47 protein-coding genes, 1 tRNA gene, 3 pseudogenes and 1 riboswitch (1 of these 52 running past the window's edge) are annotated in these 55,594 nt (G+C 41.6%); of the genes and pseudogenes, 10 read left to right on the forward strand and 41 right to left on the reverse strand.

Annotation, left to right across the window (positions count from 1 at the left end; translation table 11 throughout):
- From AS888_RS16770 to AS888_RS16825, 11 genes are all read right to left on the reverse strand, one after another.
- Nucleotides 1-14 carry the 5' portion of an acetyltransferase gene (locus AS888_RS16770; RefSeq protein WP_061143296.1) on the reverse strand. 610 nt of this gene lie to the left of the window's left edge, so the window shows 14 of its 624 coding nt (coding positions 1-14); the start codon lies at nucleotides 12-14; the stop codon falls past the left edge of the window.
- A 91-nt stretch (nucleotides 15-105) separates the two neighbouring features.
- Nucleotides 106-690, reverse strand: coding sequence for a sugar transferase (locus AS888_RS16775; protein ID WP_061143297.1), 585 nt, complete (start codon nucleotides 688-690; stop codon nucleotides 106-108).
- A gap of 118 nt (nucleotides 691-808) precedes the next feature.
- Nucleotides 809-2,620, reverse strand: a complete 1,812-nt coding sequence (locus AS888_RS16780; RefSeq protein WP_061143298.1) for a polysaccharide biosynthesis protein — start codon at nucleotides 2,618-2,620, stop codon at nucleotides 809-811.
- A gap of 29 nt (nucleotides 2,621-2,649) precedes the next feature.
- Nucleotides 2,650-3,378, reverse strand: coding sequence for a tyrosine-protein phosphatase (locus AS888_RS16785; protein WP_061143299.1), 729 nt, complete (start codon nucleotides 3,376-3,378; stop codon nucleotides 2,650-2,652).
- A gap of 41 nt (nucleotides 3,379-3,419) precedes the next feature.
- Nucleotides 3,420-4,094, reverse strand: a complete 675-nt coding sequence (locus tag AS888_RS16790; protein ID WP_061143346.1) for a CpsD/CapB family tyrosine-protein kinase — start codon at nucleotides 4,092-4,094, stop codon at nucleotides 3,420-3,422.
- 64 nt (nucleotides 4,095-4,158) lie between these two features.
- Nucleotides 4,159-4,851 carry a YveK family protein gene (locus AS888_RS16795; protein WP_061143300.1) on the reverse strand — a complete coding sequence of 231 codons (693 nt, stop codon included), beginning with the start codon at nucleotides 4,849-4,851 and terminating at the stop codon, nucleotides 4,159-4,161.
- Nucleotides 4,852-4,910: 59 nt separating this feature from the next.
- Complete coding sequence (locus AS888_RS16800; protein WP_260320235.1) at nucleotides 4,911-6,266, reverse strand: nucleotide sugar dehydrogenase; 1,356 nt, start codon at nucleotides 6,264-6,266, stop codon at nucleotides 4,911-4,913.
- A gap of 528 nt (nucleotides 6,267-6,794) precedes the next feature.
- A complete protein-coding gene (locus AS888_RS16805; protein ID WP_061143301.1) occupies nucleotides 6,795-7,334 on the reverse strand; it encodes a DUF4352 domain-containing protein in 540 nt (179 codons plus the stop codon).
- A gap of 107 nt (nucleotides 7,335-7,441) precedes the next feature.
- On the reverse strand, nucleotides 7,442-10,450 hold the full coding sequence (locus AS888_RS16810; RefSeq protein WP_061143302.1) for a toxin Cry1Ac domain D-VI-related protein: 3,009 nt from the start codon (nucleotides 10,448-10,450) through the stop codon (nucleotides 7,442-7,444).
- Between the two features lie 1,102 nt (nucleotides 10,451-11,552).
- The gene (gene yhbH, locus AS888_RS16820; RefSeq protein WP_061143304.1) at nucleotides 11,553-12,722 is read right to left on the reverse strand and encodes a sporulation protein YhbH; all 1,170 of its coding nucleotides are present in this window, start codon (nucleotides 12,720-12,722) and stop codon (nucleotides 11,553-11,555) included.
- A gap of 451 nt (nucleotides 12,723-13,173) precedes the next feature.
- On the reverse strand, nucleotides 13,174-13,353 hold the full coding sequence (locus AS888_RS16825; RefSeq protein WP_061143305.1) for a hypothetical protein: 180 nt from the start codon (nucleotides 13,351-13,353) through the stop codon (nucleotides 13,174-13,176).
- Nucleotides 13,354-13,470: 117 nt separating this feature from the next.
- On the opposite strand from AS888_RS16825, the gene AS888_RS16830 reads away from it, so the two are divergent.
- Nucleotides 13,471-13,680 carry a hypothetical protein gene (locus AS888_RS16830; RefSeq protein ID WP_061143306.1) on the forward strand — a complete coding sequence of 70 codons (210 nt, stop codon included), beginning with the start codon at nucleotides 13,471-13,473 and terminating at the stop codon, nucleotides 13,678-13,680.
- Between the two features lie 125 nt (nucleotides 13,681-13,805).
- Here the strand turns inward: AS888_RS16830 and AS888_RS16835 are convergent, their stop codons facing one another.
- The 9 genes from AS888_RS16835 to queG all read right to left on the reverse strand — a co-directional run bounded on the left by AS888_RS16835 (nucleotide 13,806) and on the right by queG (nucleotide 23,837).
- On the reverse strand, nucleotides 13,806-15,701 hold the full coding sequence (locus tag AS888_RS16835) for a PrkA family serine protein kinase (RefSeq protein WP_061143307.1): 1,896 nt from the start codon (nucleotides 15,699-15,701) through the stop codon (nucleotides 13,806-13,808).
- 504 nt (nucleotides 15,702-16,205) lie between these two features.
- Complete coding sequence (locus AS888_RS16840; protein ID WP_061143308.1) at nucleotides 16,206-17,213, reverse strand: FecCD family ABC transporter permease; 1,008 nt, start codon at nucleotides 17,211-17,213, stop codon at nucleotides 16,206-16,208.
- Nucleotides 17,210-18,220: a FecCD family ABC transporter permease gene (locus AS888_RS16845; protein ID WP_061143309.1), complete on the reverse strand. Its 1,011-nt coding sequence runs from the start codon at nucleotides 18,218-18,220 to the stop codon at nucleotides 17,210-17,212. The genes AS888_RS16840 and AS888_RS16845 overlap by 4 nt, the downstream gene beginning before the upstream one ends.
- A 66-nt stretch (nucleotides 18,221-18,286) precedes the next feature.
- Nucleotides 18,287-19,207: an iron-hydroxamate ABC transporter substrate-binding protein gene (locus tag AS888_RS16850; protein WP_061143310.1), complete on the reverse strand. Its 921-nt coding sequence runs from the start codon at nucleotides 19,205-19,207 to the stop codon at nucleotides 18,287-18,289.
- Nucleotides 19,158-20,006 (reverse strand): ABC transporter ATP-binding protein, encoded by an 849-nt coding sequence (locus tag AS888_RS16855; RefSeq protein WP_061143311.1) that lies wholly within the window; start codon nucleotides 20,004-20,006, stop codon nucleotides 19,158-19,160. Before AS888_RS16855 ends, AS888_RS16850 begins: the two co-directional genes overlap by 50 nt.
- Before the next feature lie 304 nt (nucleotides 20,007-20,310).
- Nucleotides 20,311-21,060 carry an oxygen-insensitive NADPH nitroreductase gene (gene nfsA / locus AS888_RS16860; RefSeq protein ID WP_061143312.1) on the reverse strand — a complete coding sequence of 250 codons (750 nt, stop codon included), beginning with the start codon at nucleotides 21,058-21,060 and terminating at the stop codon, nucleotides 20,311-20,313.
- A 78-nt stretch (nucleotides 21,061-21,138) separates the two neighbouring features.
- Entirely contained in the window at nucleotides 21,139-21,627 is a 489-nt protein-coding gene (gene trmL / locus AS888_RS16865) for a tRNA (uridine(34)/cytosine(34)/5-carboxymethylaminomethyluridine(34)-2'-O)-methyltransferase TrmL (RefSeq protein WP_061143313.1), read from the reverse strand.
- Between the two features lie 67 nt (nucleotides 21,628-21,694).
- Nucleotides 21,695-22,552, reverse strand: coding sequence for an amidase domain-containing protein (locus AS888_RS16870; RefSeq protein WP_061143348.1), 858 nt, complete (start codon nucleotides 22,550-22,552; stop codon nucleotides 21,695-21,697).
- Nucleotides 22,553-22,697: 145 nt separating this feature from the next.
- Complete coding sequence (gene queG, locus AS888_RS16875) at nucleotides 22,698-23,837, reverse strand: tRNA epoxyqueuosine(34) reductase QueG (RefSeq protein WP_061143314.1); 1,140 nt, start codon at nucleotides 23,835-23,837, stop codon at nucleotides 22,698-22,700.
- A gap of 105 nt (nucleotides 23,838-23,942) precedes the next feature.
- Between queG and AS888_RS16880 the strand changes: the two genes are divergently transcribed.
- Nucleotides 23,943-24,611: a B3/B4 domain-containing protein gene (locus AS888_RS16880; protein ID WP_061143315.1), complete on the forward strand. Its 669-nt coding sequence runs from the start codon at nucleotides 23,943-23,945 to the stop codon at nucleotides 24,609-24,611.
- 181 nt (nucleotides 24,612-24,792) lie between these two features.
- Here AS888_RS16880 and AS888_RS16885 read toward each other — a convergent pair.
- The 3 genes from AS888_RS16885 to AS888_RS16895 form a co-directional block, all read right to left on the reverse strand.
- Nucleotides 24,793-24,866, reverse strand: a tRNA-Gly gene (locus AS888_RS16885).
- A 189-nt stretch (nucleotides 24,867-25,055) separates the two neighbouring features.
- Complete coding sequence (locus AS888_RS16890; RefSeq protein ID WP_061143316.1) at nucleotides 25,056-25,469, reverse strand: YbjN domain-containing protein; 414 nt, start codon at nucleotides 25,467-25,469, stop codon at nucleotides 25,056-25,058.
- A gap of 175 nt (nucleotides 25,470-25,644) precedes the next feature.
- A complete protein-coding gene (locus AS888_RS16895; protein WP_061143317.1) occupies nucleotides 25,645-26,673 on the reverse strand; it encodes an NADP-dependent oxidoreductase in 1,029 nt (342 codons plus the stop codon).
- Nucleotides 26,674-27,015: 342 nt separating this feature from the next.
- Between AS888_RS16895 and AS888_RS25200 the strand changes: the two are divergent.
- Nucleotides 27,016-27,252: pseudogene (locus AS888_RS25200) on the forward strand (CotD family spore coat protein); the annotation flags it as partial.
- Between the two features lie 485 nt (nucleotides 27,253-27,737).
- Here the strand turns inward: AS888_RS25200 and AS888_RS16900 are convergent.
- Nucleotides 27,738-28,922, reverse strand: coding sequence for a YhgE/Pip domain-containing protein (locus AS888_RS16900; RefSeq protein ID WP_061143349.1), 1,185 nt, complete (start codon nucleotides 28,920-28,922; stop codon nucleotides 27,738-27,740).
- A 216-nt stretch (nucleotides 28,923-29,138) separates the two neighbouring features.
- On the opposite strand from AS888_RS16900, the gene AS888_RS16905 reads away from it, so the two are divergent.
- The 3 genes from AS888_RS16905 to AS888_RS16915 all read left to right on the forward strand — a co-directional run bounded on the left by AS888_RS16905 (nucleotide 29,139) and on the right by AS888_RS16915 (nucleotide 31,773).
- Nucleotides 29,139-29,783, forward strand: coding sequence for a TetR/AcrR family transcriptional regulator (locus tag AS888_RS16905; protein ID WP_061143318.1), 645 nt, complete (start codon nucleotides 29,139-29,141; stop codon nucleotides 29,781-29,783).
- Nucleotides 29,784-30,039: 256 nt separating this feature from the next.
- Nucleotides 30,040-30,921, forward strand: coding sequence for a permease (locus AS888_RS16910; protein ID WP_061143319.1), 882 nt, complete (start codon nucleotides 30,040-30,042; stop codon nucleotides 30,919-30,921).
- Between the two features lie 15 nt (nucleotides 30,922-30,936).
- Nucleotides 30,937-31,773: a TIGR03943 family putative permease subunit gene (locus tag AS888_RS16915; RefSeq protein WP_061143320.1), complete on the forward strand. Its 837-nt coding sequence runs from the start codon at nucleotides 30,937-30,939 to the stop codon at nucleotides 31,771-31,773.
- A gap of 254 nt (nucleotides 31,774-32,027) precedes the next feature.
- Here AS888_RS16915 and AS888_RS16920 read toward each other — a convergent pair whose 3' ends face one another.
- The gene (locus AS888_RS16920; protein WP_061143321.1) at nucleotides 32,028-32,765 is read right to left on the reverse strand and encodes an alpha/beta fold hydrolase; all 738 of its coding nucleotides are present in this window, start codon (nucleotides 32,763-32,765) and stop codon (nucleotides 32,028-32,030) included.
- A 196-nt stretch (nucleotides 32,766-32,961) separates the two neighbouring features.
- On the opposite strand from AS888_RS16920, the gene AS888_RS16925 reads away from it, so the two are divergent.
- From AS888_RS16925 to AS888_RS16940, 4 genes are all read left to right on the forward strand, one after another.
- Nucleotides 32,962-34,434: a spore germination protein gene (locus AS888_RS16925; RefSeq protein ID WP_061143322.1), complete on the forward strand. Its 1,473-nt coding sequence runs from the start codon at nucleotides 32,962-32,964 to the stop codon at nucleotides 34,432-34,434.
- Between the two features lie 9 nt (nucleotides 34,435-34,443).
- Nucleotides 34,444-35,613, forward strand: a complete 1,170-nt coding sequence (locus AS888_RS16930; protein WP_061143323.1) for a Ger(x)C family spore germination protein — start codon at nucleotides 34,444-34,446, stop codon at nucleotides 35,611-35,613.
- Nucleotide 35,614: 1 nt separating this feature from the next.
- A complete protein-coding gene (locus AS888_RS16935) occupies nucleotides 35,615-36,730 on the forward strand; it encodes a GerAB/ArcD/ProY family transporter (RefSeq protein ID WP_061143324.1) in 1,116 nt (371 codons plus the stop codon).
- Between the two features lie 126 nt (nucleotides 36,731-36,856).
- Nucleotides 36,857-38,050, forward strand: coding sequence for a C40 family peptidase (locus AS888_RS16940; protein WP_081092498.1), 1,194 nt, complete (start codon nucleotides 36,857-36,859; stop codon nucleotides 38,048-38,050).
- Between the two features lie 152 nt (nucleotides 38,051-38,202).
- On the opposite strand, the gene AS888_RS16945 is transcribed toward AS888_RS16940, so the two are convergent.
- From AS888_RS16945 to AS888_RS25890, 16 genes and pseudogenes are all read right to left on the reverse strand, one after another.
- Nucleotides 38,203-39,159, reverse strand: a complete 957-nt coding sequence (locus AS888_RS16945) for a hypothetical protein (protein WP_397252021.1) — start codon at nucleotides 39,157-39,159, stop codon at nucleotides 38,203-38,205.
- Nucleotides 39,160-39,381: 222 nt separating this feature from the next.
- The gene (locus tag AS888_RS16950) at nucleotides 39,382-40,437 is read right to left on the reverse strand and encodes an enoyl-CoA hydratase/isomerase family protein (RefSeq protein ID WP_061143326.1); all 1,056 of its coding nucleotides are present in this window, start codon (nucleotides 40,435-40,437) and stop codon (nucleotides 39,382-39,384) included.
- Nucleotides 40,438-40,452: 15 nt separating this feature from the next.
- Nucleotides 40,453-41,238, reverse strand: a complete 786-nt coding sequence (locus tag AS888_RS16955) for an enoyl-CoA hydratase-related protein (protein WP_061143327.1) — start codon at nucleotides 41,236-41,238, stop codon at nucleotides 40,453-40,455.
- A 92-nt stretch (nucleotides 41,239-41,330) separates the two neighbouring features.
- Complete coding sequence (locus tag AS888_RS16960; protein ID WP_061143328.1) at nucleotides 41,331-42,785, reverse strand: CoA-acylating methylmalonate-semialdehyde dehydrogenase; 1,455 nt, start codon at nucleotides 42,783-42,785, stop codon at nucleotides 41,331-41,333.
- 18 nt (nucleotides 42,786-42,803) lie between these two features.
- On the reverse strand, nucleotides 42,804-43,691 hold the full coding sequence (locus AS888_RS16965; protein WP_061143329.1) for an NAD(P)-dependent oxidoreductase: 888 nt from the start codon (nucleotides 43,689-43,691) through the stop codon (nucleotides 42,804-42,806).
- 15 nt (nucleotides 43,692-43,706) lie between these two features.
- Nucleotides 43,707-45,413 (reverse strand): acyl-CoA dehydrogenase family protein, encoded by a 1,707-nt coding sequence (locus tag AS888_RS16970; RefSeq protein WP_061143330.1) that lies wholly within the window; start codon nucleotides 45,411-45,413, stop codon nucleotides 43,707-43,709.
- A 257-nt stretch (nucleotides 45,414-45,670) separates the two neighbouring features.
- A riboswitch (cobalamin riboswitch) is annotated at nucleotides 45,671-45,866 on the reverse strand.
- Between the two features lie 126 nt (nucleotides 45,867-45,992).
- On the reverse strand, nucleotides 45,993-47,282 hold the full coding sequence (locus AS888_RS16975; RefSeq protein ID WP_061143331.1) for a histidine--tRNA ligase: 1,290 nt from the start codon (nucleotides 47,280-47,282) through the stop codon (nucleotides 45,993-45,995).
- Between the two features lie 533 nt (nucleotides 47,283-47,815).
- Nucleotides 47,816-48,640, reverse strand: a complete 825-nt coding sequence (locus tag AS888_RS16980) for a D-alanyl-D-alanine carboxypeptidase family protein (RefSeq protein ID WP_397252029.1) — start codon at nucleotides 48,638-48,640, stop codon at nucleotides 47,816-47,818.
- 3 nt (nucleotides 48,641-48,643) lie between these two features.
- A pseudogene (locus AS888_RS27170) lies at nucleotides 48,644-48,928 on the reverse strand (SH3 domain-containing protein); the annotation flags it as partial.
- A gap of 609 nt (nucleotides 48,929-49,537) precedes the next feature.
- The gene (locus AS888_RS16985) at nucleotides 49,538-50,416 is read right to left on the reverse strand and encodes an aldose 1-epimerase family protein (RefSeq protein WP_061143333.1); all 879 of its coding nucleotides are present in this window, start codon (nucleotides 50,414-50,416) and stop codon (nucleotides 49,538-49,540) included.
- Between the two features lie 245 nt (nucleotides 50,417-50,661).
- A complete protein-coding gene (locus tag AS888_RS16990; RefSeq protein ID WP_061143334.1) occupies nucleotides 50,662-51,384 on the reverse strand; it encodes a glucosamine-6-phosphate deaminase in 723 nt (240 codons plus the stop codon).
- A 53-nt stretch (nucleotides 51,385-51,437) separates the two neighbouring features.
- On the reverse strand, nucleotides 51,438-52,778 hold the full coding sequence (locus AS888_RS16995; RefSeq protein ID WP_061143335.1) for a 6-phospho-beta-glucosidase: 1,341 nt from the start codon (nucleotides 52,776-52,778) through the stop codon (nucleotides 51,438-51,440).
- The gene (gene celB / locus AS888_RS17000; RefSeq protein ID WP_061143336.1) at nucleotides 52,775-54,124 is read right to left on the reverse strand and encodes a PTS cellobiose transporter subunit IIC; all 1,350 of its coding nucleotides are present in this window, start codon (nucleotides 54,122-54,124) and stop codon (nucleotides 52,775-52,777) included. The genes AS888_RS16995 and celB overlap by 4 nt, the downstream gene beginning before the upstream one ends.
- A 28-nt stretch (nucleotides 54,125-54,152) precedes the next feature.
- Nucleotides 54,153-54,458: a PTS sugar transporter subunit IIB gene (locus tag AS888_RS17005; protein WP_061143337.1), complete on the reverse strand. Its 306-nt coding sequence runs from the start codon at nucleotides 54,456-54,458 to the stop codon at nucleotides 54,153-54,155.
- A gap of 25 nt (nucleotides 54,459-54,483) precedes the next feature.
- Nucleotides 54,484-54,777: a PTS sugar transporter subunit IIA gene (locus tag AS888_RS17010; RefSeq protein WP_155645533.1), complete on the reverse strand. Its 294-nt coding sequence runs from the start codon at nucleotides 54,775-54,777 to the stop codon at nucleotides 54,484-54,486.
- Nucleotides 54,778-55,040: 263 nt separating this feature from the next.
- Nucleotides 55,041-55,594 (reverse strand): annotated as a pseudogene (locus tag AS888_RS25890) (transposase); the annotation flags it as partial.

A 55,594-nucleotide genomic window follows, 5' to 3' on the forward strand; every position in this document is an offset into this window, starting at 1 on the left:
ACGATTTTCTTCAATTCATATCACTTCTCATATCTTTAAAGTTTAGCGGTTCCTTAAGCGGAAAAACATTTAGGAACCCCGTGGTTGGTTTTTAGCATGAACCTTTCACCCAACGAACTTGCGGGTCGTGACATGACCCTCTTGCGTAATGGCCTCTTGTTTACATACCTTGATCAAAGTAAGATATATGATTTTCATATCCAACAAGAAGGATTGATTTTCGACGTACCAAACATCAAGCTCAAATTTTTTCTCCCATGATATCGCATTGCGGCCATTTACTTGGGCCCACCCTGTCATTCCTGGACGGACATCATGCCTCTTTGCTTGTTCTGGGGTATATAACGGGATATATTCCATCAATAGCGGCCTAGGCCCTACAAAACTGATATCTCCCTTGATGATATTTATTAATTGCGGTAGTTCGTCCAAACTTAGTCTCCTAAGAAATCTGCCAAAATTAGTCAACCTCTTTTCGTCGGAAATTAAATTCCCATCCTCGTCCTTTTCATCTGTCATCGTCCTGAATTTATATAGATCAAATGGAATGCCATTAAGACCTGGACGCTGCTGCTTAAATATTACGGGTGAGCCCAATTTTAAGCGGATAAGGATGAAGATGAGCAGCATGGGCAGCGAACACGAAAGGATCGCCAGACTAGATATCAATAACTCGAAAGACCTTTTCATTTTTTCCTCCCTATTTCTTCATGCCTAGCTAGGATATTGTTTAATAGGATACATAATGGTTACTTGCTGTAAGCCTACTTCTATTTATAGAAAGTCCATTCTCGGGTTCATGCATTCATTACGATACGTGAATTTCATTGCCCACCCTATTATTTGCCAAACACAGCATTCTTTCTTTTAACGTTTCTTCGCTCATGACATCATAAGTGCTGATAATATCCTGAATGGCATGCCAATTTACATCCCTTGGTTTCCCAATATGGATTTTCGGATAGACCTGCTCTTCATAGACTTCATCTGCTCCAAGCAGTTCTTCAAATAATTTTTCCCCAGGCCGGATTCCTGTAAAGGTTAGCCCAATGTCTTCAACCTTGTAACCGGAAAGTTGGATGAGTTTCTTAGCGAAATCGACGATTTTGACCGGTTCGCCCATATCCAGCACAAATACCTCTCCTCCTTTTGCCAAAACCCCTGCCTGAATGACCAATCTCGAAGCTTCTGGAATGGTCATGAAATAACGTACCATTTCTGGGTGTGTGACGGTCAGAGGTCCGCCCTTTTTTATTTGCTTTTTAAAAAGGGGAATGACACTGCCATTGCTGCCAAGAACATTTCCAAATCGAACCGTTACGAATTTTGTATGACTTGATGAACTTTTGTATGAAATCATCATCTCGGCTATACATTTTGAAGCGCCCATGATGCTTGTCGGATTCACGGCCTTATCGGACGAAACCATGACAAAAGTGTTCACGCCACTCCCTTCCGCTGCATCCGCTACATTCCTCGTACCTAGGATGTTATTTTTCAACGCTTCTTTAGGATTGGACTCCATAAGCGGGACATGTTTATGGGCAGCTGCATGATATACGATCTTGGGTCGATGGTGGTCCATTACTTCAAACATCCTCCTTCGGTCCTGGATATCAGCAATTTCCGTGACAATCTCTATCTTGTCTTCATAAATCTCCAGCAATTCCATCTCAATCGCATAAATGCTGTTTTCACCATGTCCAAGCAAAACGATTTTAGCTGGGTTATATTTCATGATCTGCCGACATATTTCCGATCCAATCGAACCTCCTGCCCCTGTTACCAGTATCGTACTTTCAACGATCGTTTCTAATATCCCTTTATCGTCCAATTGAACGGGAGAACGCCCCAATAAATCCTCCATTTGTATATCTTGCAATTCATTTATCGGAACGTTCCCATGTACGATTTCTTCAAGACTTGGGACGATTTGGGTCTTTACGGTTGTCTTCGTGCATTCGGACAAAATGGTATTCATATCTTCTCTTTTCAAGGAAGGAATCGCAATGACGATATGCTCAATCTTATATTCCTCCACCACTTGTGAAATATCGTTTGTTGTTGCCACTACTGGTATATTGAAAATCTCCAAGCCCAGCTTCGTTTTATCATCATCAACAAATGCAACTGGCACTAATTTTATATGATTGGATTTCAACAATCTGCTCGTTATCATCGTCCCTGCTGATCCAGCGCCGACGATCAAGGTTCGTTTGTTATCGGATGGCCGCTTGATTTTAGGATTAAAGTATACCCGCCATGCCAGGCGGGAGTATCCGATCATGACCATATAGAGGATCCCTGTAATAAAAAGCTCCCTCAAATAAAGATAATGGGTAAAGTACAGCTGGCAGATGGATGTACTGATCAGGGCAAATGCCATCGCCCTGAACAAATGGAACATTTCACTGGCAGTGACGTATTCCCAAGCCTTTTTATACTGTTTCAAAAAAGCCGTATAGAAATAATGAAACAAAAGCAAAACTAGCCCACCAATAAGTGCGAATGCTGGTATTTCATCAAGTGGATTCAATAACCAATAACTTAAAAAGACAGCTGTCACAACAATCATCGCGTCAAATAAGACTAATGTGATAAGCCGGTTATAATATGTCAAATCTACTTCTCCTCATTAAATATTTTTAATCAAAGAAACGATTCCTTGACTTTCATCCCATACAAAACATTTTCCGCATTTACATGAAAGGCATTCACCACTGCTTGTCCCATGTTCTTTTCAACCAACTTATATGCTTCCCTGATTTGAAAACCTCTGTTTCCTACATTGTGGGCATCCGATGCAATGAAATGAGTAAGACCCGAGTGAATTAAATATTTGGAAAATCTTCTTGTTCTCCATCCGAATTTACCTGTGATGCTCCCAGCAGTTAATTGTGAATACGCCCCCTTCCAGATCAGTTCTTCTAAAAGGTGTGGATTTCTTATTATTTCTAAATTCCGCTCTGGGTGAGCAATGATTGGCGTGATTCTTTTCATTTGCAGATCATAGATCAATCGCTCCGTATATCTTGGCACATGGTTTGAAGGAAGTTCGAGAAGCATGTATTGCGAACCATTCAAGGCCATGACACTATTATTATCGTAATCTTCCAGAAGCTCATCCGATATCCTAATTTCCTGCCCCGGCCATACTTTAAGCGGGATGTCGAGTTCATCTAGCACTCGATTTAATTGCCATGTCTTGCGCTCGACCTTTTCTTTATCGTTATCATATTTCCCCTTATAGTAATGGGGAGTCGCAATGATGTCGGTAATTCCTTGTTCAACCGCTTTTCTCGCCATTTCGACACTTTCCTTAATATTTCCAGCGCCATCATCCAACTCTGGTAATATGTGACTATGAATATCAATCATTGTTAGTTTCCTTCCTTAAACCCAACAAAAAGATGAATTTCTTATTTACCATAGTAATAATATTCGTCTGAGTACTTTTGTTTTTTCTTATTCAGGATTGCTCCTAAAAGCTTGGCGTCGGCTTTCTGAAGCAACTCCTTCGCTTTTTTTGCTTGCTGTATTTCCGTACTTCCGCTGCTAACCACCAAAACAACTCCATCTGTCATATTCGCCAGGATTTGAGCATCTGTAACGGCATTGACCGGAGGCGTATCCAGAATAACCAAATCATAATTCATTTTTGCTTCTTCCAATAAATTCTCCATTCCATTCGACCCAAGCAATTCCGATGGGTTCGGAGGAATAGGGCCACTTGTCAACACATCCAAATTTGGGTAAATGGAAGATTGTATAGCTTCCTGCAATTGATTTTGCTTTGTTATGATATTCGTTAATCCCAAGAAGTTCTCCATGTTAAAGTTCGTATGGACACTGGGTTTCCTCAAATCTGCATCGATGATGAGGATGCGTTTTCCCTGCTGTGCAAAAACAGCTGCAACATTTATAGAAGTGGTTGATTTCCCTTCACCAGGATTTGCCGAAGTGAAAATCATCGACCTTATGTCTTTTTCCACTGCAGAAAATTGAAGATTCGTCCGGATTGTCCTATATTGCTCCACAACCGGAGATTTCGATTTCAACATGGAAATACTGCTTCTTTTTTTAGCCTCTGTCATTTTATGCCGTTCGTTGCGTGTCAAGCTATTCACCTCTTGAGGTTGTGATTGCAATACAAATCCATCATTTCCATTTCTTTTTGTTTTCCATTAAATTAACGATGCCAAGCATCGGCATCTCTAGATGTTCTTCAATATCAGACTCAACCTTGATGGTATTGTCTAAAAATTCGATTAGGAATGTAACTACTAAACTGATAACCACACCTGCAAAAAATGCTTGAATCATGTTGATGATCGGATTCGGTTTTATAGGTGCGGTATTATCTCCAACATTTCCTTTCGATAAGACATTGACATTGTCCACATTCATAAGCGTTTTTATTTCCTCTTGGAATATGACCGTTATTGTATTGACGATATCTACAGCAAGTTTGGGATCGCTGGCTTCAACTTTTATCGTAAACAATTGTGAATTACCCTTACTGACGATTTCGATTTGTTCCGATAACGCAGAATTTGAAATGTCAAGATTCAGTCGGTCTTTAACCTTTTCAAGCATCATTGGACTTTTTATGATTTCGCTGTACGTTTCAATCAATTGAATATTAGTTTGAATCTCACCTACCTTGTAAAGGTCTGTATTATCTTTGGATTGATTGACCAGGATTTGTGCAGATGCCTGGTATACAGGTGAAAGGATAAAAAGGCTAACGGCTCCTGTTATCACAGTTATTAGGGTTGTGATGATAAAAATGAGTGCTATGCGTTTTTTTACCATTTGAAAAAGATCTTTTATACTTAGTTTCTCCCTCATTCAATCAACTCCAATCCTTCTAAAAATCTTTCCGTTTGTCTCATTCATGTTCTTGATATCTATAACTTTGAAATCTTTTCTGATATCAAGCCATTTTCCTCCATCACATTTTTGGAATCGAAAATCAATGGAGCATGTTCATGGATGCTTTTCCAGTCAAAACAGCTGTGCGGTGTTCCGATGACCACAATATCGGCGCTTCGAAGAATGGCAGCATCGTATTCCGCTACCGGTTGGATTTGTCCATTGATCATGATTTCTTTGGCATAAGGTTCAATGACGGTAAGGTTCCGGACCTTGTCTTGTAACCGTTCAAGCAAGCGAACGACCGGACTTTCCCTTAAATCACCGATGTCACTTTTATAAGCAACACCTAAAACCACAATATGTGAGTATTTCATGAGCTTGTCTTTGGCTGCAAGCAGTTCAAGGATGCGGGTGTATGAATAGTGGAGCATTCCGTCGTTAATTTCCCCAGCCAGTTCAATCATTTTTGCTCGATGACCATGTTCTTTTGCTTTATATAGCAAGTAGTATGGATCGACCGGTATACAATGTCCTCCCACGCCAATTCCAGGGGTGAATTTCATGAACCCGTATGGCTTTGAGGAAGCGGCATTAATCGTTTCCCATACGTCAATTTCCAACTCTTTGCATAGAACGGTCATTTCATTGACCAAAGCCATGTTGATCCACCGGAATGTGTTCTCAAAGATCTTGCTTAATTCGGCTACACGGATGCCATTGACCCGATGAGCGGTTTTTCCGATAAACAGGCACGCTAAATCCGTACAGCTTTCCGTTATCCCACCGACAACCTTTGGCGTGTTACTTAAATTAAAGTTTTTATTTCCTGGATCGATTCTTTCCGGAGAATAAGCTGCAAAGACGTTTTCCCCAATTACATATCCTTTTTCAATTAATGGGGCACAAATATATTCTTCTGTTGTTCCTGGATATGTTGTACTTTCTAAAATGACCATTGTACCTTTCTTCACATGTTCAGCAATGACTTGCCCTACATCCTTGACAAATGAAATATCAGGTTCTTTCGTTTTATTGATAGGAGTCGGGACACAAATCAAAATAACATCCATCTCTCCCAGGAGGTCCATATTCGTTGTTGCTGAAAATCTTTTCTTTTTGATCAATCCTGTTAACTCCGCACTATCTACATCATTGATATAGTTAATTCCGTCATTTAGGTTCCCCACTTTTGTCTTGGAAACGTCGAAGCCAGTCACATTATAGCCTTTGGACGCGTAATGGCAGGCCGTCGGAAGGCCGACATACCCCAATCCAATCACTCCAACTTTAGCCGTTTTATCCTCTATTTTTCTCCGCAGAACCTCATTTAATGAATAATGGACATTATCCATATGCCCGTCTACTTCTTGGATTACCTCTGTTATCATGGTTCCCTCTCCTCCATTTTTTCCTTTTTAATTTAAAACTGTAACGCCTGAGGAATCAGGACATTACACTCGAATGAATCATGCAGGAAAACTCACACTTTAGACCCACAACAAAGGAATGTACGTGTACCCTATAAAAAATCAGGTTGTTATACTCACCAGTGACTCGATTGAGCATCCACTTTGTATGTTTTTCGGTAAACATTTTTCGTTCGCAGTAATAAGGTAACATAATTATTTTCAATGGCAGTTTCAGTTTTCGAATGCGCCGTTCTATTTTTGATACGCCTTCAAGTCGAAACGGTTATTTTCATTTCCGTCCTGCCCCACATTGATGATTGGCAGCAATTTATTAAAGCTTTGGTGTAAGTTTTCTACTTGATATAATTAAATCCGCTGCTGCAAGAACCAGTTAATTATGATGAAATTTTTTTAAGGATAGGAAATCCCCCGATTGTTTGGCCTTGGTCACAAGTGCCTGTTTTTTCGGGGGATTTCTCCATTGTGCCTAGTTATTAACGTAAAGGACTATTTCTTTTCAGAAGCTTTCGCAGTCATATCTGTCCATTTAAAAATCAGCCATTCCTGCTTTTCTTTAGTGTCCGTATTTTCATACTCCACCCTGAAAGGTCCCTTCCCTTCCAATACATAATATCCATTTCCTTTTACACTTTTTCCAGGTTCAAGTTTTGTCCCCAAATTATCCCCTGGATAGATCTTCAGCTTTTTATTGTCTTGATTCCATACCGACATTTCAAAAGCATCCACATGCCGTTCTTCTGCCGTTTTATTTGTTGCCTTCAGCTGTATCTGTAAAACCTGCTTGTCTTTCTTATCTGGATGTTTAAGCTTCAAAGCCTTTTCTATCTCTATGCTTACGCCAGATACGGTTTTCTCTTGCCCTGTTTCTTTTTTATCCGTTTCGTCGTTAGTGGAAGCATTCGTTTGCTTATGCATTTCTTTCTGTTCATCCCGGGCTTCCTTTTCTCCTGAAATGCAGCCTGTCAAAAATATGGTTAAAGTCAATATACAAATCCAAATGCTTGGGAAGCTTCTCTTCAATCCCATCAATTCACCCCTTTTAAAAAACGAAGAAATACCTGACCCATTAAGAAGGCTTTCAAGTATGTAAGAAGGACCCAGCTCCTATAGGAGTGTCCTTCTTATTCCTTTGATTATTCAACTATTGTTTTTGCGACTTCTCGTCCAACTACGAGAGGACCATTATCAACTTCAATGACATCTCCGGCTTGCAGCCTCCGAGTCACCCCATTTTCATCCTCAATAAATCGGCTGTAAATACGGTAACTTCCATCCGGATTGATGACTCCTGCTCCAGTTTGAGTAAGAGAAACTGTTCTCAGTGGCTTTCCGTTAACTATCAAACGGAGATTCTGGGTCCCTTCCGGTGCTATGCCCGTAACATAATCTGCATTAGGGGCCACAGGATTCACCTGCAGTTTAACTGCTTCCTTGACTACCGTAATATTGGCTTGCAAGTTCGACGGAGTCCGTAGACCGTAATCAACCGTAACGATATCGCCTGCTTGTAAGGTTATATTATTTCCATTCTCGTCCACCCCAACATATCTGCTGTAAATACTGAATGTTCCATCTTGATTGACAGGTGCCGTACGCAATGGTACACCATTTATCAGTAAGCGTACGACCGTTGCTCCTTCCGGCGCAGTTCCAGTTATCGTTTGGGCATCTGGATACACAGGATCAATCTTTACAGGTTCACTAGGCATGAACTGCACGACTCTAACAGATGAGCTCTTGCTGACATTCCCTGCCGCGTCTGTCAGGGTGACTGATATGATCGTATTGACAGGCTGATTGGGAATCGCAACCTTGAATTTTCCGTCTGGACCCACTACCCCCGTATAATTATTGGAATTAATGGTGACCGTGACATTTGCTTCGGGTTCACCGCTTCCTGTCACTTCTTTACTGTTTGTTGTCACTTCATCCAGTCTCGGTGCATTCGGAGCCGTTATATCCTTATCCAATAAATCTTTTGCTTTGTTCAGTAAATCTTGCAGGCGGTCTTTTTCGGCACCTCCCGGAAGCTTATTGACCGCTTCTTGGGCTGTATCAATCGCCCCTTGATTCGTTGTCTCTTTCAATGTGTTGAACTTATCATCCGTGAACAGATCTTCGACTTTGTTCTTCGCATCGTTCAAGTCTTTTTCGACTTGTTCGTTCTTGTTCAATAAATCTTGGGCGTTATTCAGGAGCTCTTCCAAACGCTCTTTTTCCGGGCCGGCTGGCAATTTATCGACTGCTTCTTTCGCTTCGTCTATCGCTCCTTGATCCGTACTTCCTTTCAATGTGTCGAACTTATCATCCGTGAACAAATCTTCGACTTTGTTCTTCGCATCGTTCAAGTCTTTTTCGGCTTGTTCGTTCTTGTTCAATAAATCTTGGGCGTTATTCAGGAGCTCTTCCAGTCGCTCTTTTTCCGGGCCGGCTGGCAATTTATCGACTGCTTCTTTCGCTTCGTCTATCGCTCCTTGATTCGTACTTCCTTTCAATGTGTCGAACTTATCATCCGTGAACAGATCTTCGACTTTGTTCTTCGCATCGTTCAACTCTTTTTCGGCTTGTTCGTTCTTGTTCAATAAATCTTTCGCTTTGTTCACTAAATCTTGTAATCGATTTTTTTCCGAACCGGCTGGTAATTTATTGACTGCATTTTGGGCTTCGTCAATCGCCGCTTGATTCGTCGAACCTTTCAATGTGTCGAACTTACCGTCGGTAAAGAGATTTTCCACTTTATTCTTCGCTTCAGCTAGTTCTCTATTTGCTTGACCTTCAACATCCTTTCCTAGTTCAATCTTGCTTGTTTTTCCAAATTCAATATTGAACACGGAGCCCAAGTTCCTTGAACCTCCAATAGCTGTGGCTGCGTCATAGCGATAATTAGCATCCCAAGTGAAATCCTTGCCGTCCCTACTCACATAGGTGTTAGGCGTTGGTGATTGCTTCGTCCATAGCTTGACCATACCCGTATCCATACTCATCGTTAGGTCGGTATAGTTATTATCAATGGCTTGACCTGTAAGTGAGGAAAGTATGACTTTCTCCGGCTTCTTAAAATTCATTTTCCCTACATTTACCACTTGTATAGCATGTCCATTTTCCGTACTCACTTGAAGCTCTGAGTTTTCATTGATCTCAGTTTCTCCATAAGCTAAAATCATTGGCGCTGTCTCTGTACCCGTTCTATTCATCTCGACTTCTGCACCTGATTCAATAATAAATGATTTCAGAATCCCTTTGCCTGTAACTCCCTTTAGTCCATCAAAGTTCACCTTTGCATTTTTTCCAATCGTGAAATCCCCATTACCCTCTGTTGGATAAAAGATCCCATACCCACTTTTGCCTGTTTTGATTTCTACATTAGCGTCAGGTGCAATCTTGAATTGAGGAGTTTTTGAAATTGACCAAATGAGGGCATAGCCATTATTATGAAAAATTTTAGTATCACCTTCAATATCAATACTTCCAACTTCCGCCATCTCTTGGGCAGGTGATGACCCTGGCATTATGTCATTAGTAATACTAATCACATTAGTTCCTTTAAAAATTGCTTTCCCGTAACGGTTCCAAATCATTTGTGGTCCTAAATACGATACATTTTCGAATACTTGTTCGACATTTTTTGATGCATCGTCTATTGTAATGAATCCATAATAATTTTTTCCTTTAATTTTAAGGTCCTTTACAGTGACATTCCGCAATATATTACCCTTTCCATAGTAGAGCCCTCCTGTTGATCCATTCGCTCCTGTTTCCGATAATGTAAAGTTATTTCCTTCAATCAATATGTTTGATTTTTTCGCTTGAATGTTAATGGGACCGCTTATATCGATGTTTTGTCCAAGTATGATTGTCGTAATTCCATTATCAGCTTCCAGCGCAGCCTTTAATTGTGCGAAGTTGGTAACGACGGCTTCATTGGCCACCCTAGCTGTTGCCGCTTTACTATCTGATTGGGGTTCCTTTGTTTGTGTACGCGATTCCTGACCTTTGGCCTCAGACTCTTGTTCATTCATAACTTCCTTATTTGGTGTAGATGATTCCTCCGCAAATCCTACTGTTGGCATTACTAGTGAACTTGCTAACAAAAATGATGTGGTCATGACGTTAATAGGTTTTAACACTTTACTTTTTTTCATATGGATTTTCACTCCTAAAATGGTAATTTTGGTAGATGACAAATTTATAATACTATTTTTAGGCAAACACATCGTTCCAATAATGGTGAATAAAAATTCATTTTTGAAACTGCATGTATGCGTAAAAACTTATATATAGTGATTTTGTTTTATATAAAGGTGAAAGATGAAAAATAGAAGGTCGAGGTTCCACTACTTCTGCAAAAAAAAGCACAGCTACATATTAAGTAGCTTGTGCTCATCATTGGCATGAATTGTGTTCTATTACCTAAACACATTTGTATCTTAAGTTTGAAAAAAACATTGGCATATTGGATATTGAATGCATGTGTGAGCGAATCGAACCTTACGTTTTCGCTATTTCCATTCCTTTATTTTTCCCTCCTCACCCATACCCTTTATTTCCTGTGGGCACTTATAAGGAAGCAGAGTGAAGTAACGATAATGAGAGTAATTTTCAACGCATTAATTTCTTGTTTATTCAATAGTAGGTACATTAAAAATAGGACTAAAAAGGCTTGGATGAAATACATCCGATTTTTTATAAGGAATGCCCCTGCTTGTGACATCCATAATAATAAAAAGGCAAATGGCTTCGACATAATCTTGCTCCTTTTATTTGATGGCAACCATATACATACACGCATGAGTTGAATTTTGAATACTAACGAAACTTTACAACACTGATTGGCTGAAACTCACATGCTACATAGGAAAAACTTAAACGGCCTGTCCCCAATAAATCAAGGAACAGGCCGTTTAAGTGTGTTGATCCAAGCCTCAAGGCCTTGAATCCATCCAGCACGAGGGTAATGCATCTTCTTTTAACAATGGGATTAGGGGAAGTGTTTCCGCACTTCTATTATAGTCTAATATATTTTGCCAAACCCATCGTTCCAAAAATGAAACGGTTTGATTTACATTTCAAATTCTGCTTATTTTTCTGCGCTGCTTTACTGGTGGATATCGACGTATCGTGTCACTTTAAATAAATAGAGTGAAATAGGAATGTATTTCCAGGTATGAAATGGCAAAAAAAAAAGATCGTAGAGAAAAACCCCTACAATCGTAGAGGAAGGCGGAACGGCCTTCCCCTGTAACCTTATGCGAATTTCTTCTGTTCTTCGTCCTTAAAAAAGCTCTTCATCGCGTGGAAAACATCCGCCTTTTGCTTTAAGATGAAATATCTGAACTTTTCATTATCGATATTCTTATAGGCTGTCATTAATGTAGAATGGCGATTGTATTGATTGACTTCGCCATACCCGAACATATTGGAAAGCTTCATGAGTTCCTCCACAAGCTTGACGCATCTAACGTTGTCTGATGTGAGATTGTCACCATCGGAAAAGTGAAATGGATAGATATTGAATTTCGCAGGGTCATACTTATGATCAATAAGTTCTAATGCTTTTCGATATACGGACGAACAAATCGTACCGCCGCTTTCCCCTTTTGAAAAGAAATCCTCTTCCGGAACGACTTTCGCTTCCGTATGATGGGCAATGAATTCGATTTCAACCGTTTCATATTTCGTTCTCAGGAATCGGTTCATCCAAAAGAAAAAGCTCCGCGCCATATACTTTTCCCATAGCCCCATACTTCCGGAAGTATCCATCATTGCCAGCACAACAGCTTTGGAATCCGGCTTTTCGATTTCATTCCACGTCTTGAATTTAAAATCTTCCTTATAAATCGGATGAAAGCCCGGGTCGCCGCTTAACGCATTCCGTTTAAAAGCGGATATCATCGTTTTCTTCTTATCGATATTCCCCATTAAGCCTGTCTTGCGGATGTCGTTGAATTCGATTTGTTCAAGCGTATGCTCCGCCTGCTCTTTTTTCTGGAGATTAGGCAGTTCCAGCTGACTGAACAGTGCTTCCTCCAATTCCATCATCGAGACCTCTGCTTCATAATAATCCTCGCCCGCCTTGTCACCTGCTCCTTGCCCTTTACCTGCTCCTGAGTCGGATGGGGAGCCGTCCCTTGCGATCACGTCTCCCACCTTACTATCTCCATCCCCTTGACCTACATGTTTGTTCTTATCATAATTGTAACGGATCTTGTATTCATCCAAGGAGCGAATGGGAATCTTGATGACATCCCGGCCGTTTGACATGACGATACTTTCTTCGGAAATTAAATCAGGTAAATTATTCTTGATCGCTTCCTGCACCTTTTCCTGATGACGCTGTTGATCATCATAGCCTTTTCGATGGAGGGACCAGTTTTCCTGTGAGATAACATATTGTTGATTATTCTCTTCCGACATTCTCTTCCCCCCTTAAAAATGTTTGCACGCTTTTCATCATTCCTTCATATACTAAATTAGTGTGAGAAAACCCAAAGCATCCCGGTTTTAATTTACAGAAAATAACAGTCGATAAAAACATACTAAAAGAAAAGAAATGTATTACTCTATCATATGCAGGGTTGCCGGATAATTTACAACAAAATTCAATAATGGATGTTTGCCTACAATCTGGACAAGTCACGTCCTGCTTAATTAGGCGCTTTAAGCGTAAATTTGTGATTCAAGAGACTTCAGTTGGTTTATTTCATCGCTGAGGATATACGAAAGAGGAAAACGGAAGCAGCTTTACATATAAGGATAGAGCCTCCGAATCATTTAAGCAGCTAAAAGGCTCCACAACAAAAGGATGCTCCATTAACATCCTGGACCATCCTTTACCTTGGAAAAATTACGATCGTAGTGCTATGCGTCAATCTTTATCTACCTCCACCTCATGCTGAACCGTGCCAGGGCGTTTATCCCACTCTTTCAATTCTTCATTGGTCCTTTGATTTTCCATCTGCTTTCCAAGTTCTTTCATTTCTTCATAATCCTTGGCCATTGAGCTGTTTTCCGGAACATGCTCTTTTTTCAGTTCTTCTTTACTCATTTGACATCACCTCTACTTTATTGATACCCAATATTTCCAAAATCAAAACGTAACATATCTAACATGAAGATGGGGTATAGATAAGACAGAATAGCAAATCCAAGGAGGTGCAAGTATATGCAAACAACTACACTTTATGTAAAAGAAGCGACATCCGAAGGCCCCATTTTGAATTTGGAATCGATCCTTTTGAAAACGGAAGGTGTGGAGCGTGCGATCATCGATGTCGATGATGGCGAAATAAAAGTCGATCACAGTGAAGACACACTTTCATCAGACCAACTCGTCACTCTTATCGAACAATACGGCTTGAATGTAACTAAATGAATAGTTCTATGGACTATGTCTTGAACATACTGGGCTAATCAATATGGGCCCAGTATTTTTTTTGCAAGTTCTTCGCAAGAAAATGATTAACCCCTACCCAATATTGAGGGTAGGGGCAGGATTGATTACCGATTTAACAGGCTGCCGACATAACGCAGTAAATCATTGGCTGAAGTCGAATTATACCCATGCTCATCGATAAGTCTGGTAATGACTTCGTTCACCTTCTTCAATTGCCTTTCATCCGGTGTCTTCGTTGAAGTCGTGATTTTTACGACATCCTTTAGATCTGCGAATAGCTTTTTCTGAATGGCTTCTCGTAAGCGATCATGTGAATTATAATCGAATCGTTTTCCTTTCCGCGCATAGGCAGAAATACGGATCAATATTTCTTCTCGGAATGCTTTTTTGGCATTCTCGGAGATACCGATTTGTTCTTCAATCGAGCGCATCAATTTTTCATCCGGGTTAATTTCTTCCCCCGTCAACGGATCGCGCAGCCTTGATTTATTGCAGTATGCCTCGACATTGTCCAAGTAGTTATCCATCAGGATCTTAGCCGACTCTTCATAGGAATAGACAAATGCTTTTTGCACTTCGTTTTTGGCAATTGCATCATATTCTTTCCGGGCGAGTGAAATGAAATTCAAATAACGCTCCCGAAGTTCATTCGATATGGACGGATGCTGGTCAAGGCCTGCTTTCAATGACATAAGTACATCCAAGGCGTTAATGGACGGATTTTCCTTCCGGATGATCGTAGACGATATCCGGTTGATCACGTACCGAGGATCGATTCCGCTCATGCCCTCGTCCTGATATTCTTTTTTCAGCTCATTGATGTCAGCGGAATTGAAGCCCTCCACATTTTCCCCATCATACAGCCTCATTTTTTTCACTAAATCGATATCACCCTTTTTCGGATCCTTCAGGCGAGTCATGATGCTGAAGATCGCCGCCACCCTGAGTGTATGGGGGGCAATGTGAACATTGGAAACATCGCTCTCATGAATCATTTTTTCGTAAATCTTTTCTTCCTCGGTAACCTTCAGATTATATGGAATCGGCATGACGATGATCCTGGAGTGCAGGGCTTCATTTTTCTTGTTGGAAATGAACGCCTTATACTCCGTTTCATTCGTATGGGCCACAATGAGCTCATCCGCACTGATGAGTGCAAATCGTCCAGCCTTGAAATTCCCTTCCTGGGTCAATGAAAGCAAATGCCATAAAAACTTTTCATCACATTTCAGCATCTCCTGAAACTCCATCATCCCTCTGTTCGCTTTGTTTAACTCGCCATCAAAACGATAAGCCCTCGGATCGGATTCAGATCCATATTCGGCAATGGTTGAAAAGTCGATCGAGCCCGTCAAATCAGCAATATCCTGTGACTTGGGATCGGATGGACTGAAAGTCCCAATCCCTACACGCTTATCCTCTGAAAGGAAGATACGTTCGACGATCACATCTTCAATCCGGTTTCCATACTCCGTTTCAAGCCTCATTACATTCAGCGGCGATAGGTTTCCTTCAATCCTAATGCCATATTCCTCATAAAAATCATTCCGTAAATATTGTGGGATGAGATGCAGCGGGTCTTCATGCATCGGGCATCCTTTTATTGCGTATATCGCACCTGTTTCTTTTAATGAATAATTTTCAAGCCCGCGCTTCAGCAAAGAAACGAGCGTGGACTTCCCTCCTGAAACGGGGCCCATGAGCAGCAAGATCCGTTTTCGCACATCCAGCCGCTTTGCTGCCGGATGAAAATATTCCTCGATGAGCCTTTCGAGTGAATCTTCGAGGCCAAACAACTGACCGCTGAAAAAATTGTATTTCTTTGAACCATTTACTTCCTCTATCCCTGCATCTCTGATCATGTTGTATACTCGTGAATGAGCAGATTGAGCAACTAATGGCGTTTCTTTCAATATGTCTAAGTACTCTGCGAAGGTGCCTTCCCACTTGAGCTTCTGTTCATCTTCTCTAAATTTTTCAATTTTCTTTAATATATCCATTTAAGGAACCTCCCCCTGTCACTTTCAGAGAATACTTAAATCTATGCTCCAAGTCTGACAAACATGTCAGACTTTAAAAAGTCACAGGGCATGTTTCCGATGTCCCCTCACATTTTAATTAAAGGAAAAGGCTTGATCCTTGAACAATCGATGACAAATCCGCCCGCAAGAAAAATTGTGTGCACTCCTGCTAAAAATTAGGGTATACTAAGCCTATACTAAAGTGGGACAATTTGGGTAAAGGGAGGTCACAGCATGGGCACAGTTATTATCGTTGCAGTAACTCTTACATTTTTAGCCGCTATCTTCACTGCTGGGTATGACGATAAACCAGGTGTGAAGTAAAGGAATAACACCCTATTTTTTAATATTCCCAGCAAAGGGGCCTGATCATTGGTGATCAGGCCCCTTTGTTTATTAAAGGATTTACGGCTATCTTTAAACAGACAAATTGTGGCAAAACAAAAAATCCCTTGAAAAAAACCAAGGGATTTTAAACTGCAATTATTTTTTCAGCAATAAATACATGAAATAAGGGGCACCGATCAAGGCAACCATGATGCCTGCAGGAATTCCCTCTGGTTCGACTATATTACGTCCTATTGTGTCGGCAAGGAGCAATAGCCATCCGCCGATCAATACAGCAATCGGAATGAACAATTGATTTCGAGGTCCGACCAAGGATTTCGCTATATGAGGTGCCATAAGTCCGATGAAGGCTATTCCGCCCGTAACGGAAACGGCAGCAGCAGCAAGTGCGACAGCTGTTATGAGCAAGACGACCCGTTCCTTTTCAATCGATACTCCCACTCCGATAGCGACCGGTTCGCTTAAACCAAGCAGATTCAACCGATTCGCTTTGTATAAAGTGAATGGAATGAGGACGATCAACCAAGGAAGGACTGCCCAAATGAACGGCCAATCCGCTCCCCAAATATTTCCGGCCAGCCACTTCACTATGAAATCGACCTTGGCCCGTTCCGCTGAAGATATGAGAACGATCATCAAGCCAGAAAGCGCCATGGAAAAACCAACCCCGATCAATACGAGCCGAACCGGTTCAAGACCAACCCTTCGCCTATATGAAAGAAGATAAATGATACAGGCTGTCAGCATCGCACCGATAAACCCGACTATTGGAACCATATAAACAAATGAACCTGCATCTATAGGGTAAAACAGAAAGAAAACGGCAATGGCTACACCTGCTCCGGAGTTAATCCCGATAATTCCTGGGTCGGCTAGATCATTACGGGTAATTCCCTGTAAAATCGCTCCTGATAGTGCGAGAGCCATTCCTGCCAATAGGGTGATGATGATCCGTGGCAACCGGACGGAAAATAAAATGAAATCCTCTTTAAAGGTCCCTTGTCCAAGAAGCGTCGGAATCAGCCGCCCTATGGAAAGATTCGAATAGCCTAAACACGTACCGATGATGATGGTAATGATGATGAGTGCGGTTAAGGCACCGATTAGCCAACGCTGTTTTTTGATTAAAGCTGAAGAGATCATGAAAATGCTTTCCCTCCTTTTCGTACGATTAGGAGGAAGAAGGGCAAACCTATCAACGCAACAATCGCGACCACTGGTGTTTCATACGGAGAATTGATTGTACGGCCGATCGTATCGGCCAAAAGCATGAAAGCAGCTCCTAAAACGGCGGACATCGGGAGGATGAATCGATAATCCGTACCTACGATGGCCCGGACCATGTGTGGAATCATCAACCCGATGAAAACCATATTTCCGACTAACGCAACCGCAGCACCGGCAAGCAGAATGACGACGACGAAAAGAACCGCTTTGATTTGTGCCGTCTTTTGACCTAACCCCACCGCCACTTCTTCACTGAGACTAAGGATGGTGAGCTGTCTGGAAAAAATGAAGGAGACCAGGATGCCTATTATGATAAACGGAACGATTACCTGAAGCTGCCCCCAAGATGTTCCAATATTCCCGCCGGCAGTCCACATCGATACATCTTTTGATATTTTGAAATAAATGCCGACCCCTTCCGCTACGGCAAATAGGAAGGCTGAGACCGCTGCACCGGCCAATACGATTCGTAATGGGGAGAAACCGCCCTTCTTCATCGCAGCAATACCAAAAACCATGAGTGTCCCGACAGCGGCACCAATAAAGCATGCACCCATGATACCTAAGTTATTAGCTGATGGAACGAGTGCCAGCGTTATCGCCAGGGCTGCATTTGCCCCTGCCGTCAATCCAAGCAGTCCGGGATCAGCAAGCGGATTCCTCGTAATTCCTTGCATGATGGCGCCTGAAACGGCAAGTGCCGAGCCGACGAAGATTGCCCCCACCTCACGAGGAAGGCGGATTTCCCGAATGATGGAAATCTTCTCACCGGTAGCATTCGATGTCAGGGCTTGCCATACATCCTTGATGGTCGCATCCGCTGCACCAAATACCATCGCTATGATGAACATGCCGATAAAAGCAACGATCGCTATGATCAGTTTATATGTAAATGGGATGAAACGTTGATTATCATTAGTCATCTGTCTCTCTCATCTCTTTTTTATAGAATAAAAGGAGAGGGTTCAGACTCCCTCTCCCTCGCTGTATCATTTACCAAGAAAGCTTTTTGAAAAGAAGTCCAATTGGTAATCTAATGTTATCGGATCATTGAAGTAGAATTTTTTTGCATCAGCTTCAAATAGTTTATTGTTTTTAACCGCAGGTATGTTTTTGAACGTATCAGTTTGTTGGAATGAATTATCTTGATCTTTGTTATTGCTCAAAATGACATAATCACCGGCATAGTCTTTCAGGACTTCCAATGACAAGGCAAAATACCCATCCTTCAATGCCGTTTCTTTTACCTTTTCAGGCATGCCCAATTTCATTTCCTGATAAAGGATTTCCGTTCCACGGCCCCAATTATCGCCGTATACATAGAACTGCTTGTCAAACTTTTCAAAGACGGAAACGGTGGCATCTTCACCAATTTTAGCCTTGATTTCATCACCAGTGGTTTTTGCCCGTTTTTTGAAATCATCCACCCATGCTTGAGCTTCTTTTTCTTTATTCAATAGCTTGCCAATTTCGACATGCTGTGTTAAATAGTCCACTTTTCCGTATGTATATGTTACGGTCGGAGCAATTTCTTTTAATTTATCGACATTTTTAATCGTGGATAAACCAATGATCAGATCGGGATTCAAATCGATGATTTTCTCCAAATTATCGTCCGTTACTTCCTCGACGTCATCCAGCTTGAAATTCGGGTTCATTTTGGACCATGAATCAACCCCGACAAGGTTAACATCCAAAGCCAATACGCTACCTGCGAATGAAGATAGCACGACTACACGCTTAGGATTCGCAGGCACTTCGATGGGACCATTTTCAGATTGATAGGTGATGGTGCCCGATTTTTCCTTTTTCGTATCCGAGCTTTTCTCTTTTTCCGTTGACTCATTATTACCACAAGCACTAATAATTAACACTAACAGCAGGATAAACGGGATCAGAATCTTTTTCATTTGGTGTTGAATCTCCTTTTAATAAATTGTAGGTGCTGCACATTGGTTTGTTCGTTCGTTGATCTCGTCCGATTACCGCATCAATATGGAATACATCCTTAAGCACTTCATGCGTGATGACCTCTTCACAATCTCCTGCTTTCACGACTTCCCCGTCTTTTAAGGCAATGATATAGTCGGCAAAGCGGGCCGCTTGGTTTAAATCATGAAGGACCATGACGATCGTACGTCCCTGTTCTACATTCAGCTTCTGTAAAAGCTCCAAAACTTCTAGTTGATGTGCCATGTCCAAATATGTGGTCGGCTCATCAAGAAAGATGATTTCCGTTTCCTGAGCCAATGCCATCGCAATCCAAACACGCTGCCGTTGACCTCCCGAGAGAGCATCCACCGGACGGAACTTGAATTCCTTCGTACCAGTGACTTCAAGAGCCCAATCAATCACATCGTAATCTTTTTGGGTCAGCCGCCCGAATCCTTTTTGATAAGGGAAGCGGCCGTATGAGACAAGCTCTCCGACTGTCAATCCGCTTGCACTTTCGGGCGTTTGCGGAAGGATGGCCATTTTTCTTGCAAGGATCTTTGTGCTTTCTTTGGAGATATTCACACCATCCAATACAACCGTCCCTGCTTGATTGGGGATGATACGGGTGATCGCTTTCAAAAGTGTGGATTTTCCGCACCCATTTGAACCGATGATCGTTGTGATTTTTTTATCTGGAATTTCCACACTGAGATCTTTTACAATTAAACGTTCACCATACCCAATGTTTAATTCCTCTGTATATAGGCGAACCATTATTTCAACCTCCAATTACTGAAAAATAGGTAAGTAAAAACACGAGTGAAAATGATTATCATTATCCATTACTTAATTACTATAATTCTATCCAAATATATTGTCAATAGCATTTCATGGGTATTTAAGAAGAAAGTTAAAGAGGATGAATAAACTGAAATTCCTTTTACCAATTAACCGAAAAAAAACAGAAAGATCCAGGAAAATTCCGGGATCTTTCTTGATTGAGTCACGCCATTTTCATTTAGCTAGATTACTAACTTATTGAAAAGGCAAAAAATACGCATTAGGTCTTAACGATCACTTAATGTTTTTTGAATCCTTGCTTCTCCACGTAATCTTTCATATATAGTCGGCTTTTCTTTTCAAGCATACCGGCCATTTGTCCTGTCCAGGTATCTTTACGTTTCCCATTGGTCCTTTGCTCGTAATAATCGGAAATCGTTGCGTTGTAGCCGCCAAGCTGATTGATGAATTCCTGCTTATCCTCTTGATAGCCATTTTCATGATAAATATTGGACTGCGGCAATCGCGGCTTTTTATCAGACCAGTTCTTAGGATATCCGACAACAAGTGCAAATAAAGGAATGACACGATGCGGTATATTCAATATATCGGATACCTCTTGAAGATGATTCCGGATGCCTCCGATATAGCAAATGCCAAGATCCATCGATTCAGCCGCCAATGCTGCATTTTGAGCTGCCAGGGCAGCATCGATACAAGCGACCATGAATTTTTCGGTACTTTCAAGTGATTCGGTCACGTCCGTGCCTTCCATCTCTGAAACGATATCCTGCCGATATAAATCGGCGCAAAAAACGAAAAGATGACCATTCTCTTCCACATAAGATTGCGGCCCGGCCAGTTCAGCAAGCTTGGCCTTCTTTTCCGCATCGGTTACACCGATGATGGAATACGCTTGTATGTAACTGGACGTGGATGCAGCCTGGGCGCACTCCACAATCGTATGAATTTGTTCCTCCGACAAGGGCCTATCCTCAAAAGAACGAATGGAACGGTGATCTAGAATCTTCTCAATAATCGTATTCATTATTCCCACCCCTTATAAATATGTAAACAAACATCCACCAGCGGAGCTGATATCCCCGATGATGGATGACGGTGACATTCAGTCTTTTGTTTTCAGATCCAATTCACGGTAGTTCTGCTGCCTCAATGCTTCATATACCAAGATCGCCGCTGTATTCGATAAATTCAGGGACCGTACTTTATCGGTCATTGGAATCCGCAGGCAACGATCCATATTCTCCTGGATCAGGTCTTTTGGAAGCCCTGTCGTTTCACGGCCAAAAATGAAGAAAATTTCACTGTCCTGATCACTGTAATCAAAGCTTGAGTGCGGCTGTTCCCCGAATTTCGTCAAGTAATAAAATTCACCGCCGGCATTCTTTTCGAAAAACTCTTCTAATGAATCATAATAATGGATCTTCACATTCTCCCAATAATCCAGTCCTGCCCTTTTGAGCTGCTTGTCATCGGTAGAAAAACCGAGCGGACGAATGAGGTGCAAGGACGTATCAGTCCCTGCACATGTTCTTGCGATATTGCCTGTATTTGCTGGAATCTGTGGTTGATATAAAACTACATGTATGGCCACTTCATTTTCACCTCTAGTTTAAACTTCACCTTAATTATACCATTAAACAAAAAAGACTAAAAATCAATCAGCCTCCATCCAAAATCACAAAAAATTTATAAACGATGTTCGGTGTATATCTGGTCGAGTCCTCATACGTCCAATACCGATGACGGCTGTTCATCGTATGGGCGTTAACGAGCGGCATCCCATCCTGATCCTTCGCCGTCACGATCAGGTTATGGTCGAACCGTCCGTCCCCTTCGAAATCAATACAAAGGATATCACCTAAATTCAATTCCCGTGCCGACTCCACTTGCTTCGTCCTGATGACATTTCCCGCTTTTAGCAGATGATATAAAGCATTTGCCGTCGTCCATGTGTAACTCCAGCTTTTCCCCCTGATCCACCACCCCTTATTTTTGTTTGGGGCCCCCCACATCGGAATACCCCCCGCATGTAAGCATTGTGAAATGAAATTCGTACAGTCATCGGTGAATTTGTAATAATCGGGATTGAATTCATTCCACCAACGCTCGGCATATTGAACTGCCCTCATCCGCTCATACTTATAGGCAAGACGCTCGGCTCCCGCATCCCATTTTGGCTGTCCCCCTTCCGTTTCGAAAATCGGGACCAATTCACGTTCATCGACCAGATACCCATTTCGAAACCTGGCTTCCCTTTCTTCCATTTCTTCTTCGATATAAAATGAATCCTCCTGTTTCAATAAATATTGCAGATGCACTTGATAAGTCAGGACTGTATCACTGTCTTCCTTTTTCTTCGAATGAACTTTGCCTGCAGCGTTCACCCTGACAATTTCCGCCTCACGGCTCCTCATCAATTCCTTTTTCAAATGGTATTTCCGTTCACTGCGTTCCTGATTATCGGAAGTATAAAACTCGATCCTTTCCTGTAGAAGCCGTTGCAATTGTTTCCTCAAGTTCATGCCCTCCTTCTTACCTTCTATGCTAATGTGTATGTATGAAGGCATGGACAAAAACACAACTTCGTAATTGTTAAGAACCCATTTTGTCAGCACCATCGAAAAAAAAGCCGCCCCCATAATGGAGCGGCTTCTTCATATATCATTGCGTTTCCAAAGTAAACTGCAGTCCCTTCTCGATTTCGTCCAGAACCTCTGCATCCATTTCCTTCATTCTCGCCTCTTCCAGTACGGAAACAGCCTCTTCGCGGCCAATTTTCCCCACTGCCCAAGCTGCCGTTCCCCGTATGACCGGACGCGGATCTTCCTTCAGGACCTTGATCAATAAGGGCAAAGCCGTTACATCCTTGAAGTGTGCCAAAGCTAATATCGCATTTCGTTGAATGGGTTTTTTACCGCGCCAAGAACCGGATACATGTCCATACGTCTCTTTGAAATCCCGATTAGAAATCGTCAGCAGCGGTTTCAACAGCGGCTTGGCCAATTCCGGGTCAGGTTCCATTTCTTCATGTAAATGAAAATCGATTCCTTTATTCTTTGGACAGACAGTCTGGCATGTGTCGCATCCATACAAACGATTGCCTATTTTCGTCCTGAATTCGTCCGGAAGGAACCCTTTTGTCTGGGTTAAAAAGGCAATGCAGCGCTTGGCATTCAGTTGCCCTCCCTGAACGAGCGCACCTGTCGGACAAACATCAACACATTTATTGCATGTCCCGCATTGATCTTCCATCGGCTGATCAGGCTCAAAGGGCAGATTGGTAATCAAGTCCCCCAAATATACATAAGACCCGAATTCCGGTGTAATGATCATGCTATTTTTCGCACTCCAGCCAACCCCGGCGCGCTCCGCCACCGCCCGATCGGATAATTCACCCGTATCAACCATCGATTTCGAGACTGCTCCGGGCGCTTTATCAGTAATGAAATCCTCCAGTAACTGTAATTTTTTTCTCAGCACGGCATGATAATCCGTTCCCCAGGAAGCCCGGCAGAAAATCCCCCGCCGCTCACCTTTTTTACTTTGAGGAGCATTCTTCAATTTCGAAGGATAGGCCAGTGCAATCGAAATGATGGATTGCGGTTTATCGAATATCAATTCCGGCCTGACTCTTTTTTCGATATCCGGTTCCTCAAACCCGGATTGATACCCCAACTCTTGTTGACGAATGAGCCGACTTTTCAACTCGGTAAAGGTGGTAGCCGATGCAAAACCGATTTTATCGATACCGATCTCTTTACTATATAAAATCACTTCTTGCTTGAAAGTATTCATATCCATGATTATCACCTACGTTCATTAAGTATTCCCGTCGAATCTTGCATTCATTTCAAACCATTGCTATCTATGATAAACTAATTGCAATCATTTTTGGAGGTGAAACGCTTGGAAATTAACATATCCGCTGATCTGAGCAATAAAATCCCTGGATTCAAAGTAGGGATCATCACATATGACAATATCGAAGTAGGCCCCTCGCCACAAATGGTGAAAGGGAGACTGCAATTATTTCAGGAGGCTCTCTTCTTCGACCTTGAAGAAAAGGAATTGAGCGATTTTTCAGGCATTAAAGAGTGGCGAGCGATTTTCAAGGCGACAGGAACAAACCCATCACGTTATCGCCCTTCCGTGGAAGCCCTATATCGCCGCGTCAAAAAACAGAATTACTTGGCGCCCATCCATTCGGCTATCGATTTAAATACCTTTTTCTCCCTTTTATATGAGGTGCCGATCGGTATTTATGATGCGGATAAATTGGCGGGAAAAATCTCGATTAAAATCGGCGAGAGTGCCGATGGCTATGTCGGTTTGAACGGCCGCTTGAATTCACTGGATAATATGATCGCTTCAGCCGATCATGAAGGTCCATTCGGCAGTCCTTACGTTGATTCAGAGCGAACGAAAGTCACCGAGGAAACGAAAAGAGCCCTCCAAATCATTTATTTACAACCTAAGACACCAATCGAGGAAGCCCGTCAACTAACGAAATCGCTGATGGACATGTTCCTTGAAATACATGGCGGTGAAGGAACTTACTCGATTATAGAAGGATAGCCAACATTCAACAGACATAACCCCTGCCGATATCGGAAGGGGTCTTTTTGAGTCATTCAGAAAAGACTTTTAGACAGAAACCATAAAAAAATCCCACTGTATACAGTAGAATTCTCATGATAATATTTAAACGCAAAGCTTCGTTCTCCAGGTAACGAAACCCTACGTTATGAGTATGTATTGGAGCGGGTGAAGGGAATCGAACCCTCATCATCAGCTTGGAAGGCTGAGGTTTTACCACTAAACTACACCCGCATGTGTTTGTAGAACTTTGTCGAATCACCAACAAAATCAATTATATAGTGTAATGCGAATAAATGCAATAGTTCTTTTTAAAATTATTAATATTTATGACAGGTACCGATCCTATATTCTTTGATTCTAGTAAAGATGATAAAAAGTCCCCTGAATCAGTGAACTTTTTCTATCATCCCCATTGAGAGCTTAAGACCAAATCACTTCCATTAGCCGCGGGTAAACCTGCTGCGCCGTTTCCAATAGCATGATTAACTTCCTGAACGCAAGATCCGGGATGAACTCACCTTCGATCGAGTATGAATAACGGATGGAAATGGTCCCGTTTTCTTCATACAGCTTTGAATACCTGAAGTTCGCATTATATTCATTTAACAAAGTATGTACAGCCTGCTTCTTATCGGGATTTTTCAACTCGGCGACATTAAAGCAAAATAAGTCGGCCACATTTTCATCTTGATTGAAGGCAAATACTAGCAGGACCTTCCAGCCATCCTTTAACTTTTGCTCCGCTCTAAAAAAGGTCGTGCCATCTTCATTCAGTTCATTCATATAGATTTTCTCACTAGTTAAAAAATCACGAAATTCAGCAACGTTTGACATGGTTCATCACCTTTCTGTATGTATGTACATTTTATACTGAAAATTGGCATTTTTACAGTCTTTTCTAAAAATCTAATCTAAAGGCTCATGCATGTTAAGCAAAACGGGCCTCTTTCGATTCGATACCGAAAAAGGCCCGTTTTCCTCAAGCTTAATCTGAAAACCGATAAAATTTTTATAGCTTAGCGAACATGGGCTCCGCGACTTTTACAAGCTGCTTACCGAGGTTCGTTCCTTTAAATAAGCCTAAAAATGCATCAGGCGTATTTTCAAATCCTTCAATAATCGTTTCCTCATACTTCAGTTTTCCTTCTTGAACCCATTTCCCTAATTCCGTCGCACCTTCTTTGAAGCGGGAAGCATAATTTCCGACGGTGAACCCTTTCATGGTGGCACTTGTTTTGATCATGGCCGATTGCAGACGAGGCCCTACATCTTTCCCTTCTGCATTATATGAAGAAATCGCCCCGCATAGCGGGATTCTGGCATTTGTATTCAATAGAGTGAACACGGCATCTGTGACTTCTCCGCCCACATTATCAAAATACACATCGACTCCATCAGGAACAGCTCGTTTTAAATCATCCACAAAACTATCTTTTTTATAATTAACGGCTCCATCGAAGCCTAGCTCATTCGTCAAGTACTCTAGTTTTTCATCCGATCCGGCGATGCCGACGACCTTCGCGCCTTTAATCTTGGCTATTTGTCCAACAGCCGAACCAACGGCACCTGCCGCTCCGGAAACCACGACCGTTTCACCTTCTTTTGGATTACCGATATCAAGCAAACCGAAGTAAGCTGTCAACCCTGTCATTCCAAGAATCCCCAAATAGGTTGTGACTGGAGCAACTTTTGGATCGATTACGCGGATTTCCTTTTCCGTGACGATTGTATATTCCGCCCAGTCGATATTGCCAACAACCACATCTCCCTTTTTGAAGGAGTCCGATTTAGACTCCACCACTTCGGCCACGACGCCGCCAGTGATGGGCTTATTCAATTCAAATGGTGCAATATATGATTTGGTATCTTGCATTCTTCCTCTCATATAGGGATCTACCGATAAATAAAGCGTCCGTACTAAAATCTCTTGGCCTTTTGGTGTGGGAACATCACTCTCCACAAATTTAAAATCTTCTTTCGTGGGCATACCTTTTGGACGATTTGCCAGGGTGATTTTTTGTTGTTTGGATTGTGTCATCATTCGTTCCTCCTTGATTTATAAATACGTATTATCAAAAAAAGCGTATCACCGATAAAGTTCCTTAGTCAAAGGATATGACTTCCTAATGCTTCCATTCCAATTCACGTAAGCTCTTCCTGTTTTTTTGGTCTTACGTCCCTTTGGGGAAGAATATCGATACATCATCCGCAGCCCGTACCTTATTCGCTTTTGGTATCTCTCACATGTCCCTTACTATTTCCTTTTGCTGTGCCAGTCATTCGTACTAGTGATTCTGTATAGAAAATAGGCATCCACATTAGTTCATTTTCAACTATTTCACATAAAATATCATGACTTAATTTAAATGGAGGTTTAGAAATGAAAAATAATAACTCATGGCAACAGCCAAACTGGGGTCAATGTCCACCACAACATTGCCCGCCGCAATATTGTCCGCCCAACGTTAGTCCTACTCAATATGACCCGCCGCAGGTTTCACCAACAAAGCAATACGTTAATACAAACGTCTCGAACACGGTAATACCTGTAATCCATCCATCTCATACCAAAACGGTGAACAAACATATCAACACGTATAAACATTATTTCCCGCATACTCAATCTGTAGTGAATGAGTGCTGCACGCAAAACCTCATTTGTGAAATGCCGCATAATCCTTGCCCTCCGCATCCTTGTCCGCCAAACTCTTGGCACTCCCCAATGCCCTATCGGTTCTGACCATTAAAAAGCCCCTATAAGGGGTTTTTCTAATCCCTTCTTTTCCCTTACGACATCGAACTTCTGAAATACTGAACCGAAAAGATCAAGGGGAATGGTAGATGACTGTATAGTATCTTGTATAATCCTGACAATCGATATTTGTGGTGACATTTCCTTTTTCAAATATTATTGCATCCGTTATTTCGTTACTTTCAACCACTTACTGACTTCTTGCTTTCATACTGAATTCGTCGAACCAGGGGAGGTTTAGCATTAAACGATCGTCAATATACATATTTTCCTACAGCTGAAACATGAAAAAGGTCTCGGAAAGAAAACCATTCCGAAACCTTTTTGTTATCCCAATTTAACAACTTCCCTTACATGTTTGTTTGAGATTCTCCTTCTTTTTTAGGTCCCGGTTTTAGGGCAGAAGCCCATAAAACCGTAAGTCCGCCTATGCCAATGCCTACTAAAACAGCAGTAGGATGATTCCAGCTTAGCCCCTTGTCAAAGAAAAATAACTCACGCAATCCATCAACCATGAAGCGCATCGGCAGCCAGGAATAGATCCAGTTAGTATAAAAAGAAGACATCAGCTCTGGGGCCATCGACAGTAGCGGGGCTCCAAAGAAGAGGATAATGACGAATAACGGCAATCCCTTCATCCCCAGCCAAGAAAGGGCAGCCGAAATCATTAAGAAGAAGCTGAAATAAGCAATGGATAGGAACCAAGCAATGCTAGTGAAATGGGGAATATGCATCCCCACTGCATCAGCCATCCACGTCAAACCAAAGCCTACCAAAATGGCGAGCACAGCACCTATGAGCACCTGTACCAATTGATTCGCCAATTTTTCTCTCCGGTTTGCAAACGGAAGTTTATTCAGCATGATAGTAAGGAAAGCGGCACCAGCTATGCACGCCATCCAAAGCGGCTGGAATAGCGACACGGGCGCATTCCCATTGGCGCTATGTGTTCCTGTTTCATTTACATTGGTTACATTCTTTGTAATCGGTGTTACTAACGCAGCAGCTTGCTTTGTCGTTAGTGTACCTTCTTGTTTTTCGAATCCGGTTAGAATCTGGCTGCGGATATTGGTATTCATATTGTCCACGATTCCATTTAGCATTTGTCCCGCAAGAGTGGATGCCATCGTGTTCATTCCTTGGTTCACCAAAATTTGAATTTCAGGTGATGAAGGCTTTGGAGTCTGAAGAGATGCCTGCTTTTGACTGAAGTCTTTTGGAATGACCAATGCCGCGTAATATTCCCGCTTGTCTAAACCTTGCTTAACTTCTTTATAGTTTTTTACGGTAACCCAATCCACAACGGGTTCTTCATCTGATTTAGGTTCAGCTGAAGTTTTAATCATGTCAGCCATTTTCTCACCCATATTTACCTTTGTTTGATCGGGAAGTGTCACTCCTTGATCTTCATTAACAAAAGCAATGGGCAGGTTTTTTGGTGTTGGATTCACCGACGGAATCAACGTCAGGCTAAATATAAGAACAACTGCCAATGCAATTATGGGTGCTAAAAACACCATTTTATTTTTTACCATTTTCATAAATTTATCTCCTTTTCCCTTTCTTTAACCATCCAGCACTCCTTGTTCCAAAGTAATGCACACAGTGTTGTTTTATTATCACTATGTAAATTATAATTAAATAAGGGATTTACGCAATAAACAATATCGAAGCTTACGTCCATTACTTAACACAAAGTCATATATTGTTCATTATTATTGAAAAAAAGAATGAAAGTTGGTAGTTTGCCCATGTCTGATCAAAAAACGGATAGACGCATAATCCGGACAAAAAGAATGATACGAGACGCCCTCACACATTTAATGGAAGAAAAGGGATTTGAACGAATTACGGTCAGAGATTTAACGGAAAAGGCCGATATTAATCGCGGGACTTTTTATTTACACTACCAGGATAAATACGATCTATTGAAAAAGAGCGAAGACGAAATCATTCAGGAAATGAAAGAATTTTTCAAAGAATTAAAACCAAAAATGCTCGTTGATTCCCAATTACTGAACGATCCGATACCTTTAGTGAAGTTATTTGAGTATATAAAAGAAAATGCCCAATTCATGAAATTAATTTTAGGTCCAAAAGGAGATCCTGCCTTTCAAGTGAGAATAAAACAATTTATGAGAACCAACTTTCTTGAAAAAGCGATGAAAAACCTGAATCATGAGTCACTCTTAGTTCCCATTGAGCACCTGATGGCGTATGTCACTTCTGCCCATCTTGGTGTCATTCAATACTGGTTGGAAAACGGCATGCAGCAGCCCCCTCAAGAAATGGCCTCAACACTAATAAAGATATCGTACTTTGGTCCGGTATATGTGGCTGGTCTTAAGGAGGAATTAAAACCTCAGATTGACGGGGGCAGTGGCGAAGCAACTTAACCAGATTAATCTCCTATATTCAATCAAACAAAAGAGCGTGTTTTAAAACCCACTAAAACACGCTTTCAATACGATTGAATAAGAATGCTTTTCCCCCGTACAAGCTTATATATGAGACTACCTGACCATATTTCCTCCCTTTTTGTCTATACCTTCATGTTCATTCAACTTTTAGTCGATTTCTCCAGTAATAAAAAATTGACTTCCTTTCATCACGAACCTAATATGGGTAAGTCAGCTTTATGGAAGGTGGTTAATGATGAACGTTCAGGCCCTTTTGCAAATGAATACGATATTTATTAGCATCCTAATTGAATCCCTTCCCTTCATTCTATTGGGGGTCCTTATCTCTGGAATCATTCAAATCTTTGTGTCGGAAGAGATGATTGCAAAGATCATACCGAAGAATCCGATTTTATCTGTTTTATCCGCAATAGGAGCAGGGATTTTCTTTCTTGCATGCGAGTGTGGGATCGTCCCGATTACCCGCCGCTTGATTGCTAAAGGCGTTCCTCTTTCAGCAGCGATCGCCTTTATGCTTTCTGCACCTATATTGAATCCGATTGTTCTGTTTTCAACCTATATCGCATTTGGAAATGATTGGATCATGGTTTTCTATCGTGGCGGCACTGCACTATTGGTTGTGCTACTCATTGCTTTCATCATTTCTTTCCAATTCAAGACCAATCAGCTAAAAACTGAACACATCGTGCATACACATCAGCATTCCCTTACTGTCAAAGGCAAGATTACAGGAATGTTCAAGCATTCGATCGAAGAGTTCTTCTCTGTAGGAAAGTATTTAATCATCGGTGCACTCTTGGCCGCTGCCATACAGACCTTTCTGAAAACATCCGTATTGCTTGATATCGGTCATGGAAATCTATCCGGGAATGTGGTCATGATGGCTTTGTCTTATGTGATGTCCCTCTGTTCTCAAGCAGACGCTTTTGTGGCAAGTTCTTTTAGAAGTACCTTCTCCCCTTCTTCTCTTGTTGCTTTTCTTGTGTTCGGGGCCATGTTCGATATTAAAAATACCATCATGCTTTTAGGTACCTTCAAAACAAAGTTCGTTTTATGTTTGTTGGCTTATATTTTCATCGGGGTACTAGGTTTAACCTTATTGTTTATTTCTTAAAGAGGGTGTTTTTATATGGGAAGATTATTCATATTACTTGGACTGACTTTTTTATTCATGCACTTACACGCCTCAGGGAATATATCGAAATACATTAATATGGAGTATTCTTATGTTTCACAGATCGCGATCTATATACTGGCCATTTTCACGATAATGGGGGCCTACTTATTTTTCAAAGAAGAGGATCAGGATCATTGTGATGATTGCCAGTGCGGCCATGATCACAACCAGGATAACAAGAAATGGAAAAAGGCCGTGACATATACCCTCTTTTCACTTCCCATCTTCACTGGACTCTTTTTGCCCGTTGCCACAATGGATTCCAATATCGTGGAAAAAAAGGGGTTCCACTTCCCTGTGTATGATGACTCGGATGAATATAGCCAGCATCAATTCCTGCAGCCAGACACCAGCCTTTATTACGGCAAGGATGACTATTTAACCTTAATGGATCAATCGCTCAAAAGCTTAGGCAAGCATGATAGCCTTCGGCTGACCGATCAAAACTACCTTACCGACTTGGAAGCGATCTATTACTCTCCGGGCAAGTTCACCGGTAAGAAAATTACGTTGACAGGATTTTCGTATCATTCAGATGATCTAGCCAAGAACCAGGTATTCCTGTTTCGCTTTGGGGTCATTCATTGTGTCGCTGACTCTGGGGTATTCGGCATGCTGATCGAATTTCCTGAAGGGATGGATCCTAAAAATGATGAGTGGTATTCCGTGACAGGTGAGGTGGAGACCATGTATTATCAACCTTTCAAGAAGACCATCCCCGTTCTTAAAGTATCATCACACAGCAAAGTGGCTGAACCCGATGACCCCTATGTATACAGACAATATTAAGACAAATTCAAAGAGGGAAGGAGCATGCCCCTTCCCCCAAACTGGAGGCAAAACTCAACGGAAATCGAGTTTGCCTCCAGTTTTTTTAGTTTTATAAAATCAAATAATTCCCTCCCGATGCATGCGCTTAGCTTTACAGGGGCGTTCAGGGTGCCATCTGCGCTCGATGTCTTGTCTGGACACGCATTTGTTAGGCGGGAACACGGACACTCGTTCATTTCTAGCCAAGGTCACGTCTCTTGATCAAGCTCACACTAATTCTTTTCAAGCTCATCCAGCCATTGCTTTGTCGCCGTGGCCATTTCCCTTTGCTGTTCAATAGCGGAAATCTTTGCTTCCTTATCTCCTTTTTGTTTTCCGTACATTCCAAACTGGGCGTGGTTCCCCCCCTTTATTTTATGCATGGTCGTTTCTTTTGAAAGCAAGTGTTCATTTTCTTTAATTTTTTCGACCGTTGACAGCCCGTCGTATTCAGCGTACAAGGAAAGGATCGGCATGTCGATGTCGGTAAAGTCACTTGACTTACTAGGATAGGATCCGAGGAAGATAATCCCTTCCACCTCATCCTGATGCTTATAAGCGTAGGAAGCGGCCGCCACTCCTCCTAGAGAATGTCCCCCGATATACCATTGTTTCATTTGCGGGAATAACTTTTTGGCATCCGCTGCCTTATTCACGTCCAATAGGGCAAAATGGAAGGCAACGTCCGCAATCAGAACCGTGTACCCTTTTGCTGCCAATTGTTTCGAATAATAGGCATAGGCTTCAGGCTCTACTTTAGCTCCTGGATATAGGACAATCCCAGTCCCATTGCTCTTCTTAGGTTCAATCACGACAAACCCGTCTTGAACCTTCCATTCCTTCTCGTTGACTAAAGCATGCAACTGCTTGGTTGGTTTATATGTTTGTTCAGACCAAATATAGAACCCCCCAAAAGCAATCAATAAGACAGCAATCAGACTTATAAGACCATATTTTATTATTTTCTTCATCATTACCTCACCTTAACCATTCATTTTAACTACAATTCTAATCATACCCATCAGCGATTATAAATCAAGGAACATCCTCATTTCACAAAATGGATTATAGGCACCATGAAAAATGCCTAGGGCGGATTGTGACCGATGGGAATATTCAAAAGGGAATTGGTTATATTAACCTAAAAAGAATATAAGGGGAAACACCATGAAGAGCGTAGAGAATTTATCGGATTCCCTAAAAATTAATATAGCTTCCATACAGAAATCCTTCCATTCGAATAAGGAATTGATCGTTCGAACGATTTCCCCACCTCTACTAGAAGTGAGGAAGGAAATTTGTATGGTTTATTTAGATACCATCGTGGATAAGGCTGCCATACAGGAGCATATTTTGCGCCCATTGTTGCATATGAACGTAATTTCTGCTGCTCATCCACTCAATGACATTACCAATACCATCGAAATATCCAATATCCATGTGATTAATACGAAGACTGAACTCATCAGTCACCTGACGAACGGAAAGACGATTGTCCTGATTGACGGGATCGATCGATGCATATCCGCTGATACAGAAGACTGGAAGGACAGGGCATTTACTTTTCCACAGTCCCAGCGGGTCTTGAAAGGGCCACAAATCGGGTTTACGGAACTTGCTAAAAATAATATCTCCTTAATAAAAAGAGGACTGAAAAATGAAGACCTCGTGATAGAGGAACAAACAATTGGAGAGGAAACGAATACAAGCATCTCCCTTATGTATCTTGCGGATAAGGTCGATCAGGAAATATTGGAAACGCTCAGGAAAAGGGTACAATCGATCGAGCTTTCATCCATCTTGGATTCTTCCTATATAGAAGAAAGCATCAGCGGCGATCAGATAACATCTTTTCCCTTGGTATTCACCACGGAGCGTCCGGATGTTACCTCTGGTCATTTATTGGAGGGGAAGATTGCGATAATTTGTGACGGATCTCCAAACGTCCTCATCGTTCCTGCTCTATTTATTCAATTCTTGCAATCACCTGAAGACTATTATGAAAAATCATTGTTCGAAATGACCCGATTGATAAGGATCTTTTCTTTCATCGTATCCATTTATTTAATCCCGTTATACATTGCCCTTACCTTGTTCCACCAGGAGCTGATCCCAAGTGAACTATTAATCAATTTGGCGGCCCAGCGCCAAATCGTTCCTTTGCCTGTCGTGCTGGAAGTGATTGTGTTCATGTTATTATTTCAAGTGGTTTTAGAGAGTTCGATACGCTTGCCCACGGGAATCACGTTGGCCTTTTCCATCATCGGAACATTGATATTAGGGCAATCTGCCGCTGATGCAGGATTGGTCCAGCTTGCTTCATTGGTCGTCGTTTCAGCTACATATGTATTGAATTTCGCTGTACCGATCCACCCCTTTGCCAATAGCGTTAAAATGATCCGGTTTATTTTCGTGTTTTTAGCAAGTATATTCGGCATATATGGAATCATGCTCGGCACATTTGTCCTGGTAAATCATTTATGCAGTTTAAACAGTTTTGGGGTGCCTTACTTATCCCCCATCGCTCCAGTGAAAACTGTCGATTTAAAAGACACATTTGTCCGGCTTCCATTAAAAAAAATCATCAACACGACAAAAAAATACAGCAAAGATGACCTGATCAAAAATCATAAAAAATGAGGGAAATGAATGAAATACCTCTATTTAATTTTTATCATTTTATCCGTTGCATCCATTTTCTTCTCTCAAGAGGACAAGCATGAATTGAATCAATCGTCTTTCTCATTTGCACTTGGGATTGACTATGAAAAAGAAGGCTATGTCGTGTCTTTACAACTCATCAATCCAGGAGAGATTTCCGGTGAAAAACTATTGAATAACTCTCCTTACATCGTGTATAAGGCAAAAGGGAAAACGATAGATACCGCATTGGAAAAGATATCGATGAATACATCCAGGTATGTGGACTTAAAACAAGAGCAGATCATCGTGTTGGGGGAAGAATTGGCACGTAAAGGCAGAACGAAGGAAATAGTTGAATATATCCTCCATTCCCCTGATATACCGGCCAATGCACTGATCATTACCACTAAAGGCAACAAGGCCAGTGAACTACTGGAGATTTTTTCACCTGTCGAAGGCTATTCAGCACTTGAAATTACGAATACACTGAATAAATTAGGAAAACATGTCCTGCAAAATGCGAGCGAAATAAAAGTGGATTTATTAGAAGAGGGAAAAGATAGTTCATTGCCTTATATCGTATTAAAGGGCGATCTCCAAAAAGGAATGAGCCGCGATAATCTCGATACGACAAACCCTGCCCACATTGTATTTGGCGGGTTTGGATTATTTAAAGATGAGTATCTGAAAAAGTACCTGGATTACAGGGATTCTTTATTTCTCCAATTGCTTAACGGAAAATCATCAGGATTCATAATAGAATCAACTTGTCCGGAAGGTCCAGAAAAGTTCGCCTTCAAATTATTTAATGGTCATGTCAAGAACAGGGAATATAAGAGGGTCGAAAATAATTACCTTTTTCAATACACCCTTAATCTATCAGGAGACATACGTCAGTACAACTGCCATGGGAATCTGAAAGATCCCGACACGATCGAACAGCTCGAAAAGCAAATAAATAAAACGATACAGAAAAAAGAAAACAAGATCCTTTCCATTGCCCAAGGCTATGAAATAGATCCATTTGGCTTAGGTCATTTCATTAAAAATAAGAATCCCAAGTTATGGAACACCCTTGAAGAAGAGTGGTCAACAAGCATCAAGACTGCCCAAATAGAGATCCATTCTAATATCACCATACAGAATGTCGGAAATTACAAGTCAAGAGGTGACTAATATGAGCGGAAAACCCATAGTTGGAATGATAGAAATGCAGTTCGTCATGCTGCTATTTCTCCTTGGAAGCGCCATTATTTTAGGACTGGGGCTTGATGCAGGTGAATATTCATGGCTGGCGAATGTACTGGCAGGCATTACCGGCCTGCTTTTATTCAATCTGTATGTTTATATCTGGAATGAAAATCACCATCAGGGTCTTAATCCTATACTTACTGCTCAATTCGGCAAGCATCTTGGATTTATCATATCCGCTGTCTATGCGGTCTATTTTGCCTACATAGCATCAAGGGTGTTAAATGATATCGTCCATTTCATCAATAGTACATTGTTGCACAATATGCACCCCTTCTTCATTAAATTCACCATATTCTTACTCATTATTTATACGTATTCAAAAGGACTCGAGCCATTTGTACGGTCGGCTGTGATTTTCGGGTCGGTCACCCTTTTATTTCTCTTACTCATTCCTTTTTTCATTGTATTAAGCAGCAATTTTCACATTGATTATATCATGCCCTTCCATTCATTAGACGTTACGAAGATTGTTAAGACCGTCTTCCCTACACTAATTACCTTCCCTTATGGTGAATTGGTTGTTTCTTTAGCGTTGCTTCCTTTCTTGAAGGAAAAAAAATCATTGTCAAAAGGCGGCAGCATCGTCATTGTCATTTCAACCTTTTTACTATCCATTTTTTCTTTTCTAACGATCGGCGTATTACACCCTGATTTAGCTAAGTCTTATTCTTATCCGCTTGTTACGACCATAGAACATATTGGGTTGATCGGTTTTTTCCAGCGCTTGGATATATTGGCTGTCATCATTTTCATGATTGGCTGTTATTTTAAAATAACCGTATTCACATTTGCATCGATATTCGTTGCTAAAGATTGTATGAATAAATGGAAAGTGAATAATAATAGCCTTGTTTCCACGGTCTTCCTTGCCATTATCGCCTTCTCATATTTATATTCCGACAATAACTCCCTCCATGTAAAAATCGGCCTTGAACTTGTACCATTCCTTTTGCATGTACCTCTTCAAATCATTGTGCCTCTATTGATTGTCATGATCACTTTTGTAAGAGGAAAATTCGCCAAGCTCCCCAGCAAATAAATAAACTGAATGATTGCAATAGTATGAAATAATATTTTATTCGGATTACCATGGTTTTTCCTTCCTATACCTTTATAATTATAAATGCTACATATTTATTTACCACATCAGGAGGAACTTTCCTAAATGAACAATTCGAAAAACTCTATCATTCTTGCGGGAACCATTGTCGGGACCTTATTCGCGAGCAGTTCAGCTTATGCCAGTACTTATCAAGTTAAATCAGGGGATACCCTTGATAAAATTTCCAAAGCCAATCAGACAACCGTCCTGAAACTTAAAGCCGCCAACCACTTGACGGGAAGCCTCATTTATCCCGGGCAGGTCTTGAAGATCGATGGCCTTAACAAGACAACGAAGAAAAGTAGTGATACAACGAAGAAATACGTAGTTAAACTTGGGGATACTCTATCCACGATCGCCAAAAGACATAACCTTTCCCTTAATGCCTTGCTTAAATTAAACCCCGCGATTTCCAATTCAGATCGCATTTATATTGGCCAAGCAATCCGTGTTTCCGGACAAGCCATTTCGACTGGCACGAATGCCAGCAAAAGCAATTCAAGCGACACTTATACAGTCAAACCTGGGGATACTCTTGGCCAAATTGCCAAAGCAAAAAATATGACACTCCAGCAATTAAAATCGGTAAATCGCTTGAGTGGATCACTGATATTCCCAGGACAAGTCTTGAAGATCACGACCACTGCCATTAACAATGGCAACAATGTAAATAAGCAGGCTGTCGAAAAACATGTGGTCAAGCTGGGGGATAGTTTATCTTCCATTGCCAAAAAATATAACCTATCGCTAAATGCCTTACTTAAGTTAAACCCTGCGATCACCAATTCGAATCGCATTAAAATCGGCCAAACCATCAATGTTTCCGGAAAGACTGCATCCTCGGCAGCTAACAAACCTTCCATATCAACGACGAAATCCGCCAAGGCTAATCAAGTTTTGACTACTGGTGCAAAATATATGGGGGCTAAATATGTGTACGGCGCGAGCACATCACGCACTGATGTTTTTGATTGTTCTTCATTCACATTAAAAGCATTTCAGGCTGCAGGCATCTCCTTGCCCCGCACTTCATTGGCCCAATCACGGGCAGGTGCATCCGTATCTTCGAACAACCTTCAAAAAGGCGATTTAGTGTTTTTTGATACAAATGGTGATGGCGTAATCAACCATGTTGGCATTTATGCCGGTAATGGACAAATGCTCAATGCTTCCACATCCAACGGCGTTTCTTATGCAAACATCAATAGTTCCTACTGGGGACCCCGTTTCATAAAAGCGGTACGTGTATTAAACTAACCTATCAAGATACAACTCTATGAACCTAAAAAGGAAAGCGTTCTCGATTTTGGTCCGGGACGCTTTTCCTGTTTCGCTTGATTTCTAATGTTAGCCCTTAAGTTAATTGTCGCTCAGACCTGCTTCCGAACTCAAGTTAAGGGCAGGCACAACTACTGATTGATAATATAGCGAAAATTCTCCATGGATTGATCCTTCACCCTCCCCACACGTCTTCCATGATCATAAAAACTAAAAGGAAATTTAAAGATATGTCCAAAATCCCAACGATTCCTGCTATGGTCTTTTGTCCAATACCCGCACTCCGTTGGCAGCCATTCCGATCGCACCGCCTTTTGCAGCGGCAAATGATCAACGGGTGAGAATATCTTTATCGCATCCCCTATTTTGACATCCCGGCTGCCCCGAAGAGCTTTAACCAGTTTGAGCAAAGGCTGCAGACCTCTATTGAACAAGGAAACATGGCCAGCATCAAATAAAATGTTCAATGCATGAGAAAAAGTGATCATATGTCCTATTAAGTCATGGTGTGATTCCGCTCGATATATGATTGGAAATTGCGCCAATTCTTCCAGCACGAAATGGGAAAGGTCATTTGCGTTCTCAATCTTTGGCAGGCCATCTTCTTTTGTCATTTCGATTCTTTTGACTTCAGAAGCCGAAAAACCGATCCATGAGCGTCCTGGAATCGAGTTTTCGAATGATAGAATGAGATCTGCTATCCCAGAAAGGCCGACGCCAGAAACGGCCCCGCTTTCTTTCAAGTCACGAAGTGCCAATATACTAATGGCGCCATAAATGACGTTATGTCCAACCCAGTGGAGTCGATCGATCGTTTTATCAAGTGATTGAAGAATATTGTGTTCAGCCTTTTCCATTTCCCATTCACCTATAGGATCAAATTGTTTCCTATCCGTACACTGGCTCTCGATCATTGATTTCACCTGCGAAATTACAAGTTGAGCCAGATTTCCAGTCAGTTCATTATCCTTCACGAAAAAGTGACCAGCAATGGCCGCCGCACCAAAATGCGCTTGCCAAATGTCGCCCGTTTCCTGTTTACATTGGGAAATGATCGATAGCCCTTCCTTCAACATTCCATTATTCATTTTCATTTATCTTCCCTTCCATCCTTCCTATATAGTATGATGCAAAGAACCGTTTTCCAAGTAAAATGGTTTTGACGGACCATGGGAAAAAGCCGTCCATAGACAGCTTGTTGTTTTCAGAAAGGCATACTCATTTCCCCATACAATTCATGATTGCGTGCAATTGCACGTATTGTAATTGCCGAGCATTACTCTCGGTAGTGATGATCAATGGCATGTATCTTACCCGTTTAGAACTTGGTTAAAGAATTTATCCACCGTATCCCCCGTTACCTCTGAAACATGTTTGTATTCATACTTCGGCGAATGGTCTCGATCGATGAGGATGGATCGCACACCTTCATAGAAGTCTCCATGCCGCAAAAAGTTCTTGGCTAGCAAAAGATCGGTTTCGAAGCATTGTTTCAATGTTTTATTTTTGCCGTCGGTCAATTGCTTTAACGTGATCTTCAATGAAAATGCGGATTTGGCAAGAAGCTGCTCTTTCGTTTTCGTGCAAAAATCGCTGCCCTCCCTGTCGAGCGACTCAAGGATCGCTTCAACTGTTACAAACCCAAAGTGTCGATCGATTTCTTTTTGAAAAGAAGCAAGCCTGCTCACTTGAGATGGCTGTGTTCGATATTCATCGATCAGCTGATCAAGCTTTTCATCAATTTTCCCCTCGGACCAATCCGTATGCTCCACTTTTTCATTAAAAAGCTGCATGGTGTCACTTTCCATAAATATGTCTGCACCGTTCATATAGAGTACATCGGGTGCTTGTATAACAGACGCAGTTAAAGCGAGATAACGCCCTAAGTGTCCAGGAGCTTTGTTTAAAAAATAAGCTCCTCCCACATCAGGAAAAAAGCCAATATTCATTTCTGGCATGGCCCACTTCGTCCGCTCCGTTACAATCCGGTGACTCGCACCGTATGTCAGCCCGACGCCTCCCCCCATCACGATTCCATCTAAAAAAGCGATGATCGGCTTTGGAAATTGGTAGATGGACAGATCCGTCTCGTATTCCACCTCGAAAAAACCCTCCGCTTTTCGCATCGCTGACTCAGATGATCGTGCTTCATAGAGTGTCTTGATATCACCGCCCGCACAAAACCCTTTTGTGCCTGCGCCCTTTATGATAACGATCGATACGTTACGGTCTGTCTTCCATTTCATTAATTTTTCACCGATGGCGCGCACCATCTCATGAGATAATGAATTGAGCGCTTTCGGGCGGTTTAAAATAATCATTGCCACTCCATTTTGCTTAATGGAAAACACCACTTCGGCAGACATCCCATCCACTCCTTTTTAGAAATGTTTAAAGTCTGGTTGTCGTTTCTCGACGAATGCGTGAATTCCCTCTTTGGCATCAGCTGTCAGAAACAGTTCGGCAAACCGTTTTCGTTCCCGTTCCAACCCTTGCTCCATGCTGTCGTTGCCTCCTTGAACGATACATTCCACAGCTCGCATCACACTGGTCATGCTTTTTCCTTCTACAAACGACGTTGCCATTGCTCTAGCCGTTTTTAACAATTCAGCTTCTTTTACAGCTACCTGGGCAATCCCACGTTCAACGGCTTCACCTGCAAAAAGGGAACGTCCCGTAAGGATAAGTTCCAATGCCGTTGCCGTATCCGTTATCTTGCGGAGCCGCTGTGTGCCGCCAAAAGTAGGGATAAGTCCAAGCTTTAATTCCGGCAGACCTAGCGTCGCTTGATCGGATAAGATCCTGAAGTGACAGCTCATCGCCAGCTCCAGCCCTCCGCCAAGTGCCGGCCCATTTATTGCAGCAATGACTGGCTTCTTAAGAGCTTCGATTTCATTACAAAGCGCCTGGCCCCCTTCAGCAAGCGCCAACCCTTGTTCCTGATCGCCCAATTTTGAGACGAATTCTTTTATGTCCGCCCCCGCCACAAAGAACCGGCCCGCTCCTGTCATGATGATGGCTCTTGTTTCTTCATCGCGCCCAAGCTCCTGCATTAAGGTTCGCAATTCAGCGATACAGGAAGAAGATAGTGCATTTGCGGGTGGATTGTTCAATGTGACCAACGTAATGAAATTTTCTTTTTCGATCTTTGCATATTTGTAGTTCAAAGTTTACCCCTCCCATGATCGCTGTTAAATAGGAAAGACCCCTCCATTGGTTTCTTTATGCCGCAAACAGGTCTTTTGTTGGTTAGTCAGAGTTAAAACCAGCGTTCGGTTACCACTTTTTTTCGTGTGTAAAATTGGACCCCATCTTTTCCGTTCGTTCCAAGATCTCCATAAAAGGAGGCTTTGTTCCCAGCGAAGGAGAAGAACGCCATCGGAGCTGGAACGTTGACATTCACACCGATCATTCCGGCATCAATCTTGTCGCGAAACTGCTGGACGCTTTTGCCGCTCGCCGTATAGATGACAGCGCCGTTGGCAAATCTCGACTGATTGGTGAGTTTGATTCCTTCATCAAGGTCTTTGACTCGTACAACACTCAATACCGGAGCGAAAATTTCATCCTGCCATATTTTCATGTCCGGTTTCACATGATCGAAAATGGTAGCTCCGACATAATATCCTTCCTCAACTTCCGGATTTCTCCCGTCAACCAGTAATGCAGCCCCTTCCTTTACTCCGCTATCAATATAATGGACCACTCGATTTTTGTGGACTTCACGGATCAGCGGACCAACAAAGTTATCTTCCGATTTGCCTTCTCCTGTTTTCAGTTTACGAGTTTCAGAAACGAGCAACTCCATGAATTCATCGGCGATCTCATCGACCACCGCTACGACCGAGCAGGCCATGCAGCGTTCTCCACTGCTGCCGAACGCCGCTCCGATAATGCCTTGAACCGACTTTTCAAGATGGCAATCCGCTAGGACAACGGCATGGTTTTTGGCACCAGCAAGTGCTTGAACACGTTTGCCGTTAGCTGTACCCGTTTGGTATACATGCTTGGCCACAGGCTCGGAACCGACGAATGATATCGCTTTGATGTCATCGCTTTCCAGTAAGCCGTTCACGACATCTTTTGCACCATGCACAAGGTTGAGGACACCCTTCGGGAAACCAGATTCATAGAAAAGCTCCACTAGTTTCTCGGCGAGGATTGGTGTTCTTTCTGAAGCTTTTAGGACAAACGTGTTGCCGCAGGCGATTGCGAGCGGAAACATCCAAAGCGGTACCATCATCGGGAAGTTGAAAGGGGTAATGCCCGCAACCACTCCCAATGGATAGCGCCAGATCGATCCATCGATCCCCTCAGCAATGCCAGGCAGGGATTCACCCATCATTAGAGTCGGAGCTGCAGTCGCAATCTCCACAACTTCAATTCCCCGCTGTACCTCACCGCGGGCATCTTTTAACGTTTTCCCATTTTCCATCGTTATGATTTCGGCCAATTGTTCTTTCTGCTCTTGAAGCAGATGAAGGTAATTGTATAGAAGTCTTGCCCGGTTCGGCACAGGTACCAATGACCAAGTTTGATACGTATGTTGAGCGGCCTGTACGGCTTGATCGACATCCCTTTTCACCGATAGAGGTACATAGGCAATTATTTTTCCGTTGGCTGGATTAATTACTTCTTCGACATCCGTACCGTTGGAATCCACCCATTCTCCGTTGATGTTGTTCTTCATTCTTTTTATATTCGTTGTAATCATCTGCTCCCTCACCTCTCCTTAAAGAATCTTCGTCGCCTGCTCACTTATTTTTTTATAGAGGATGGACATGTCTTTATCACCATACCCGTTCTCCACTGCTTCTTCATACAGATCAAAAAGGATTTTGCTTAGCGGCAGTTCCAGATCATTCTTTGCTGCAAGCCCAAGTGCGAAGCCGAGATCTTTTCTTAGCAGCTCTAAAGCAAAACCGGGTTCGTAATTATCGTTTGCGATGAAGCTTTTGTAGTTTCGCTCGTAGATTCGGCTCTGTCCATAGCTTACGTTCAGCATCTCGAACAATCTTTCAAGATCAAGATTGCTATTCTTTGCAAGGTGAAGAGCTTCACTTACCCCTGCCGTATAAAATCCGATCAAGAGATTGTTGATCAGCTTTGTATTCGTACCGCTGTCGATTTGATCATTCACATGAAAAATATTCTCGCCCATTGCGTCAAATAAAGGCCTGGCCTTATCGAAGACATTCTTTGAACCGCCTACCATGAAGGTGAGCGTCCGGTTTACCGCCCCTATCACGCCGCCACTGACGGGTGCCGCGAGAAAATCAACATCCTTTTTCTTGGCAGCCTCTTCGATGCGAATATTCAATTCAGGGGCCACCGTACTCGTATCGATCAGCATAACAGCGGAATCGACGAGATAAACGAGTCCTTTTTCTCCTAGGAAAACTTCTTCCACTGCCTGAGAGGATGGAAGACTTGTAAGGATCACATCACATTGTTTCACCATAGTTTCAATCGATACGCCAATCGTTCCTCCTGATTGATGAAAGGACATTTCAGCTTCTTTGTTCAAATCCATTCCATACACTGTAAAATTGGAAAGTAGTAAACTTTGCGACATAGGCAGACCCATATTGCCCAATCCGATAAACCCGATTTTTTTCAATAGGCTTCACTCCGTTCACACCTTATATTTTTCTTGATCAGCCATTCTTTCTGCAATTTCACGTTTTTGTATAAATAGATTCCTAAAGAGGGGAACAGCAAGGCTGCGAACTTCTTCCAATAATACTTTTCTGCTTGCTTCACCCGATTCCGTTCCCGTTAAAATCAACACGGCCATCTCTTCAACTCTGCGATACCCCTCTTCACAGATAACGTTCGTCATATTCTCTTTCAGCCGCTCTTTTTCCATCCCGTTCTTTTGTATCGCTTTTTCCGTGCGAATGACCGATGATTCCATCACATGAATTTCCTTCACCATGTCTGCAAGCAAACGGGCATATTCTTGTTCCTGTTGAATGTTGATATTGGCATGTATCAATGCTTTCAAAGATTTGTGAAGAAGCATGTTAGAAAACTGGATGTATTGCCGGTTTCGGTTCACCTCCTCATCAAATAAAGGGTTCAACCATGTGCCGCCGTTTTGAAACCCCTTTTTCATCAATAATTTGGCAATGGTCAGACGGTTTATTTCATTCGTTCCTTCAAAAATCCGGCTAATCCGGGCATCCCGATATAATCGTTCCACTTCGTACTCTTGCATGTAGCCATAACCCCCATGAATTTGTAAAGCCTCATCCACGATTCGATCAAGGATCTCGGAGCAATGAACTTTATTGATCGCACATTCGGCTGCATAGTTTGCCAGTTTTCCCAATTGTTCATCGAGAGGTTCGTCCGTTTCGAATACGTTGTCCAAGCTATCAGCCGTTCTGTAGGCCGCACTTTCCGCTCCATAAATCGCAATCGCCATATTCGCAATCTTTTCTTGTATCATCGAAAAACCGATGATCGTCCGGTTAAATTGTTTACGCTGTTTCGCGTAGTTAACGGCAAGCTCCAATGCTTGCTTGGATGCTCCGATGTTAGAAAAGGAGAGCTTCAATCGCGCCATGTTTAGAATATTCAATGCTACATGATGGCCTTGCCCGACTTTTCCCAGAACATTCTGCGCCGGTACACTGACATCTTCCAAAATTAAAGTGGCTGTCGAAGACCCTTTTATCCCCATTTTCTTCTCTTCGGGACCGACGGAAACCCCTTTGAACATTCTGTCTACAATGAATGCAGTCATGCTGTCATTTGTTTTGGCAAAGACAACATATACATCGGCTACTTGTGCGTTCGTGATCCACTGTTTTTCACCATTTAATAGCCAGGCTGTCCCCTGCTCATTTAAGACCGCCGTCGTTTTGGCGTTAAGCGCGTCGGATCCCGCGTTATTTTCCGTTAAGGCATAAGCACCAATCCATTCTCCTGATGCAAGTTTTGGCAAGTATTTTTGCTTTTGCTCTTCTGTCCCGTAATAAACGTACGGGAGGGTCCCTACACCTGCATGTATATTAAAGGAGACGCTGAAAGAACCGCCAAATCCCATCTTCTCGGCCACAAGCCCTGAAAGCTTTTTATTCAGGGACAATCCGCCATACGACTCTGGAACCTCTACGCTGAGTAAGCCGAGCTCTCCCGCTTCTTGAAACAATTTTTTCACCTTGCCGTGATCATGCCGATCGATCGAATCCAGCAGGGGCATTATTTCGTTTTTGACAAAGAGCTCTGTAGTCTTTGATATGAGATGATCTTCCTCATTAAAATCCTCTGGTGTAAATCCTGCCGTGTCCAGTTTATGAGGAAATAAAGGTTCGTTACATTGAAGTTCACCCATTTCTTTCCTCCTTGTTTCAACTCATCGCCCTCTTCTCTCGGGCAGGCTTCCCAGTTTATTGTAAGCCCTTTCAACATTGCTCACATACACTACTTTTTCTGCACAGCTCCTGATGATGATCTTAAAATAAAAAAACAACTTCCATTAAAGAAGTTGTTAAGTTCGAATTGATACGTAAACAAACATGTTTTCCCATGACAAACTAAAAACATGCAGATCAATCGCTCGCACTTAACACCCCCTATCCTCGTAGGTATAGATGTGTGCTGAAACAGGCAGGTCTCCTGGCTTATGATCATCACTCCCCGAACCTTCCCATCTTCATGTTTCTGAAGACAGTGGTTTATCCGGATCGCTCCCAAATACAGTTGCGGGACAGCGTCGGGCTCTAACCGACTTCCCTATTATGTAGATGAAAAAATATCAATCTACACCCGTTTCTACACGTATGAAGTTTTCCAATCAAACATATCAAATATTTAGTAAATTTACAAATATTTGATATGCTTGATTTAATCTATCATTTATAACGGCTTAAGATTCATCCGAATGCACTTAATCTTAATGCCTCGTCCCTCATCAGCCTTCACTGAACGAAAAAGGCTCCATTCTTTCTTCACCAGAGAACATATCTTTAATTTTAATTTGATTATTTTTCACCTCGTTCTCTCCTATGATGATGACATTACGAAATTTCTCTTTATTTGCTTTATCTAAGGCTTTACCGAGCCTTTTCTTTCCCATTTCATATTCCACCTTATATCCTTTATCCCTTAGGTGCCTTGCGACTAATAATGCTTGCTTTTCGGTATTTATCGGGATCACATAAAAATCCACATCAGGATTTTCCACGATATTTTCCTTCGAAGATAGTAAGGCCGTATAAATAACATCCAGACCTAATGAAATCCCCACCGTTGAAAAGCTTTCATTCGTCCCGATCAGTCCACCAATGGCATTGTCATACCTTCCGCCACTGCCAATACTTGATTTAATGGTTTTATCAGATAAAAATATCTCATAAATCGTACCAGTATATATCTCCAGCCCTCTTGCTAAAAATGGATTGAATGTACATTGCTTATCGACACCAAGGAATTCGAGATAAGATTCCAGCTCTTTTAATTCTGCTACTCCCTGCTTAATTTGTTGATTCCGTTCACTGAGAGGCTCGAAATAGCCCGAACTGGCATTATCCTCGGCGGTTATAAAGCGATTAATCGAATTGATGGTTGAAGGCAGCAGCCCTTGTTCCCTTAGCTCCACCGTAACAGCCTCCGATCCGACTTTTTCAAGTTTATCAAGTATCAATATCACTTTATTGATCTTTTCATCTGTTGTTCCAAAAGCCTCAAGCATTCCAGCTAATAATTTTCGATTATTATATTGGATGCTTACCTTTAAACCAAGCTTCCGGAATGCATCCAATGCCATCGTCATTAATTCCGCTTCAGCAACTTGAGATTCTATACCCACTATATCGACGTCACATTGTGTAAATTCACGAAGCCTTCCCGTTTTTATCGGTCCATCCCTGAAAACTTTACCTATCTCATATCTTTTAAAAGGTCTCCTTATGCTTGGATTCATTGCAACTACTTTTGCAAAGGGAATAGTGAGGTCGTATCGCAGCGCCAAATCTCTTTCTCCCCTGTCTGTTAAGGTATACATTTCCTCTAATATTTCGGCACCCCCGCCATACTTGGAAGCTAGCAATTCCGTGTAATTTAATATCGGTGTTTCCAATGGCTTACATCCGTATTGGATAAAAACGTCTTCTATTGTCCTTCTGATGCCTCTTCGTATCACTTCTGTATCCGGTAAATAATCTTGAGTGCCCTTTACGTTTTGGTAATCCATTTTTCTCATCATTCATTCCTCCAATTTTTATTAAAATAAAAAAACCGCACGAGATTTAAGTTTTATAACTTAATCCATGCGGTTTAATGATAAATAGCCTTCCTATATGCCGATTTTTAAAAATCGAATAGCAAGACTACTTTATAGGATGATGTAATTGTGACAGGGAAATGCTCTTCTTAACGGACTGCATATGGGTTCACCTCAAATTTCCATTTAATGTATCATACTGTAAGGGATATATCAATTCTTTTTTATTTCGTTAGTATCGTTGCCGCTGTCGGATGTCATTATTGCAAGTCCTATAGCAAAAGACTCGTCACATCAAGCCATAACCCAACATCCAAATGGAGCAGCTGGATGCCTATCTGGATTACAGGTGCACATTGAATATGCCGAAACTCGTAACGAATAGCAAAAATTCGAAGTTATATGGACTGTTTTAGGTTGTGCTATATACAAAATAGCCCCATCAAGGTTTTGATGAGGCTATCTGGATAGAAGTTTGTGCACTAGAAACATATGACTTTAAGACGTTCTTTTTAGTTTTGGACGGCTTTCGTAGAATAATATTCTTCAAGGGTAATTTCGTGGCCCATGATGGTTTGGGCAATTGGTTTGCCTACATAACGAAGGTGCCATGGTTCATATTTATAACCAGTAACCGATTCCTTGCCTTTAGGGTATCGGATTATGAAGCCATGATCCGCGGCATGTGCCTGCAGCCATTTTGCTTCTTTAGTACCTCCAAAGCAATCCTCCGCCGCGCATTTACCATTTCCTCCTGTCACATCAATGGCAAGGCCCGTTTCATGCTCACTTGTTCCAGGTAATGCACTGTACGTAATTGCTTTGGCATACCCATCCCTTTTTACATAATAATCAAACAGGGCAACTTGTGTAGCATGTGATCTGTAAGCAGATACACCGAGAAGACTTATCCCCTGCCTCTTGGATTCCGCAAATAATTCACTAATGGCAACTGCTGCTTCACTGCGCATTTTTCTCTTTTCTGTCTTTTCTATGAAAGTGAACGGTATCGTCGTATACACTAAGTCTTTAGGAACATAGTTTTCTGGTAACTTATTTTTTTTATTGACTAGCACTGGTATGCTTTCAGGCTTTGCAACAACCTGAATGGCGTCAGATGAAGGATTTGATACCTTCACATATTTGCTGTTAACATAACCTGTTTGACCTTTTATGCTAACCTTTAGCCATCCGTTTGCCTCTTTCCCGATAACTTTTAGCTTTGTGCCCTGACTAACGGTGGTTATGATTTTATTGGCAGTAGATGGACCTGTGCGGACATTCAGGTTTGCACTTGCTGTATATATTTTAGTTGCTGAAGAGTTTGATATTTTCACATATTGGCTGCTGACATAGCCTGTTTGACCTTTTAAGCTTACTTTTAGCCATCCGTTTGCCTCTTTTCCCATTACCGTTAGCTTTGTGCCTTGTTTTACGGTCGTTATGATTTTATTGGCAGTGGAAGGACCTGTGCGGACGTTCAGGTTTGCACTTGCTGTATAGGTTACAGTGGCTGCTTTGGCTACACTTGGGGCTAACTCCTTAATGGTTGCCTGGTTAAAGCCAATTAAACCGACAAATAAAACAATGAAAGTAAGACATATTACTTTATTTCGTTTTGTCATATAGAACACCTCAACATCAGGTTATATTTTTAAGCGAAAAATGTCACTGGTATATTGTACTATTTAATTATGTTGGTTAATAAATACAATTTCCCGCATCATCGTCTGCCAACTAGAACATCAACCCTAAATATCATTCTATATAATCGCTCTATTCTGCCCATCATTTCTGCCTGGCTGTTAACACCCATTATGGTCCATCCGTTACTTTGATATTCTTCGAGATCTCATGAAAAGTCATGGGATGGGATGCAGCTTATATGGTATGGAGTTCTGTCTAAATCGTTACCTTACCCATTCTTTGTTACAAGCCGCTTTCTATATGGTAGCCCAAATGTGAGTCCACTCAGTTATATGCCAATGTGGTTATCCTTGTTCCTTACCCTTTCCCTTTATACCATAAGAAAAGGAGCTGATGATCAGCTCCCGAGATTGATATGGATCACTCTTTAGTTGAGAAGGTTATCCTTCAATTAGTCATTACCTTCTAATTTTGCCCACGCGATCTTAGCTTCCATTTGGATGTAATTGATATTGGTCCAATCCTGTTTCTAGGTAGCTTACTTCGCAATGAGCTAATGAATGAAATGATCATTTCATTCATTAGCTCTATATAAACTTTATACTATACTCAGACTGGAAAGTTTCTCCAACTCCAAGCCTATTCACGCCAAACTTCTCCTTCAAGTTCCCCGATGTATTATGCGTGTCCGCAATGCCATACCACGGTTCAATGCAAACAAACGGTGCCATAGTACCATCTGAATCGACATGTTTTGACCAAATCCCTACAAAAGGAAAGTCATTGTGACTTACTTCGACGCCATGACCCGATTTATTGGATGTGAGTGTCGTGACATCCATATTGCTGTATACAAGCGCATCATTTGCAAATAAGGACCTTGTGAGCGGTATCGTTTCAGTATTGTTAACAGCAGCTTTTTCGTGGATAAGAGAATCTTTTAACTCGTATTCAAGCGGATTCTTGTTCTTAGCTGAGGTCAACTTAAGACTGTAGTCATGAAACGTTTCATTTTCTAAGAGCGGAATCTTAAATGCCGGATGCGCTCCAATGGAAAAATACATTTCTTCCTTATTTTTATTCTCTATCTTCCAACGAACGCTGAGTGAATCCTCTTTAAGTGAATAATGAATAGTGGATTTAAATTCGTATGGATAAACATCGATGAAACGTCCAGCAGACTCAAACACAAAAGACGCGCTATCTGTTGTCAGCTTTTCGACCATGAACTCAACGTCTCGCAGAAAGCCATGCTGTGACATCTTGTAGGTCAGACCATCAAGGTGATACTGATCTTCCTTTAAACGCCCTACTATCGGAAATAGAACCGGAGACACGCGTCCCCAGTATGTGCTATCCCCTGTCCACATGTAGTTTAGTTCATTTTTCTTATGCTTCACTTCACGTACCTCTGCACCGTTGCTTACTATTCCTACCTCTAACCAATCATTTTCAATTACAATCATGTCTAATCCCTCTCATCTTTCTGGATTTCGTTCTATGTAATCCAAAGTGACTGGAAAACGCCATCCAAATGATGACGGCGTTTCCTCTAATTATGGTGCATACATTCATAGAAAATGATGCACTTTTTAAATCCGCTGCTGTCGAAAGTTGGAGAAGTACTTCATTATCTACTATTGTATAAATTTATTCTTCCATATACAATTCTTCCCCCCTTATTTTAGGCTTTAGCTGTATAACGGGGGCATTAGAGAATTTCAGCAGCTTCTTCATCAAGTAATAAAAAAGAATTTTCGTGTTTTTTTAAAATGGTTCCAGGTAATGCTGTTGTAACTGACTTTTCAATTAGCTTTTTTACTATCTCTCTTTTTTTACTGCCATTTACTTGGAGCATCACTAATTTAGCATCTAAAAATTGCCGGCAGCCTAATGTAATCCCTTTTGAGAGTTCTTTAGCTTCAGTGAAATACTTCTGACCTACTGCCTTCGTAGTATTATCAAGGTCGACAACATGGCTAGACAATTCGAATGATATGCCTGGCTCGTTCAAGGCAAGGTGACCGTTCATGCCTAAGCCTAAAATACATACATTGATCGGACCATGCTCTTCTATATATTTATCTGTTTTTTTGCATTCTCCTTCTAAGTCTTCTGCTTTAGCATCGAAAAAATGAATATTTTCCTGATTAATATTCAAAACATCAAAAAATTCTGAATATAGATAATGCTGGCAACTTCCTTCGTCATGGCGATCCATACCTACCCATTCATCGAGCCCGACAAATTTGCAATTAGAAAAATCAACTCTTTTATGTTTTGCTTCCTGAACTAAATAGCGCAATGTTCCAGTTGGCGTACTTCCAGCGGCAATACACAATAATGCATCCGGTTTTTCGTTCACTGCTTTAATGATCATCTCTGCAGATTGCTTGGACATTTCACTATAATCTTTAAATACACAAACTTCCATTATTAATTTCCTCCTAAAGAATAATCATAGTTTCTGAACGGTCATATGCTCACTTACGCTTTAGTTATTGATTCCCTTTGAAAGAATTGGGGAAGGAATTGTTTATGTGCTTCCAACATCTCATCCAATATTTGTTTGGCAACTGTGTCGGATGGCACGAGTGGATTGATCGTCATTGCCAGAAGAGCTGTTTGATAGTTTCCGGTAATGGCCGCTTCACACGCTATTCTTTCGAATGATTTAATTTGTTGAACAAGTCCTCTTACTTGTATTGGTAGGTCACCTACCGTTAGTGGAACAGGGCCATGCTTCGTAATAACACAGTTTATCTCAACAGCAGACTCATCGGGAATGCTCGATAAGGCACCATTATTTCGGACATTTACCGTTTGGATATCACGCTTATCCGTGTGAATGGAGTGAATCAGCTGGACAGCTGCCTCACTATAGTATGCACCTCCACGGCCCTCCAATTGTTTCGGTTTAACAGCTAAGCTCTCATCTTTATATAACTCGAAAAGCTCGCTTTCAAGTTTTCGGACCACTTCTGCGCGTGTCCCCTCATGTTTAGCATCGTCCAGAAGTTGTCGAAGCATTTTATCCGTTTGATAATAATATCGATGGTATCCACTTGGGACGACACCAAGTCTTTCGATGAAATCAGGTTCCCAAGAAAGCGCAGCTATATTTTTCGGGGTTATCCCATCCTTTTCCCTTCCCCCCAGCATACTCATCACTTCTTTGGTTACTTCTTCACCATCGACATAAGCATGAAGACCAAATACCATATGGTTCAGGCCTGCATATTCGACATAGACTCTTTCAGAATCAACCTCTAACATTTTGGCAAGACCTTTAGTTGTACCGATCGGTCCGTTACAAAGTCCGACTACCTTCTTGATGTTGCTGTATCGAAGAACGGCCTCCGTTACCATACCTGCAGGATTCGTGAAATTAATTAACCAGGCATCCGGACATAAACACTCCATTTCCTTACATATTTCTAAAATTACTGGAATTGTACGCATTCCTTTGAATAAGCCGCCAGGACCATTTGTTTCTTGCCCGATCACACCATACTTTAATGGAATAGCCTCATCTTTCATGCGTGCGTCCAGCATCCCTACTCGCATTTGTGTCGTAACGAAATCGGCATCCTTTAACGCTTCTTTTCGATCTAATGTCAAATGGATTTCAATGGCTACACCCGCCTTTTCAACCATCCGTTTTGCTAAATTTCCGACAATTTCAAGCTTGGCTTTGCCTTCTTCTATATCTGCAAGCCAGATTTCGGTTACAGGCAATTCGTTATGTCGCTTAATAAATCCTTCAATTAATTCGGGCGTGTAGCTAGAACCTCCACCGATTGTTGCAATTTTGATTCCTTGTTTCATAAAGTCATCTCCACATCACGATTGATTTTTTCGTTCATATCGCTTTCTTCTCTATATTTTTGCTTATCCCAAATCCTAAAAAAAGGATAATATATGACTAAAGCTATTAAAATATTCACAATCTGCATAACGGCTCCTGAAATTTTACCACCTGTAGCTAAGTACCCGCTGATGATAGGAGGAGTGGTCCAAGGTAACGCAATGCCTACAGGTCGTGCAACCAACCCTGTCTTCATGGCAAAATACGTAACAATAACCAATATGATCGGTGTCATGAAAAATGGAATGAATAGATACGGGTTCAACACGATTGGTACACCGAAAATTACAGGCTCGCTTATATTGAATACACTTGCTGGTGCGGCAACCCTGCCCAATTCCTTCATTTGTTGACTTTTGCTTCTCCAAAGCATCAGCATGACAATGGAAAACAGTGCGCCGGTACCTCCTATACAAATAAATAACTCATAAAATTGCTGAGTGAAAATATTCGGAATTTCTTTACCTACCTGAAATGCAGCTCGGTTCTCATCCATATTCTTAAGCCATATCGGAGTAGTGAAAGCACTTAAAATGGCATCGCCATGCAGTCCAACAGACCATAAAACACCAATTACCGATACGATTACAATCATTCCAAGCAAAGTTCCCCCGACATACTGCATAGGGATGCCTATTATGATAGAAACGATATTATTCATGCTTTCAAAAGGCGTAACTTCAATTAATAATCTAAGTCCCCAGATGACTAAGATCGTTATCGTTCCAGGAATTAGTGCCGAAAATGACTTCCATACAGCAGGAGGAACACTATCAGGCATCTTGATAACAAAATCTTTTTCATAGAAGAAACGATAAATTTCTGTGGAAAGAATACTAATAACTATGGCAACAAATAATCCTTGGCTGCCCAACTGAGCTGTAGGAAGAACTCCTCCAACTTCCAAAGCCTTTTGTGACCCTTCTGGCGTAAACATAACATGCTGCGGTACAGTTAACGCGAAGCAGACCATCGAAAAGACTCCGGTCATTACTGCATCGATGGTTCCGTACTTTTCAGCCAAACGGTATGCTATGCCAAACGAGACCAATAATGCCATAATGTCGTAGGTAACGCTTACAGGATAGGTTAATTTTGTCTGCCAGTTGCCTCCAAACATGTTCTCCATAAATTCTGGATAACCCGAAATAGGCAAGTAGGCGAGAATCAAGAAAAAAGATCCAATGATTAATAGTGGCATGGCCATAATCAGACCGTCTCTTACTGAAGAAAGATGACGTTGATTGGATATTTTGGAAGCGACAGGAGTGATTTTTTCATCCATGAAATTGTAAACATTCCTCATATATAGAACTCCCCTCATTCTTTTTTTATTAGGTTACTACTAACCTTTCAGCTTGTTTCAACACTTCTTCTCCGTTACACATGGCGTAATGCATTTGATTAATCAACTCTACTGGAATACCAACTTTTTCTCCTTTGGCTTTGAATTTGGTTAACATATAGCGGATTTGGGGACCCACTAAAACAACATCATATTTCTCGAATTCCTTCTCCGCCTTTTCTATATCCAAGGCTATGATTTCATAGTCCTTTCCCTGAGCTGCAGCAGCATCTTGCATTTTTTTTACGATGATACTGGTTGACATTCCAGCCGCACAAGATAATAAAATGTTCATTTCAAGTCACTCCCAATTTTAATTTTTATCTTTCTTTCATTTCTTTCAATTCTTTGTAAAGATAAATAAATTCTTCCGCTAAGTCTTTTACTGTGATAGCATTCATTAAATGATCTTGAGCATGAATCAGAATTAGAGAAATTTCAGTATTATTCCCCCCTGCTTCGTTTTGTATGAGATTTGTTTGTATTCGATGAGCAAGTGTTAACTCTTCTTTCGCTTTTTGAAGACTCTTTTTTGCTTGTTCGATCTCACCCGACTTTGCAAATTGAAGCGCTTCCATCGAATGACTCCGTGAATTGCCACCATGCAGGATCATTTGAAAACTAATCGGTAAACTTGCTTCCACATTGACTCAACCTTTCTCTTTAACGGAACATTTCTTGTTCCAAACTTGTTCTTCCATGTATCTACCCTACCAAGAAAACGTTTTCATCCATACACAAAAAACTTCCGTTATAATACGGAAGTTTCAGTTTGTAGACAAAAGGGGTTCGGAATTAAAAAATTCCGAACCCCTTTTGAAATTCCTTTGAAATTTTGACCAAAGGTTACGAGATTTGGGCTCTTCGAGCCACTATGTTAAGCCGTTTTAGGACCTTGCCATGTCCAAGTGGCCATCTTCTTTAAATTCATGGCAGCGAAAGTAAGCATCGCCTGCATCGACAATTTTTTAAGTCCCCTTAAAGTAGTCCAACGCATACCATGCTTTTCTTTTGCATCTGCGAATACACGCTCAATCGTTCTTTGCGTTTCGCATATATAGGTTTTACCTCTTGATCATGACGCAGATGATCTGCTTCTTCCACATATGCTTGCCAGATATGCCGTGTCACTACTTTTTGATGGTCTTTGCTTTCAGTACACCGTGATAAAAATGAGCATGTTGCACAAATTTGTTTGGGCGATTTGTATTCGCGATAGCCCTCTTTATTTGTTGTTGAGTACTTTAAAGTTTCTCCCGAAGGGCAAAGGGAACAATCAAAGTGTTCATCGTAAACATAGTCATGTTTGCGAAAGAATCCTTCTTTTGTAAGAGGACGTGTATAGGGTAAAGCAGGTGTGATTTCTTTGTTAAATAGGTAGCTTGTAATCGCTGGTGTTTTATAAGCTGCATCTGCGGCAACTGCTTCTGG

The organism is Peribacillus simplex, assembly GCF_001542915.1.
Lineage (GTDB): Bacteria > Bacillota > Bacilli > Bacillales > DSM-1321 > Peribacillus > Peribacillus simplex_B.

Coding starts and splice junctions, on each gene's coding strand:
- AS888_RS16775 (WP_061143297.1), bottom strand. CDS start 690: ATGAAAAGGTCTTTCGAGTTATTGATATCTAGTCTGGCGATCCTTTCG.
- AS888_RS16785 (WP_061143299.1), bottom strand. CDS start 3,378: ATGATTGATATTCATAGTCACATATTACCAGAGTTGGATGATGGCGCT.
- AS888_RS16790 (WP_061143346.1), bottom strand. CDS start 4,094: ATGACAGAGGCTAAAAAAAGAAGCAGTATTTCCATGTTGAAATCGAAA.
- AS888_RS16795 (WP_061143300.1), bottom strand. CDS start 4,851: ATGAGGGAGAAACTAAGTATAAAAGATCTTTTTCAAATGGTAAAAAAA.
- AS888_RS16800 (WP_260320235.1), bottom strand. CDS start 6,266: ATGATAACAGAGGTAATCCAAGAAGTAGACGGGCATATGGATAATGTC.
- AS888_RS16805 (WP_061143301.1), bottom strand. CDS start 7,334: ATGGGATTGAAGAGAAGCTTCCCAAGCATTTGGATTTGTATATTGACT.
- AS888_RS16810 (WP_061143302.1), bottom strand. CDS start 10,450: ATGAAAAAAAGTAAAGTGTTAAAACCTATTAACGTCATGACCACATCA.
- yhbH (WP_061143304.1), bottom strand. CDS start 12,722: ATGTCGGAAGAGAATAATCAACAATATGTTATCTCACAGGAAAACTGG.
- AS888_RS16825 (WP_061143305.1), bottom strand. CDS start 13,353: ATGAGTAAAGAAGAACTGAAAAAAGAGCATGTTCCGGAAAACAGCTCA.
- AS888_RS16830 (WP_061143306.1), top strand. CDS start 13,471: ATGCAAACAACTACACTTTATGTAAAAGAAGCGACATCCGAAGGCCCC.
- AS888_RS16835 (WP_061143307.1), bottom strand. CDS start 15,701: ATGGATATATTAAAGAAAATTGAAAAATTTAGAGAAGATGAACAGAAG.
- AS888_RS16840 (WP_061143308.1), bottom strand. CDS start 17,213: ATGATCTCTTCAGCTTTAATCAAAAAACAGCGTTGGCTAATCGGTGCC.
- AS888_RS16845 (WP_061143309.1), bottom strand. CDS start 18,220: ATGACTAATGATAATCAACGTTTCATCCCATTTACATATAAACTGATC.
- AS888_RS16850 (WP_061143310.1), bottom strand. CDS start 19,207: ATGAAAAAGATTCTGATCCCGTTTATCCTGCTGTTAGTGTTAATTATT.
- AS888_RS16855 (WP_061143311.1), bottom strand. CDS start 20,006: ATGGTTCGCCTATATACAGAGGAATTAAACATTGGGTATGGTGAACGT.
- nfsA (WP_061143312.1), bottom strand. CDS start 21,060: ATGAATACGATTATTGAGAAGATTCTAGATCACCGTTCCATTCGTTCT.
- queG (WP_061143314.1), bottom strand. CDS start 23,837: ATGGATATGAATACTTTCAAGCAAGAAGTGATTTTATATAGTAAAGAG.
- AS888_RS16890 (WP_061143316.1), bottom strand. CDS start 25,469: ATGTCAAACGTTGCTGAATTTCGTGATTTTTTAACTAGTGAGAAAATC.
- AS888_RS16895 (WP_061143317.1), bottom strand. CDS start 26,673: ATGACACAATCCAAACAACAAAAAATCACCCTGGCAAATCGTCCAAAA.
- AS888_RS16900 (WP_061143349.1), bottom strand. CDS start 28,922: ATGGTAAAAAATAAAATGGTGTTTTTAGCACCCATAATTGCATTGGCA.
- AS888_RS16905 (WP_061143318.1), top strand. CDS start 29,139: ATGTCTGATCAAAAAACGGATAGACGCATAATCCGGACAAAAAGAATG.
- AS888_RS16910 (WP_061143319.1), top strand. CDS start 30,040: ATGATGAACGTTCAGGCCCTTTTGCAAATGAATACGATATTTATTAGC.
- AS888_RS16915 (WP_061143320.1), top strand. CDS start 30,937: ATGGGAAGATTATTCATATTACTTGGACTGACTTTTTTATTCATGCAC.
- AS888_RS16920 (WP_061143321.1), bottom strand. CDS start 32,765: ATGAAGAAAATAATAAAATATGGTCTTATAAGTCTGATTGCTGTCTTA.
- AS888_RS16925 (WP_061143322.1), top strand. CDS start 32,962: ATGAAGAGCGTAGAGAATTTATCGGATTCCCTAAAAATTAATATAGCT.
- AS888_RS16930 (WP_061143323.1), top strand. CDS start 34,444: ATGAAATACCTCTATTTAATTTTTATCATTTTATCCGTTGCATCCATT.
- AS888_RS16935 (WP_061143324.1), top strand. CDS start 35,615: ATGAGCGGAAAACCCATAGTTGGAATGATAGAAATGCAGTTCGTCATG.
- AS888_RS16940 (WP_081092498.1), top strand. CDS start 36,857: ATGAACAATTCGAAAAACTCTATCATTCTTGCGGGAACCATTGTCGGG.
- AS888_RS16945 (WP_397252021.1), bottom strand. CDS start 39,159: ATGAATAATGGAATGTTGAAGGAAGGGCTATCGATCATTTCCCAATGT.
- AS888_RS16950 (WP_061143326.1), bottom strand. CDS start 40,437: ATGTCTGCCGAAGTGGTGTTTTCCATTAAGCAAAATGGAGTGGCAATG.
- AS888_RS16960 (WP_061143328.1), bottom strand. CDS start 42,785: ATGATTACAACGAATATAAAAAGAATGAAGAACAACATCAACGGAGAA.
- AS888_RS16970 (WP_061143330.1), bottom strand. CDS start 45,413: ATGGGTGAACTTCAATGTAACGAACCTTTATTTCCTCATAAACTGGAC.
- AS888_RS16975 (WP_061143331.1), bottom strand. CDS start 47,282: ATGAGAAAAATGGATTACCAAAACGTAAAGGGCACTCAAGATTATTTA.
- AS888_RS16985 (WP_061143333.1), bottom strand. CDS start 50,416: ATGATTGTAATTGAAAATGATTGGTTAGAGGTAGGAATAGTAAGCAAC.
- AS888_RS16990 (WP_061143334.1), bottom strand. CDS start 51,384: ATGGAAGTTTGTGTATTTAAAGATTATAGTGAAATGTCCAAGCAATCT.
- AS888_RS16995 (WP_061143335.1), bottom strand. CDS start 52,778: ATGAAACAAGGAATCAAAATTGCAACAATCGGTGGAGGTTCTAGCTAC.
- celB (WP_061143336.1), bottom strand. CDS start 54,124: ATGAGGAATGTTTACAATTTCATGGATGAAAAAATCACTCCTGTCGCT.
- AS888_RS17005 (WP_061143337.1), bottom strand. CDS start 54,458: ATGAACATTTTATTATCTTGTGCGGCTGGAATGTCAACCAGTATCATC.
- AS888_RS17010 (WP_155645533.1), bottom strand. CDS start 54,777: ATGATCCTGCATGGTGGCAATTCACGGAGTCATTCGATGGAAGCGCTT.